The following is a 45,769-nucleotide window of genomic DNA, read 5'->3' as shown; positions in this document are numbered from 1 at the left end:
CCCGTTCCCATTCCGAACACGATGGTTAAGCTTCACAGTGCCGATGGTACTGCAGGGGAGGCTCTGTGGAAGAGTAGGTCGTTGCCAGGTAGTTATTGAAACACTAAGCTTAAAGTTTAGTGTTTATATTTTTAGTTTTAAATGAAAATGCAAAATAAATGAGCCGTAAAGATTATATTCTTAATCTTTACGGCTTATTTATTAATTATTTCATAAGTCTACTATAAAAAATTTAATATGGTTTAATAAAAAAATAGCTATATCTAAATAGATAACTTTTCTTCTTGTTTTAATATATCTCGAATAGTTGAAATGTTATCTATAATTCTTCGTGTAGTTTGAGGACGATTCATAGTATAAAGATGTATTCCATCCACACCCCAGGATAAAAGATCAATAATCTGTTCTGTAGCATAAGCTATCCCAGCTTCTTTTAAAGCTTCCGGATTGTGTTCATATTTCTCCATAATTCTAACAAATTTTTTAGGAAGTTTAGTACCGCATAATGAAATAATACGTTCTATCTGATTTTTATTGAGAACAGGCATTATCCCAGCAGATATTGGTATAGTTATATTTTTTGCCACAACTTTTTCTTTGAAATTATAGAAAAGTTCATTGTCAAAAAATAATTGTGTAATTAGAAAATCTGCACCTGCATTTACCTTATCTTTTAATCTTTGAATATCTAATTCTAAATTACTGCACTCAATATGACCTTCAGGATATGCAGCAGCAGCTACGCTGAAATCTTTGAATTCTCTAATATGGTTTATTAAATCTTTTGCATACTCATAATGAAGAGGATTAGGAAATTCAAAATTTGGATCATTTGGTATATCTCCGCGAAGAGCAAGTATGTTTGAGATATTGTGTTTTTTAAAATTCATTAAAATATTTTCTATTTCATTTTTTGTAGAAGCTATACAAGTAAGGTGAGCTAGAGCTTCAATACCATATTTATTTTTAATTATAGACGCTATTTCTAAAGTTCTATCCCTATTACTTCCACCAGCACCATAGGTTACACTTATGAAGTCCGGCCGCAAATCTTTTAATGCTTCAACTGTATCATATATAGTTTCTATAGGATAATCTTTTTTAGGTGGAAAAATTTCAAAAGAAATTACAGGTTTTCTTTTTAAAAACATATCTTTTATGAACATTTTAAGCCCCCTTAATCATAAAAATTATATTTTAAAATGAATAATATTAAAATATCTATATTCACTAATTTAAATTAATAAAGAAAAATATGTATTAAAAAATATTGTAGCAACAGATAAATGATTTGTCAATGAAATATAATTGGTGTCAAGATAATAAAAAGAGTAAAAATAGCTCGAGTATTTTTTTAAAATTAATATTGACATGGAAAAAAAATCATGATAATATCATATCAACTTAATAAAGAGCTTATCAAGAAAGGTGGAGGGACTGGCCCGAAGAAGCCTTGGCAACCGGAACATATAGTTTAGCGGTGCCAATTCCAGCAGGTATAAACCTGGCAGATAAGAATACTATGAAGATTAATCTTCTTGTAGTTTTATCTGCAAGAAGATTTTTTATTTTATTGAGAATATATACAATAACAAAAATAAATAAACAGGGGGCAAATATCATGAGTAAAAATTTTAAATTTGAGACATTACAAATTCATGCAGGACAGGAAATAGACCCAACCACAAAATCAAGAGCAGTTCCAATTTATCAAACTACATCTTATGTATTTGATTCACCTGAACATGCTGCGGCGTTATTTGGCCTTCAGCAGTCTGGTAACATTTACACAAGAATGATGAACCCAACAACAGATGTACTAGAAAAAAGAATTGCAGCACTTGAAGGCGGTATTGGTGCATTAGCAGTTTCTTCAGGAATGGCAGCAATAACTTATTCAATACTAAATATTGCATCTGCAGGTGATGAAATAGTTGCAGCCAGCACGCTTTATGGCGGAACACATACTCTGTTTTCTCATACACTTAAAAACTATGGAATAAATGTAAGACTTGTTAATCCGGATAATGCGGAAAACTTTAGAAGTGCTATAAACGAAAAGACAAAGGCTGTTTTTATAGAAACTATAGGAAACCCAGGAATAAACATAATTGACATTGAAAAGGTAGTAGAAATTGCTCATGAAAACGGTGTTCCAGTAATTGTAGACAATACTTTTGCAACACCATACCTTTGCAGACCTTTTGATTTTGGAGTAGACATTGTAATTCACTCTGCAACAAAGTTTATAGGAGGACATGGTACTGCAATTGGAGGAGTAATTGTAGATTCAGGAAAGTTTAATTGGAATAATGGAAGATTTCCAAAGCTTGTTGAGCCAGATCCAAGTTATCATGGACTTTCTTATTATAACGTATTAGGTCCTGCAGCTTATATCTCAAAGCTTAGACTTACATTGCTTAGAGATACAGGAGCATGTATATCTCCATTTAATGCTTTCTTAATTTTGCTCGGTCTTGAAACACTTTCTTTAAGAATAGAAAGACATGTAGAAAATACACGAAAGATTATAGAATTTTTAAAAAATCATCCTAAAGTAGAATGGGTAAGCTATCCAGAGCTTGAAAACAGCAAATATAGAGAATTAGCTAAAAAGTATCTTCCAAAGGGAGCCGGAGCAATATTCACTTTTGGAGTTAAAGGCGGTTATGAAGCAGGTAAAAAGCTTATTGCAGGTTTAGAGTTATTCTCACATCTTGCAAATGTTGGAGATGCTAAGTCTTTAGTTATACATCCTGCATCAACTACACATCAGCAGCTTACAGAAAAGGAGCAGCTTGAAGCAGGAGTAACTCCAGAGCTTATAAGAGTTTCTATTGGAATAGAAAATGCTGATGATTTAATTGCAGATTTAGAAAATGCATTAAGCAATATATAAATTTAAGGGTGGAAATTAAATTTTCACCCTTAAAATAGTAAAAGTATATAATATTTAGTATTCTTAAGTTATCAACTAGTTGAACTAGTTTAAAATAAATCTTTTTTCTTTAGAATAACTATTACTATTAAACAAATAATAGTAGTTAATGCAAGAACATACCAGAAACCAAAAGGGGTAACACTTTCATTCCATGGTACATTAACGTTCATACCAAATAAACCACTCATTATAGTAGGTATGGACATAACTATTGTTATAGAAGCTAAAAATTTCATTACAATATTTAAATTGTTTGAAATAATTGAAGCAAAAGCATCCATTGTTCCACTTAAAATATTACTATAAATGTTTGCCATTTCGATGGCCTGTTTGTTTTCAATTATTACATCTTCAAGAACATCAGTATCTTCAGGATATTTTTGCATTATATCAAGCTTAAGCATCTTTTCTAGAGTTATTTCATTAGATTTTAATGAAGTTGAGAAATAAACAAGGGATTTTTCTAAGGATAAAAGCTGGATAAGCTCTTTGTTTCTCATTGACTTATGAAGTCTTCTTTCGATCATTAAGCTTTTTTTATCAATTTGTCTTAAATATATTAAATAATAAGTTGAAATTTTATAAAGAATTTGAAGTATAAATCTTGAGCGTTTGAAAGTAAAGAAAGATTTAACTTTTCCTTCAATAAAATCATTAAGTATTTTACTATTTTTTAAACATACAGTTATTATTTCTTTTTCAGTATGTATAATTGCAAGAGGATAAGTATCATAAGTTAAAGAATTAGCCTCCATTTCAGTAAAGGGGATATCTACAACAAAAAGCATATTATTATCTTCAAAGTCTATACGAGAAGTTTCTTCCTCATCCAGGGCTGCTCTTAAAAATTCTATAGGGACTCCTGTTTTTTTGGAAACTAATAAAAGTTCTTGATCGGAAGGTGCAACTATATTTATCCAGCAACCTGGTTCAACAGCATCCAGTTTTTGAAGAGGGCTGCCTGATTCATCTAAATGTTTGTATATTGTAATCATAATAAATCCTCCCTAATAATAAATTAAGAATGAAGAAACTCTTCATTCTTAATAATATTATACCTTATATAAGGGTATTGTCTATATTTTATAGTTCTTTACAAGGCTTATTCTTGTGTTTTTTAATATTTTCATAAAATTCAACCTTAACTTCTTGAAGAAGTTCTTCCTTTTCTAATAAATCAAGACCAGTTATAGCAAGAGCGGAAGCAGTTTTTAAAACTTTATCTAAAGCAAAGTTTGAAATTGTAGCTGAAGCAAATTCAGTAGTAGAATATTTTATAGATTTATCTTCAACTATAGAAATATAAGGATGTATACAAGGAACTACATGACTTACAGTTCCAAGACTCAAACCAGCAAAGGTATTTTTAGGCTGTACAGTATCTATTATGCCCACTTCTTTTAAGTTATGAGCAAATATTCTGGAAAGAGATTTATTTGGAATTAATTCATCATAAGGAAGTTCTGGTATAGATATTTCATATTCTAAATTCATCAAGCTGCTTACAGTCTTTGCAAGTTCTTTAACCTTTTTTTCAATATCACAGGCTTGAAACATTTTAGGTGTTCTAATATAAAACTTTAAAGTTGATTCCTTTGAAAGAAGACAAGGTGAATTACCATTTTCAATAATAATTCCATCTATAGTACAATCTTTTTCAAATCCATTTTTTAAAAAGCTTAGAGAATTAAATATAAAAGTACATGCATCTAAAGATGAGTATACACCTTCTTTTGAGTTAAAAATTGCTTCTTTACTTATATATTTAATTTTTACTGGAAGTACTGCCATAGAAGTTCCTGTTTCAGCATTTTCTACATCAGGATGAGCCATGAGCACTACATCTATATCTTCAAAAGTACCTTGCTTTGTCATTGTTACTTTTGCTCCGCTTATAAATTCACCAGGACATCCTAGTACAATTATTGTTCCGCTTTTGAAATTCTGCAACACTTTAGCTAATGAAAGTGAAGCACCTATAGACATGGCTGAAATAAGGTTATGACCTGTAATATGTCCTTCTTTTGTAGCAGCATCATATTCACAGATATAGCATATTTTTGGGTGACCGCTTCCGTACTCAGCGTAGAAGGCAGTAGGTATTTGAAGATAATTTTCTGTAACTTTAAAATTATTATTCTTCAACATATTTATTAAATAATTACAAGACTTATATTCGTAAAAACTTTCTTCTGGATTTTCATATAAATACTTGGAAAGATTAAATAAATCCTCTTTTATAGTGTGAAGATAGCTTATTATTTTCTGTTTCATATGTATATCCTCCATATTTCTTAAATCATATATAATATTGTTTCCTTAAAATACATAATATATTTGAGTAAAATATAAAAATTTAAGTGGACAAAATAAAACTGGACAAGAAATTGAATAAAATATAGTAAAAGAGGCAAAAATTAAAACATATAAATTTTCAAGGGGGAAAATATGAAAAAACAAGTTTGTATTGTATGCAGAAAGCCTCTAAATAGTGGTATAATAATTAATGGAAAGAGAATTTGCAAATGCTGTGAGGAAAGACTTGTAAATTCTGATATTAATACAGATTTTTATGAGTATTATAAAGATTGTATAAAGAAGAACATCGTTCAATTTATGTTACGAGGAGAGGAAGTTACTTGCCAAAATTACCACTTGTAGAAGGAATTATTAAATACATTAAAGAAAATAATGTGTCCTTTTCTATGCCTGGACATAAAGGTGGATCAGGATTTTTAAGCACAGAAATCGGTAAAGATTTATATAAAAATTTTCTAAAGGCTGATATAACAGAAGTAGATGGAGTGGATAATCTTCACAAGCCTGAAGGTATAATAAAGGAAAGTCTGCAACTTTTAAGTGAATTTTACGGCAGTAAAAAATCTTACTTTTTAGTTAATGGAAGTACCAGCGGCAATCTGGCTATGATATTTTCATGTTTTAAGGAAGGTGATAAGGTCATAGTTGAGAGAAATTGCCATAGATCCATTTTTAATGCAATAATAATGAGAAAGCTTGAGCCTGTATATATAAGAAATAAAATAAGCAGTAAATACAATGCTCCAATGTCTATAGATATGGAGCATTTTTTACGTATAATCTGTGAAAATAGAGATGCAAAAGGAATAATAATTACATATCCTAATTATTATGGAATATGCACTGATTTAGAGTTTATTATTTCTGAAGCTAAAAAATACAATATGCTGGTATTAGTAGATTCAGCTCATGGTGCTCATTTTGGAGTTCATAAAAGTCTGCCAGAAAGTGCATTAAAGCTTGGGGCTGATATGGTGGTTATGAGTTCTCACAAAACCTTGCCTAGCCTTACTCAGACTGCTTATCTCCATGTTGGAGCTAATATAGATATAGAAAAGGTTGATTTTTATGTGAGCAGTTTTTTAAGTACAAGTCCCTCTTATATGCTTATGTGCTCTATGGATTATGGCAGATATTATTTAGAAGAGTATGGTGCTTATGCTTATGAGGTTCTCCTTGAAAGAGCAAACAGGTATAGAAAGAAATTGAATAAATTTACATGGCTTCATGTATTAAATGAAGAGGATATAAAAAATGAAGTGAGTATATTACAGAAAAAATTTTATATGCTTGATTTAAGTCGTTTTGTAATAAATGTAAAAAAAGGATATAGTGGGATTAAGCTTTTAGATTATTTAAAGAGTAATAAAATACAGTGTGAGATGAGTGATTTATCAAACGTAGTACTTATATTTTCACCTTTTAACAGTGAAGAGGATTTTAAGTGTCTTTATGAAGCGTTAGAAAAGTGCAACCCAGAAAATATAAAAGATAAAACAGTTAATTTAAAAAATATTTATATACCAAAAACAAAGTTTTTGCCGTGGCAGGCTCTGGAGAAACATAAATATACTGTGAATTTAAATGAGGCAGAAGGGAAAGTGTGTGGAAAACAGGTAGTGCCTTATCCTCCAGGTGTACCGCTTTTAAATATAGGAGAAATTATAGATTCTGAAGTAATAGATATGATAAGATATTACTTGCAAAATGGTATAACAGTACTTGGAATAGAAGAGCACAAAATAACTGTGATGGAGGAATAAAATGAACAAAGGATTACTCATAACCTTCGAAGGTCCAGATGGCTCGGGTAAAACTACTCAAATATCTATGTTAAAGGAGTATTTAAATAATAAAGGGTTTGAAGTTATTTATACAAGAGAACCTGGAGGTACTAAGATAAGTGAAAAAATTAGAGATATAATATTAGACAATAAAAATAGCGAAATGTCACCAATGTGTGAAGCGCTTTTATATGCTTCAGCCAGAGCACAGCTTGTTCAAGAAGTTATTAAACCTGCTATAGAAAGTGGGAAAATAGTTATTTGCGATAGATTTGTTGAATCTTCCATAGTATATCAGGGTATAGGAAGAAATCTTGGAGAAGACAGAATAAGAAGCATTAATGAAGCTGCAACAGATGGTCTTAAGGCAGATATAACCTTTATGCTTACTATTCCCTTTGAAGAAGGACTTAGAAGAAAAGCAAAACAAAAATCTTTTGATAGACTAGAAAATAGCGGAAGCGAGTTTCATAGAAAGGTTTATGAAGGCTATATGAACTTAGCAAAGTCAGCAGATTATATAAAAGTTGTTGATGCAAATAAACCAATTGAGGAAGTACATAAAGACATTTTACAGTTGATAGAAAATTTATTATAAAAAATTAATGATAATACAGATTTTCTACTAAATTTATGTTGCATAAATTTAGAAAAAGATGTAAATTTATTATAATTATAATTTACTATAAACAATAAGGAGGGATACTATATGAAACTTATTATCGCTATAGTTCAAGATGATGATGCTGGTGAGCTTATAGAGGTTTTAACTGATGGAGGATACAGAGTTACAAAGCTTGCCACTACTGGTGGATTTTTAAAATCTGGAAATACTACATTGATGATAGGTGTGGAGAAAGAAAAGGTAGATACAGTATTAGGCATAATAGAAGAAGTTTGTAAAACTAGAAATCAAATAGTAACATCACCTTCACCGGTAGCTGGTTCTACAGGAGTATATGTACCATATCCAGTAGAGGTTGAAGTAGGTGGAGCTACAATCTTTGTTGTAGATGTAGATAAATTTATAAAAATATGATAAATTATATATATTCAATATAATATCTTGCTAAACTATAAGTTTAAGCTTTGAAATTAGATATTTTATGCTTATATTAAATTAAAGTAGGCGGTAAAGTTGAAGCTTGATGAAATAATTGGTCATGAAAATATAATAAAACAAGTTAATAAATCTATAGCTATGGGCATGTTTTCTCATGCCCATCTTATTGTAGGTGAAGATGGTATAGGAAAAAGTTTGATTGCTAAAGGTATTGCCTTAAAGCTGCTTGGTAAGGATATAGATAAAGAGTATGCAGATATTAAAGAATTTAGAGTTCCTCATAATAAGCAATCTATAGGTATTAAAGATGTGGTTGAAAGTATAATAGATGAAATTAATAAAAAGCCTTATGAGGGAGATAAAAAGGTTATAATAATATATGAGGCAAATAAGATGACTACAGAAGCTCAAAATGCTTTTCTAAAAACTATTGAAGAACCGCCTAAGGGAGTTTTTATTATTTTGCTTTCTGAAAAGCTTGAGGGAATATTAGAAACTATAAAATCAAGATGTCAGATTCATAAATTACAAAGACTTAATTTTAATGAAATGCATAGTTTTTTAAATAAAAGATATCCTAATCTTTCAAGTAAGGAAGTTAAATCTATTATTGCCTTTAGCGATTGCATACCAGGAAGAGCGGAAAAATTTATTGAAGATAAGGCTTTTAAAGAAATAAGAGATAAAACCCTAAGTATTCTTATGGACATAAATAATAAAAAGCCTAGAGAATTTTTAAAGTATGAAGAATTTTTTATAAAGTATAAAGGTGATTGGCAGGAAGTACTAACCTGGATTTTATCTTACATTAGAGATATAATGGTGTATAAAGAAACGGGAAGTGAAGTTTTGATAATGAATCTGGATAAAATTGATAATATAAAAGATGCAGCTTCTATGTTTTCTTTTAATAGATTAAATGATATTATAGAAGTGGTAAATGAAACTAGGCAGAGGCTTGAAAGGAACGTAAATACTTCGCTTACTTTTAGCAGCATGCTGTTTAAGTTTTTAGATACATAATTATTAGACGTGTTGTTATCCATATTTAGGAGGCATTTATGATAAAAGTTGTAGGTATCCGTTTTAAAAAAGCGGGTAAAATATATTATTTTGACCCTAGTACAGTAGAGGTTCAAAAAGGTGATAATGTTATAGTAGAGACAGCAAGAGGTATAGAATTTGGAGAATGTGTTACAGGGCCAAAGTTTATAAAGGAAGAAGAAGTAGTTTCACCTCTTAAATCTGTAATAAGAAAAGCAAGTGAAGAGGATGAAAAACAGCATAAGGAAAATAAGATTAAGGAGAAAGAAGCTTTTAACATATGTTTAGAAAAAATTCAAGAGCATAAGTTGGTAATGAAGCTTATAGATGTAGAATATACTTTTGATAATAATAAGGTTATATTTTATTTTACTGCTGATGGAAGAATAGATTTCAGAGAGCTTGTAAAGGATTTAGCCACTGTTTTTAGAACTAGAATAGAACTGCGTCAGATAGGGGTTCGGGATGAATCTAAAATGGTAGGAGGTCTTGGACCTTGTGGAAGACCTCTTTGCTGCTCAAGCTTTTTAGGAGATTTTGTGCCAGTATCTATAAAGATGGCAAAGGAGCAAAATCTATCATTAAATCCAACTAAGATTTCTGGCATATGCGGAAGACTTATGTGCTGCTTAAACTATGAACAGGAAACTTATGAGGATATAAGAAAAAAACTTCCAAGAATAGGTTCTATTGTTGATACAGAGGATGGTATAGGTGAAGTTATTTCAAATAGTGCTGTTAGAGAACTTGTTAAGGTTAAAATAAAAACAAAAGATGGAGAAGAATTAATAAGAGAATATAAAATTGATAAGATTGCTTTAGTCTCTGGAGGCTTTGAAGGAATAATAGATGAAGATGAAATCGAAATTGAAATTCAGGATTCAGATGCTGATGTAAAAGAGATTGATGAGCTGTTTAAAGAAAACTAAAGGAATACAAAGGTGAACGTTTATGAAGTCAGTAATAAAAGTTGCTAATATGCGTACCTTATCAGATGTTAATAAAATAAGGGAGGCTATATCTAATAATGAGGGGGTTATAGCCTGCCAAATTTCTAAAGAAAAGCAAGAAGTAAGTATAGTTTATGATACATACTTTTTAAAGGAAGATGATATAATACAATGCCTTGAAGACTTAGGATATACTATAATCTAATAAAAAATGTTTGAAAATACTAAAAAAAGTGGTAAAATGAAGAGGGACAATCTATTGTCAAAATTATAGTATTAATATACTATAAATAAAATAGTAGGAGGAGTGTATTATGGCATACAAAATTTCAGATGCTTGCATTAGCTGTGGAGCATGTGCTGCTGAATGTCCAGTAAGCTGTATAAGTGAAGGGGATATATTTGTAATTGATGCAGACAGCTGTATTGATTGCGGAAACTGCGCTAATGTTTGCCCAGTAGGTGCACCTGAACAAGCTTAATTTGCGTAAAAAGACTGCCATAGGGTAGTCTTTTTATATAAATATTTAAATTTATTCGTATATGCTAAGCAATATGGGCTGAGCGTTTCTACCAGGAGGCCGTAAACTGCCTGACTACGAATATATAATTTATATAGTGCTTTATATAATTTGTTTTTGTTATGAAAAATGCAAAAGCATTAGTTTAAATTATATGTTCCTGGACAGAGTTTATCTGGCTGGGAATTTTTTACGTTAAAGGAGAATTTCTTATGCAAATCTTAATAGATAAAATCTTAAAAGAAGGGCAAGTATTACAGTCAAATATTCTTAAAGTAGATTCGTTTATTAATCATCAAATGGATATAAAACTATTTAATGAGATAGGAAAAGAGTTTAAAAGGAGATTTGATAATAAGGAAGTTACGAAGATCCTTACTATAGAGGCTTCAGGTATTGGAATTGCAGTGATTACTTCACAATATTTTAATTTTGCACCAGTAGTATTTGCTAAAAAAACTTTAGGAGGCAATTTTTCAGGTGAAGCTTATGAAGCAGAGGTGCATTCATATACTAAAAAACAAACTTGCATAATAAAAGTAAATAAAAATTATATACAGCCTGGGGATAAAGTACTAATAATAGATGATTTTCTTGCAAACGGGCAAGCGGCTCTTGGACTTATTAATGTGGTAAGACAGGCTGCTGCTGAAGTAGTAGGAGTTGGAATTGTTATAGAGAAAGGTTTCCAAGATGGAAGAAATATTATTGAGAAACAGGGAGTTCAATTAGAATCCTTGGCTATAATAGATAGATTTGAAAATAAAAAAGTAGTTTTCAGATAAATATTTTTAAACTAAAGTATAGACATAAATCATATAATATTATATAATATTAAGGTAAATTTTACTATATGGTGGGCGTGAGTATACTACTCATGCCTTTTTATTTGATTTAAACAGATGGTTATTTGAATATATAAGGTATTAAAGGAAGGAGGTATTATATGCTAGAGTTTTTTAGAAAGAACTACAAGTTAGTTGCTCCGGTAGATGGAAAAGTTATAGATCTTACAGAAGTTCCAGATCCGGTTTTTGCAGGTAAGCTTGTAGGAGATGGTATTGCTATTGATTCTACTGGAGACATTATTGTTGCACCAGCAGATGGAAAACTTAGCGTGATTTTTGGAACAAACCATGGTTTTGGTATTGTTTTAAATAATGATGCAGAAGTATTAGTTCATATAGGGTTAGATACGGTAGCACTTGAAGGAAAAGGTTTTGAAAGATTAGTGAGAGAAGGAGCAAATGTTAAAGCTGGTGATGCTGTTATTAAAATAAACAGAGAATACATAATATCAGAGGGTTATTCTCTTATAACTTTAGTTTTATTTACAAACCTGGAAACACTAAAGGATATATATGGAAATATTGGTGCAAAGGTTAAAGCAGGAACGGATGTAATTTTAGAATATAAGCTTAAATAAAAATATCACTCCCTAGGTAATAGGGAGTGATATTTTTATTATTATGCTGATAATAACATTATATTATCGTTAACTATATTTTCTATATCCAGGTTTGTACTTCCTAGATTTATATTCCATTTTGTAAGATTAAGTTTTCTTAACTCTTTAATCATAAGAGAAAATATGTCATCATAGATTGAATTAAATATGTCATCTTTAAAGGCATTATAGTTATTCCAGTTTTTTAGTGGAATTTGAATATAGTGCTCTGGCAGCGTAAGAAGCATTGATTGACTTTCTTCTAGGATTGATTTTTTATTTAAAATAGAGTCTTTCTTTAAAATTGTCAGTTCATTATTAAAAGCTGCTATTATATTAAGTTCATCAATTACTATATAAGCTGTATTTTCATATGGATAAATCTTAAATTTTATAAAATATTCATTATAGTTATTGCTGTTTCGAGTTTGTTTTGTTGGTGAAAATTTAAGTGCACTTCTGTTAAACTGTAATTTTTTGCAAGCAAAGTTTTTGCTGTTTAAATCGTGTAACACTTTTTCGGCGATTCTACTTAGAAACTTTTGAGAATTATATTTATTTATGCCATGCTGTGTAAATATAATATCATTAGATTTTGTAATTAATCGGAGTTTTTTTGTATTGCTGTGTCTTAATTCATGATTCAGGATATCGATATAGCCTTGTGGTAAATAAAACATAAAATCTACCTCCTTTCAATTTTATATACTATGAAACTAATTAATTTATAATAAAAATTAAGATTTATGTCATCGTTTACAATAATAGATATATTACTTCTTTGTATATAATATTACCATACAATATTAAATTGTGCAACTATTCTAAAAACAATTTGGTAATTTACAAAGAATATTTTTGTAATATAACAAAAAAACCTGCATATAATGTACTGCAGGGGGGGTAATTATGTCGATTTATGGAAAATACGATAAAACATGTGCAACTTGTCTTTACTGGAAGGGAAAAAGGCAGATAGAGTTTAAGTTTATTGAGGCTATGGAGTGTGAGGGGAAATGCGGTTGTGAAGAGGGGTTTTATGATTTAAAAACTACGGATGCTTCATGCTGCAGTGATTGGAAGGGATTTTCTGGACAAGAAGAATAATATAAAGTATTTTCATTTGGAAAGGAACTAAAACAAGTAAAGTTAAAGTTCCTTTTTGTTTTTGTCAACAGATTTAAAGAATTGAACCATATTAACTTTTTTAAGTTTGAGTATATGTATTATATTGGATATAATAAAGGTAAAATGTAAAATATAAAAAACAATAGAAAAAGAGAGTGGTTTTATGGAATTTTTAAAAGAGGATGAAACTCTAGATGATCTTCAACTTGATGGTATTTTTGTAATACAGAAGAAGGAAGCCTTTAGATTCGGAGTAGATGCAGTGCTTCTTGCAAATTTTGCAAAGATAAAAAGAGGAATGAGGGTTATTGATCTTTGCAGCGGAACAGGAATTATTCCTTTTATATTAGCAGGAAAAACAGAAGCTTCATTTATCAGCGGTGTGGAAATTCAAGAAGAAATGGTTGAGATGGCAAATCGCTCGATTAAATATAATAAGCTGGAGAAAAGGATAGAATTTATAAATGGTGATTTAAGGAACTTAGAGCTTTTAAAGAGTTTTCCTAAGGCAGAGGTGGTTACAGTTAATCCTCCTTATAAGCTTCAAAATTCAGGAATTATAAACCCAAATGATAAAAATGCTATAGCAAGACATGAAATATGCTGCACTCTTGAAGATGTTATAATAGCCTGCAGAGTAATTCTTAAGGATAATGGAAGAATGTATATGGTTCACAGACCAGAGAGGCTGGCAGATATTTTGTGTCTTATGAGAAAGCATAGAATTGAACCAAAGGTAATAAGAATGGTGCACCCAAATACAAAAAAGGCTCCTAATATTGTACTTATTGAGGGACAAAGAGATGGAGGTGCCTTTTTAAAATGGGAGCCGCCGCTGTATGTTTATAATGATGAAGGTGGATATACAGAAGAAATTGAAAGAATTTATGGAAGAATAAAGGAGAGTTAGTATGTATGGAAAGTTGTATTTAGTTCCTACACCCATAGGAAACTTAAAAGATATAACACTAAGAGCTTTAGAAGTTTTAAATTCGGTAGATTTAATTGCTGCAGAGGATACAAGACAAAGTCTTAAGCTTTTAAAACACTATGAAATTAAAAAAGCTCTTATAAGCTACCATCAGCATAATGAACAAGGAAGAAGCGAAGATATTATAAAGAAATTAAAAGAAGGCATTAACATAGCTATTGTTACTGATGCGGGAACCCCTGGTATTTCAGATCCAGGAAGTATTATTGTTTCAAAATGTATAGAAGAGGGAATAAATTTTGAAGTACTTCCCGGTGCTACAGCTATTACTACTGCTCTAGTAAATTCAGGTTTAGATACTACTAAGTTTTTATTCAGAGGCTTTCTTCCTCGGGAAAATAAGGAAAGAAAAATTATAATTGATGAACTTAAAAACAGAACTGAAACTTTAATTTTTTATGAGGCTCCTCACAGACTTCTAAGCACGTTGGAATTTTTATTGGAGAACTTAGGGAATAGAAACATATCTATATGCAGAGAGCTTACTAAAATACATGAAGAAATACTTAGACTAACTTTAGAGGAGGCTGTAAAACACTATACTGAACTCTCACCTAGAGGAGAATATGTACTCGTAGTTGAAGGTAAAAAAGAAGAAGAAATTAAGCTTGAGGAAAAGGCTAAGTGGGAACAGCTTTCTATTGAGGAACATATTAAAAAATATATGAAAGAAGGATTTGATAAGAAGGAGGCTATTAAAAAGGTTGCTAAAGATAGAAATATATCTAAATCTGATGTATATAAACAATCTTTTAATTTATAGCTTATAGTAATAAATGGATTATAAAGAATTTTTACAATATTTAAGGTAAAAAATATATATTTCCATTGTTATACTTTACTTGTTAATGATATAATAGTTCTATAATAAAACCATACATAAGATTAAACCAAGGGGGAGGGGTGTGTTTTTGAAAAAGAGAATACTCTCAGCTTTAGTGGCTTTAGGAATGGTTATTTCTTTTGCTGTACCTGTTTTTGCTTCACCTACTGAAAGTCAGCTGAATAGTCAATTAAAGCAGCAACAAAGCGAACTTCAGAAGGATAAAAGTGCACTTAAAAGTCTTCAGGATAAAAGAGAAGATTTAGAGCAGGAAATTGAATTGATGGACTTTGATATAGAAGAACTTATGAGAGGCATAAGCGATACAAATAAGAAGATAGAGCAGATTCAGAAGGATATTAAAGCTGCAGAAACAGAAATAAAAAAAGCAGAAGAGGCTATGAAAGCTGAAAAAGATTTATTTAATAAACGTATGAGAGCTATGTATATAAACGGAGTAGACGGTTATTTAAGTATTCTTTTAGAGGCAAAAGGTTTCAGCGACTTCTTATCAAGAGTGGAAGATATTAAAAAAATAGCGGAAGCAGATAAAAAGATTATTGCAGAATTAGAAGCTAAAAAAGAAGATATAAATAAAAAGAAACAAGCTTTAGATAATCAAAATGCAAGTTTATTAGCTTTAAAGGCTGAAAACGAGCAAAAACTAGCCAAGCTTAATGAAAGTAAAAAAGAGCAGGCTAAACTTATTGCTGACTTGAAAAAACAAGAAGCACAGTATACTGCAGAGATATCAGAATCACAAAAGAGAATTAGTGAAATAAGCAGTCAGCTTCAGGCATTAAGAAGCAAGCCTGTTGCTACGGTAAATCCGTCAAGAGGTGCAACATCAAATGTTTCAGTGAATGCTTCAGGCAGCGATATTGTAGCATTTGCATATAAATTTGAAGGAACGCCTTATCGTTGGGGAGGAACAACACCAGCAGGTTTTGACTGTTCTGGATTTACACAATATGTATACAGGGCATTTGGAGTAAGTCTTCCAAGAACAGCGGCGGCTCAAGCTAGTGTAGGTACTCCAGTATCATTTGATCAACTTCAACCAGGGGATTTGGTATTTTTCAAAAGGAGTGGACGACCAATACATCATGTAGGTATATATGTTGGAAATGGTACATATATACATTCACCTCAAAGCGGTGATGTGGTAAAAATTTCCGACCTTAACAGAAGAGTAGGAAAAGATTACTATGGAGCAGTAAGAATAAAAAATTAAAATAAATTAAAAGCTGTAGATTAAAACTACAGCTTTTAATTTATGAAACTTTAATAATAATTAAAACCCACAGATTAACTGTGGGTGGGGATAGAGTGTATCTATATATGTAAGTTTATTGCAATTGATTATTTTTCTGCTTTTAATTCACCTAAGCAATTTTTGCATATATTTTTACCTTTATAGTTAACAACATCTCTTGCATCTCCGCAGAAAATACATGCAGGTTCATATTTTTTAAGAATGATTTGTTCACCATCTACATAAATTTCTAATGCATCTTTTTCTGCAATATCTAAAGTTCTTCTAAGTTCTATTGGAATAACTATTCTTCCTAGCTCATCTACTCTTCTTACTACACCTGTTGATTTCATTGTATAACCTCCTATATTTTGCAATATTCGACAATTTACTTAATAAATCATAACAAATATGACATAAAAAGTCAATATATCTTTTGGTAATTTTAATAAAATTGCAAATTTCTTACTAAATTACATCTAAACATAATATACTACCATATTATTCAAAAGTCAATATAATTTCTATAAAAATATACAAATTTTTACTGGAAATTGCAGAGAAGAAATATTACTTTTAAACAATAGGTTTAAAAGTAATTAATAAATACAGCTGTAATGCCTGCTAAATAAAAGGTCAAAGTAAAAAGTAATTATATGGTATTATAAAAAATATGTCGAAAGGCTTGTATACATTTTAATTTAAGTAAAAATAAACAATGTTCATAATAAATTAATTAAAAATGTTTTCAAAGTTATGATATAATATTTATAATTCAATTAACTAAAAATATCAGCTGGGGGTGAATTCTGCCTTTTCAGGCAGCTAAAACATGAGTAAGAAAAGAGAATTTGGAGAAGGACCGATTTATACTATTACAAATTATATTATGTGGTTTTTTTTAGGGAACTTTTATTTTATGGTCTGTAACATACCGTTTTTATTTATATTACTGGGGTTTAATGGAACATTTACAATGGAATATGCTGTTTTACTTATATTATCTTCTTTGCCTATAGGACCTGCCTATACTGCACTTTTAAGTGCCATGGGTAAGCTTGTGAGAGAAAAAGATGTAAATATTACAAGAGACTATTTTAAGGCTTATAAGATAAATTTTCTTCAGTCTTTATTTTTGTGGACATTGCAAATTGTGATTATAACTATACTGTTTGTAGACATAAGATTTTTTGCAGTTAATGCATTTGGAAAATTTATAATTCCGATTTTTTATGGTTTGATTTTAATTGTAATTTTCACAGGGATTTATGTTTTTCCGATAATATCAAGATTTTACTTAAAAACAAAAGATATATTAAAAGTATCCTTTTTTTATATGTTTTCAAAAATTAAAGTAACTTTAACTTGCGCATCAATTTTTGTGATAGCATATTTTATATTAATTAAGATTACTTCAACTGCAGTTTTATTTATAATGAGTGTGTTATGTTTCAGTATAATGTATATTCAAAAGGATTTACTTAGGGAGCTTCAAATTAAAGTGAGCCCTGAAAGTATTGAAAATGAAACTATAACAGAATAGAAGAATTAAAGCCTGCATTATATATAATTAAATGCAGGCTTTAAATTTTATGAAATAATTTACATTATATGGATGATAAAAGGGTGAAAAGTAGGAAAATTGAAGGCTTGAAAGGAAGTATTTAATGAGTATTCCACAAAAAAGTGTACAACTTATCAACAAGGTATCTGTGGATAATGTTGATAAAAAAATGTCTATTAATGCGAGGTTAATAAAATCAAGGATTTGAAGTTATCCACAAAATCTGTGTATAAAATTCACAAAACTGTGGACAAGTGTGGAATAGTGTGGGTAAAATATCTTTGTGCAATAAAAAGTGTGGATTAAATCATTTTTTTGAATTATATGTATGTCGAAATATATAGTAAAATATAGAATAAAAAATGTTGATGAGAACATATATTCGTATTAAAATAGAATTACGAACAAGGGAGGAGATAAGTTGAATCATGAATATGTTAGTAAACTTCAAAGAGGTTGCGCATTTATACCATGTTATTTAAAGGGAAAAGGAAAAGTTACAAAAGTATATTTCAAAGAAGGCGGCTATGAATATGTTAATCATTCTGTAAGTAAGATAATAAACGATTATTGTGCTATTAATTTAAGAAACATTGTAATAATAAAAAGATTATGCCAAACTATTACTGGTCGAAAGTGTATAACACCGCTTTACATAAAAGAAGGAGTACTTTTTTTACCTGTAAAAACTATAAAGCCCTGTACTAAGGGTGATAAATGCATCGGATATATAAATATAAATTTTATTGAAAAGATTGATTTTGAAAATAGTGTAGTTCAATTAAAAAATGGACAAACTCTTAAGTATTTAGATAGTAAAGAAACTATCAAAAAGAGGGTTGGTGACTGTACTATTTTACATAAAAGCATTGTTCAATAGTGTTTTCATTATAACAGTTTACTTTTAAAACGGAAAAGATTAAGATAAAAAAGTAAGGGCTGCTGAAGGTAAAAATTCAGCAGCTTAAATTAAGTATAGTATCAACATTTGCATTTAAATATAAGTATTCCTGCAATCATAAGTATTACACCTATAATTTTAGTAGTTCCAAATACAACTTTTGTAGAATCAAACAAGCCAAAGGCATCTATTAAAGCGGCAGCAGTCAATTGAGCTACAAGTATGATTGAAATAGAGCAGGTTGTTCCAAGAGATTTTATACCCAGCATAACTGTCACCGTAATGACAACTCCTAAAGCACCACCAAGAAGATAAAGCTTGTTTGCATCCTTTAAATTTCTAAAATCACCATTTCCTGCTACAAGCAATGCAATTATACTAAGTACTAGAGCAATACTTTGAACAAGTACATTGGTTTCATATGTTCCAATTTTATCGCCAAGCCTTGTATTAAAAACTCCCTGAAGGCTCATGGCTATACCTGCAATTATAGAGAAAATTACTCCCATCATAAAAAATAATCACCTTCCAAATATAAATTTATACAGCTTAAAATTGTGAACTGTTTCTTTAGTTTATACAAGAAAGCCACAATTTATTTAAAGCTTAAATTAGTATATTGAAGGTGATTTGTTATGTTTATTAAATTATGCAGTATATACTTTACTGTAAGTTCCCAATATGTCGTCTTCGCTAAAATCAAAATCTAAGCTTAAGCTTAAAAGATCCTCAATTAAAGTAATGTAATGGTCTTTTGAGGAACATACCATAAAGTCGTTAATGTCAATAAATAAATTTAAGAAGTGGTTTGTTAGTTCACAGTCTGATTTTTTAACTGGAAATTCTGTTTCTTGAAATCCTTTTTCAATACCAATACTGAAAACAATGTAAAGTGCTTCTATATATTTTTCCAGGATTCTTCTCCTTATTGGAGATTTTTTTGACAGCCAAAACTTAAAGCATTGAGTTTCACTTGCAAGTTCCCCTATTTTTACTTGAAGAGCTAAAAGTTTTTGTGATATAAGTGATTTACCTTGTAAGTCAGTTCTGTTTTGCAGTTGCTTTTCAATTTCATTCTGGAACTCGTATATTTTTTCAAAATTCATATACAAAGCCGCCTTTCTTTAGCAGAGATTGGTACAAAAATACTTTAAAACTTCTTAATTTATTTTACCTAAAATTAAAAGAAATTAAAAGTTGTGAAAACTATTACAAAAAAATTATTTTAACTTTTGAAATTTTTAATACATAGAAACATTTTAAAATAATATAGAGAACTCTATTATGAGTTCTCTAAATTTAAATTTTTTTGATGCATATATCTTTTAACTTGTTCTCTTTCTTCAATTAAATGTTCTAGCAGTGACTCAAATTCCCAATTAATTGAGTTTGGAGTTACTATTGCTAAAATTGGTTTAATATTTTTATATGCTCTTATAGCTTTAACAGTTTTGTCCAGTTCTTCATCTGAAAAATTGTTAAAGATAACTACTTTTTCATCTGGAAGCTCCTTATCATATGTATCTAATTTTAAACCATTTAGTATATCTCTTATTGTCATGTTAGCCATACTTTTTTCTATTATTTTGTAAGCAGGCAGCTTAAATTCCTCAATAGTTTTATCTAAAAAAAACCTCTCATCCTCATTAAAACCATAAACAAGCATTTGCTTATTATTGCTCAATACCATTTCACTCCCTTCCTTTGAGGGATTACAGAGCTACATTTTTTCTGGTTCACCATATTCTACGCCAAAAGTATCTACTGTAACTTCCTCCATTATTTGATCCTCATAAGGTTTATCATTATAATTTCTTTTTACGTTAACAATAGTCTGTGCTACTTGTATTCCTTCTGTAATTTTACCAAAAGCAGCATATTGTCCGTCTAAATGTGGAGCATCTGCTACCATTATAAAAAATTGACTTCCAGCTGAATTTGGATTCATAGCTCTAGCCATGGAAAGAACTCCAGTAGTATGCTTTAAGTCATTTTTAAATCCATTTGCCCTAAATTCACCTTTAATTGAATATCCAGGACCTCCTGTACCGTTTCCGCTTGGATCTCCTCCTTGAATCATGAAACCAGGAATTACTCTGTGAAATATAAGTCCATTATAGAACCCTTTATTTATAAGACTTATAAAATTTTTAACCGTATTTGGTGCTATATCTGGATAAAGTTCTGCCTTCATAACTCCTCCATCCTTCATCTTAATAGTAACTATAGGATTTGACATTGAATTACCCTCCATATTCTTTATTTTAACATTACATTTACTATTTATTGCCACAGTGAATATAATTATACAATATACTCTAAAAAAAATGAAGAACCCTGCAGCATTTGCAGGGTTAAAATTTCTCTACAGCAAGGTTTAATTCAAGTTCAGCTTCATTTATGCTGAGTTTTGTCTCTATAAGCAGGCTTCCACCAGGGGTAAGTAGTACATAGTTGTCAGACAGTAAGTTTATATTTGTATCTGAAACTGTTTCTACAGAAAGCAATTCGATTGGCTTTAATTTATATAAATTATTTTTATCATGTCCAATTTGTAACTGTTCAATTTGTTTAAAATTAATACCAGGGTCGAAGCTGTCAGCCATAAAAAGTTTTACAATATTATTATCCTTTGATTTAAAGTAAAGGTTATTCAGAGTACAAATACAACTGCTGTTATTGGGATTAGTAATACTTAGGTATCTAAAGGGATAATCTTCTGCAATGTTAATTTTGAATATGTTTTGTGGTTCTTTAGCACCTCTAAACATGGGCATATCTTCTTCTGCAGGCTTCTTTAACCAGAAAACTTTCAATTTAATCACCTTATTTCTATTGTGTATTTATACTTTTAATGTATTCTAGGAGATTAAAAAGTGTTCATAAGGAAAATCCATGGTTAAAAAGCCTCCTTAGGATATGTATTAGGAATTAAGCAGCTTAAAACTTAAATCGATAATATGTTTATAATTAAGTGAATTTATAATTTCAATTTTTCCTAAAGTAGCTTGGTTATTTAGTAGATTCATATTAGATAGCTGCCTTTTTAACTGTTTTGCAGTTCCTAAACTTCCATCAATTATTTCAGTATTTTTATCTAAAATTTTGGAAAGCTCTTTTTTAATAAAAGGATAATGAGTACATCCCAATACGATGGAGCTTATAGAGCTTTTTAAATAAGGTTTTAATTTATTTTTAAGATAAGAATTTACTTCCGCGCCTTCTATTAAACCATTTTCTATTAATTCTACTAATCCAGCACAAGGTAAAGGTTCTATATCAGCTTCATTCTTGTAGCTGTTCATTAGATTATTAAACTTAGCTTCAGAAAGTGTCATAGGAGTAGCCATTATAATAATTTTTCCGTTTTTTTTAAGCTCAACAGCAGGCTTTAATGCGGGCTCAATTCCTATTATAGGAATATTCTTATAAGTAGTTCTTAAATCTTCTATAGCTGCACTAGTTGCAGTATTGCAAGCTATTACGATAGCTTTAACTTCTTTAGATAATAGAAAGTCTACAGCATTAAAAGTTAATTTTTTTACTTCATCGACAGTTTTTGTGCCGTAAGGTGCATTTTTAGAATCGCCAAAATATATGAAATTTTCATTAGGTAAAAGCTTAACGGCTTCCTTTAATACGCTTAAACCTCCAACACCTGAATCGAAAAAACCAATAGGATTATTTATTAGGTTAGGCTCATTTTTCAAAATACTTTCACCCCGTTTTCACACCTTAGAAACTATATATTAGATTTTATTACTATATTAAACTACATATTATTATACTCCACAAAAATAAATTTGTGGAGTATAAAAGATAATTTAGATGTAAAAGCAAATTATGCATAAATTCTAAATGAGGTACTACTATTTCTATTTAACATATACTAGAAATATAAGTATATTTACAATAAGGAGGAAAAAAAGATGCCTATAATAGATAATTTGTCGAAGGTTGGAAAGTTTTTAGAGGAAGAAGCTTCAAATGTAGCTCAAAAAACCGGAACTTTATACGAAATATCAAAGCTTAATATTTCTATATCTCAAGAAGAAAAAAAGATAGAGGATATATGTATAAAAATAGGACATAAGATATATAAAGATTACAAGGAAAAAAAGATAAATGATAAAAATCTTATAGATAAATGTGAGGAAATAGAGAAGATAGAGAAGATAATAGAATCTTTAAAAAAGAAAATATTAAAATTAAAAGATAAAAAACAATGTAAAAAATGTGGTGCAGAAATGGAGAGAAGGGCAGCCTTTTGTCCTGAATGTGGGAAAGAACAATAAACTAAATAATAAGGCAACTATTTTTACATAAAATGGTTGCCTTATTTAAATTAAAAAGTTTAAAAATCTCTGAGCGGAAAGCTTTTTACAAGCAGCTCTTTTCTATTATTTACAGACTTCCAAAGCTCAATTTTTTCTATTTTGGCAAGTCTATAAAATCCATCTTTTTTTGCACAGCTGCAAGCAGCAGCATATTCTTTTGCAGACCAATCTTTAACAGCATAGTTAGTATTAGCAAGAGAAACATGCAAGTCCCAATTATTTATATTATCTTTAACATTGAAACCATGAAGTTTAAGAGTGTCATTTATAGTTCTAGCAAGTCTGGCTATATATCCTTTGGTTTCAATTTTCAAGTTAACTGATTTGTAAGGTGGGTCAAAACATATAATTCCATTTGTTTCTACCTTAAATTTTTTATAAGGCTTCAGCATATCAGTTAGGATTTTTGAAAGTTTATCTATATCTGGATCTTCTATAGTTTCAAGAGGTATATGCAGCATGGGAACGTTTTTATAAATTTTATACTTTCTACAAATATTTTTCTGAATAGTTTCTATGGCAGCATAAGATTCTGTGTCAAATAACGCAACTAAATAATATTTCATTATTAATCCCCCAAACACCCACGTAAATAACTATAATTATATATTTTTGAAAATATAACAATATTATATCACATTTATATTATGTATAATACAATTTATTTTTTCTCATACTAAATTTGAGGTTTTAAAATTTATATATAGGTAGTTTAGTAAAAAAGTTTAGAAAAGCTGATTATGAACCTACTTATAATTTAAAAGTTAATGGAGGGAAAAAGCATGAAACACAGATTACAATCAATGAGTCACAATACAAGTATAGGATGCACAGTATCAGAATGTAAATATCACGCAAAAGATACTAATTACTGTACACTTGAAAAAATAGAAGTTATTAAACATGAGCATGGTGCAAATACTGTCGAATGTACTGATTGCGGAAGTTTTGAACTTCAGTAAATAATAAAAAAGGCCGTAAGGCCTTTTTTCTATTGAAAAAATATAGGTTTTATTTTATAGGAAGCATTCTTCTATTAAGCTTATTTTTACCATAGAAAACACTATGCAATTAATATATAATTGTAAAGTAAAATACATCATGTATTTTTAACACTAAATAAGAAGAAAATTCCTTTAAATTGCTATATAAAAGTTTTTGTTAAAGTATTTATAATGTGTTATAATAAAATTTGTAATTTAATCTGAAAAGGCAGTATTTTACTAAATGTGTTAACATATAAATAAAAATTAGTAAGGATGGGTGCTGGCATGGAAAAGCTAGTTATTAATGGTGGAAGAAAGTTATTTGGAAAAATTGATATAAGTGGAGCAAAAAATGCTGCTGTAGCTATATTACCAGCGGCTATTATGGCGAGCCAAGGTGTAGCAGTTATAGATAATATTCCTGAGATTGAAGATGTGCAGTGTATTGAAAGAATTATAGAAAGTCTTAACTGCAAAATTATAAAAGGAAAAAATTCAGTTAGTATAGATAGCACAGCTATTAACAGTGTTTGTGCAAATACAGATGACGTAAGAAGAATGAGAGCTTCCTATTATCTTATAGGAGCTCTTCTTGGCAGATTTAAACAGGCTAATGTGGCTCTTCCTGGAGGCTGCTCTATAGGGGTAAGACCTATTGACCAGCATATAAAGGGTTTTGAAGCCTTAGGAGCTCATGTAACTATTGAACATGGGGTTGTTAGTGCAAAAGCTGAAAAATTAGTTGGGGCAAATATATTTTTTGATGTGGTTAGTGTTGGAGCTACAATTAATGTTATGCTGGCAGCAGCACTGGCAGAAGGTACAACAGTACTTGAAAATGTAGCAAAGGAGCCTCATGTGGTAGATGTAGCAAATTTTTTAAATACTATGGGAGCCAATATAAAAGGAGCAGGTACTGATGTTATAAGAATAGTGGGAGTAAAAGAACTTAAGGGCTGTAATTATAGTGTAATTCCAGATCAAATTGAGGCTGGTACATATATGATAGCCGCTGCAGCATGTGGAGGAGAAGTAGAGGTAGGAAATATTATACCCAAGCATATGGAATCAATATCAGCCAAGCTTATGGAAATGGGCGCTGAGGTAATAGAAAATGAGGATTCTATTATAGTTAGAGCTAATGGAAGATTAAAAGGAGTTAATGTTAAAACGCTCCCTTATCCAGGTTTTCCTACAGATGTACAGCAGCCTATGACTACTCTTCTTTCAGTATCTCATGGGAGAAGTATTGTAAATGAAAGTATTTGGGAAAGCAGATTTAAATTTGTAGATGAGCTTAAAAAAATGGGTGCTAATATAAAAGTTGAAGGGCGTACTGCTATTATAGATGGAGTTTCACAATTAACTGGTGCGGTTCTTAAAGCTACAGATTTAAGAGCTGGTGCGGCTATGGTTATAGCAGGTCTTATGGCAGAAGGTGTTACAGAAGTAACCTGTATTGATCATGTAGACAGAGGATATCCTCATATTGAAGAAAAATTTAAGATGTTAGGTGCAGATATAAGAAGAGTAAAGACAGAGGATTGTTAAGAAGCTTTAATACGCTTTTGCATATCCTGCAACAGGAGGATTTATTATGATTTTTTGTTCATTATATAGTGGCAGCAGTGGTAACAGCATATTTATATCCTCCAGCAATGCTAAAATATTAATTGATGCTGGATTACCAGGCAAAAATATAGAAAAAGCTTTAAATGACATAGGAGAGAATCCAGCTGAGATAGATGGTATTTTTGTTACCCACGAACATTCAGATCATGTTAAGGGTGTGGGGGTTTTATCGAGAAAATATGATGTTCCTATTTATGCTAATGAATTTACATGGAAGGCTATGGAAAGTTCTATAGGAAAGATAAAGGAACATAATATAAAGATTATGACTGGAGAACATGTGAATATTAAAGACTTAGATATTGTAAGCTTTCAGATACCTCATGATGCTGCTTTAGCTCAAGGTTATTCAGTTTATGAAGGCAGGAAAAAAGTATCTATTGCTACAGATTTGGGATATTTTTCAGAAAACATTAGAAAAAACATAGAAGATGCAGATGTACTGTTATTAGAAAGTAATCATGATATAGAGATGCTTAAATTTGGACCTTATCCATATAATCTAAAGAAAAGAATTTTAAGTAATGTTGGGCACTTATCTAATGAAGATTGTGCAAAAGCTATAGCGGATATAGCAGGGGGAAAAAGAAAAAGGGTTATTCTTGGACATTTAAGTCAAACTAATAATTATCCTGAACTTGCTTATCAAACAGTGGTTAGCCTTCTTAAAGAGAGAAACATACAGGTAAAAAAGGAAATAGGACTTACTGTAGCTAAAAGAGACATGCCAAGTAATTATGTGGAGTTTTAGCAGAGAGGTGAGAATAATGAAAAAAATATTATCAATATTTCTGTTATGTGTTATTATAATTTCTGCCTTAGGGTTTATTGGCTGTGAGAAAAAGGATAAGCTTAGCATAAATAACAAAGAAAAAGTTAAGAGTATAGTATTGCCAAATGAAAAAGATAATAGCATAGAACTAGACTTATATTTTGATTCTACCTCGGATAATAAAGCTGAAACAGCAAAGGAAGAAAGGATTATAAACAAAGAAGAGCTTTTAGGAGAAATAATAATTCAAGAGCTTTTAAAAGGTCCTTCCAATGTAAGCAAATTGAAGCCTATTCTTCCAAAGGAAACAAGGCTTTTAAGCTTTTCTGTTAAAGATAGTATAGCTTATATTAACTTAAGCAGTGAAGCTAAAGTAGCCATGAGTGAAGCTAAAGAAAAGGCATGTTTAACAAGTATTGTTACTTCTTTGGCACAGCTGCCTTCTATAACAAAAGTAAAGATTATGGTTGATAATAAGGATATAGATTCATTAGGCGGGAATTATGATATTTCAAAGCCTTTTACTAAAGAAGATATTCAATTTATGTTGAAAAAATAGTTTACAATTAGTATAATCTTATATAGTTTATAAATATAGTATCTTACAAAGGAGATAAGAGATATGAGCCTATACAAACAATGGACAGATATGGTTGTTGATTATGTAAAAACAAGAGGGGAAGTTGCTTTCTGGAAAGAATATGGAGCAATAGAAAAAAACATATATAGTAAAGTTTTAGCTAATCATAAAAATGCGTTAAAGGGCAAAATAAGTGATTTAGCAAAAGACTTTGGAACTACCAGTCTGTTTTTTATGGGATTTTTAGACGGAATAAATGAGAGTCTTGTAGAGAGTTTAGATTTAGAAAGTTTACAAGAGGATTCCGAAATAGAATTAAATATAGACTTTGAAAAACTATATTTTAATATGCTTGATGCTAAAGCTGACTATTTATATGAGCTTCCACAATGGGATGGTATTTTCTCTAAAGAAAAGAGAAAGGAAATCCAAGTGAAATGGAGAGAAACAAAGACTATAGTAAATGAAAATAAAGTTGGAAGAAATGATCCATGTCCATGCGGTAGCGGTAAAAAGTATAAGAAGTGCTGCGGAGTTAAATAATTAATATTTAAAGAAAAGCCCATTTATATATTTATATAGATGGGCTTTGTTATAGTCATCAAAAGGAGATATTATGAATTATAAATTTAAAATAAAACTTATAATTATAATGATGGTTCCATTTACTATTATATTAAATATGATTTTTAAGCGATATCCTGCTTTTGTTGAAAAATATTATTCAAATTCAATAAATAAGGTAACCAGGCAAATCTTAAGTTTGATTACAGGAGTTTTTCATTTTTCTATTGCAGAAATTCTAGTGTTTTTTCTTTTAATTATGCTTATATATCTTTTTATAATGTTGATAATTAGCATAAGAAGTAAAAATTTTTTTAATAAGCTTGCTAATTTTGTCTCTTATATCTCTATACTATATGTGTTATTTATGCTTTTGTGGGGATTTAATTATAATAGATTATCCTTTGATAAAATTTCAGGGCTCAAAATTGAAAAATCTTCAAAGCAGCAGCTTTATATGCTTTGTAAAGATCTTATAATTAGAGCGAATTTTTTAAGAGGTACAGTTAGTGAAGATTCTAAAGGGATAATGACTATCAAGGGCGGATACAAGGATGTATTTAAGCGTGCTGAAAAGGGGTATGAAATTGCAGAAAAAATACATCCCTATTTAGGAGGAAAGTATGGACCTCCCAAAAGAATATTATTATCAGAGAAGATGTCCTATACAGGAATAACAGGAATCTATATTCCTTACACAGCTGAAGCTAATGTAAATATAAATTCAACAGACTTTATGCTACCAAGCACAGCAGCTCATGAAATGGCACATCAAAGAGGCTTTGCAAGAGAGGATGAAGCAAATTTTATTGCTTATTTAACCTGTTCCATGCATCTAGACAGAGATTTCCAATATTCAGGTGTAATGCTTGCGCTTATATATTCTATGAATGCATTAGCAGAAAATGATATAGAAGCATATAAGGAGCTTAAAGCTTTATATTCAGAAGGAGTAAAAAAGGATCTTTGCTATGATGCAGAATTCTGGGCAAAGTATGAAGGTACCACTCAGGACATTTCAAATAATATAAATAATACTTATTTAAAGTCCAATGGACAAAAAGATGGGGTACAAAGCTACGGCAGAATGGTAGATTTGCTTATTGCAGAATATAATAAAGTATTTCCTAGGCAATAATAATTATTATATAGAATATAACTTAAGGAGAACCACATGAATATTACAATAATAACAATAGGAAAACTTAAAGAAAAATATCTAAAAGACGCCATATCAGAATATACAAAACGTCTATCTCGCTACTGCAGGCTTGAGATAATTGAACTGCCTGATGAAAAAACTCCAGACAATGCTTCTGAAAAAGAAGAAATGCAGATTAAGACAAAAGAGGGAGAAGCAATTTTAAAGCATATAAAAGACAACATGTATGTAATAGCACTGGCTATAGAAGGTAAAATGCTTTCCTCTGAGGAATTGGCTGGTTTTATTAAGGAATTAGGAGTAAAGGGAGAAAGTAACATTGCCTTTATTATTGGAGGTTCCTTAGGGTTATCAAAAGAAGTTTTAAATAGAGCTGATTATAAATTGTCCTTTTCAAAAATGACTTTTCCCCATCAGCTTATGAGGGTGATACTTCTGGAGCAGGTGTATAGAGGTTTTAGGATTATTAACGGTGAACCGTACCACAAATGACGTAGACTTTTTTGGGAGAGTAATTGTTTATGATTTGTGAGAATTTCAGGGGTGTGAAAACTTCAAGGAATTTTCCAAGGTTTTCCTTGAACATGGACTTTGGCTCAGTATTTTACACCAGGATTTACATTGTGATGTAGCTTATGAAAAGCAAGGAGCAGTTTGCCTAATACAGCTGCTCCTTGTTTATTAACGACTTAAGAGATATTATGATAGGTTACTCTCTAACAACATCCCCACTTGTTTTCCTATAACATCAGGTGGATAAGGCATTCCATTTGTAAACCACCATTCCACGATCCCTACGTAAGCTGGCGCGATAAACTGAATAATAACATCTTCACTTATTCCTCGTTTTTTGCCCTCCGCTATATCCCATCCATTCTTGATATCTTCGGTGATAAACTCAAGGAACCTGCTACGGAAGAAAGGGGCTCCTTTACTGGCTAACATCGCCGAAAAGAATGAATAATTTTGTTCAAGGTATTTGAACCAGATCACATTTCCATCTAAAATAGGCCATTAGGGACAGTTCTTAAAGGGCCATTAGGGACAGTTCTTAAATATTTCATATAGAATAACAATTGTTATTTATAGTAAAAATATCAACAAAACAAACTAAGGAGTTGATATTAATGCCTAGAACAAAGCGTATTAAAAGCTATGATTCAATCTATCATGTTATGGTTAAAAGTATAAGCGATACCCCCTTGTTTAAAGATGATAACGACAAGGACAAATATCTGTTTTTTGTTAAGAAATATAGAAAAAAGTTTGGTTTTAAAGTATACGCTTACTGCCTTATGACAACTCACGGTCACTTTATAATAGATGCAAACGGCTCTGATATTTCAAAATTCATGCATGGAATAAACCAGTGCTATGCACAATATTTCAATACAAGGCATAAACGCTGCGGACATGTGTTTCAGGACAGATTTAAAAGCAAGATTGTGGATAATGAGAGGTATCTTTTTACCCTTTCTGCATACATACACAATAATCCAGTTGATATTGAAGAATACAAAACATGCCCGGAAAACTTCAAATATTCAACATTAGGCATATATCTTGGAAAGAATAAGGACACAATTGGAATAGTAGATGAAGAATTCATAATGGGATTTTTCTCAAAGAAAGTTAAGAAAGCAAGAGAGAACTACTACAAGTTTGTTTTGATATGCAATAATGAAAATAAGAAGGCATATTTTGAATTTAAAGATGAAAAGAGCGAATACAGAAGCGAGAGAACAGTACTTATAAGAGGCTATAAGCCAGAGGATATAATGGATTTTATAGCAGAGTACACAAAAACAAATAAAAAGATGCTGCATTGGAAGTACAAGAGGGAAGCAAAAGAGAGCAGGGCATTATTCGTATTTTTAATAAGGTACTACTGTGACTTAACATATAAAGATATATGTAGAATAATAGGAAGGGTTACATTATCAAGGATATCTGAACTTGAAGATATAGGCGTTGAACTTATTGAAAAAGATGAGCGGTATAAAAATATAATGGAAGATTTTTTGAAGTATAAAGCTGTATAGCTATAGTAGAAGCAAAGATAATTAAATTTTAAAAAAAGTGTAAAAGAAAAATTTGTTTTTAATATACTAAAAGTGGACAAGCAGCTTAAAAATGCGAAAAAAACATACAAAATCTTTTGCGTTTAATTTATAAAAGAAAACATAAATTAAAACACTTAATTGATTAATATACAGCTGCCAGTTATTATAATAATATACTTTATATGAAATAATTAAGAACCGTCCCTGATTTACCTAATTTCCCATATGAAATAATTAAGAACCGTCCCTAATTTCCTTACCAAGTTTTTTATGTATAAAAAATTTTTAAATAAAGAATGATAACATTAGATTTTATTTATAGAGGGAGTGATTACATGAATACTTGGAAAGGTTTGTTTACAGAAAATGAAGCAAAGGAAATTATTTATTGTATTGATACACAAATTATAAAAAATGAAAAACACAGCAATAGAGACAATTTAAAAATAGCAATAAATGAACATTTGGGCAGCAGCCCTATGAGAGATTCTATTATAAATAAAATTGAAGATTTAACTCAAGAGCAGGTTAATGAAATTATAAATGCTGCATCAGGAATAGCAAGAGAGGTATCAGTTAATAAAACCTCAATGGAAGGTTTAATACAAAATGTTTTTAATCCACAGGAAGAATAAATAGCTGACAGCCGCTAGATATTTAAGTGTTTTCTAGCGGCTGCCAGCTTTATTAAGTTTATTTTCACAAAAAGCTGATTAAATCTTAGGATTTATGCTAAAATATAGATAATAAATAAAACTATTTATTTTACTATAATAAAGTGGTAAATTATACGTATGTAATTTTTATAAGAGATAGGAGCGAAGTAACAAATGGCTAATCAAATAGTTAAACCATCAACGCTGCCAGGCTTTATAGAGTGGCTTCCAGCTGATCAGATAGCTTTTAACAAAATGATGGACACAATAAGAAAGAATTATGAAAAGTATGGTTTTATTCCTGTAGATACTCCAGTTATTGAAAAGTCTGAAGTTCTTCTTGCTAAAGGCGGCGGGGAAACTGAAAAGCAGATTTACAGATTTACTAAGGGAGATAGTGATTTATCTTTGCGTTTTGACTTAACTGTTCCTTTAGCTAGGTTTGTAGCTCAGCATATGAATGAACTTAACTTTCCTTTCAGAAGATACCAGATAGGCAAGGTTTATAGAGGGGAAAGAAATCAAAAAGGAAGATTTAGAGAGTTTTATCAATGTGATATAGACATTATAGGAAATGGAAAACTGAGTATTATAAACGATGCAGAAATTCCGAGCATTATTTATTCAACTTTTACTGATTTAGGTTTTGATTCTTTCACAATTCATATTAATAACAGAAAGGTTTTAAATGGCTTTTTTGATGCAGCGGGCGTTGAAAACAAAATGGAAACTTTAAGAATTATTGACAAGCTAGATAAAATAGGAATAGAAGCTGTAAAGAATGAACTTAAGGAATTAGGTTTAAGTGATGGTGCTATAGAAAGAATTGAACAGTTTATAAATATTTCAGGAAGCAGTGACGAAGTTTTAGAAGGTTTAAAAAACTTAAATATCCAAAATGAAGAATTTGTTTTAGGCCTTCAAGAACTTTCAAAGGTTGTTTACTATATAAGACAATTTGGAGTTCCAGATAAAAACTTTATGATAGATTTAAAAATAGCAAGAGGACTTGATTATTACACAGGAACAGTTTATGAAACAATATTAAATGATTACCCAGGCATAGGCTCAGTTTGTTCAGGAGGAAGATACGATAACTTGGCTGAATACTATACTGCGCAAAAGCTTCCTGGCGTTGGTATATCAATAGGTTTAAGCAGACTGTTTTATCAGCTTAAAGAAGCAGGCTTTTTTAAAGAAAGTACTTCTTCAACTTTGACTAAGGTTTTAGTAGTACCTATGGATGAAAATGTTTCTTACTCCATTAAAGTTTCTAATGAACTTAAAAAGGCTGGTATAATTACAGAGGTTTATTTTGAGGAAGGAAAATTTGCAAAGAAACTTAATTATGCAAATAAGCTTGGAATTCCTTATGTAATAATAATAGGTGAAGATGAAATAGCAAGCAATGTATTAACTTTAAAAAATATGTCTACTGGAGAGCAGTTAAAGCTTACTGTAGAGGAGATAATAAATAAAATAGGATAACAGATAAGTAAAGGCAGCCCTGAAAGCTGCCTTGGTATTTTTTACAAAACAATATGTAGAATATGTTGTACACATTTTGCACAATATGTTGTGGATAATTTCAAATACATATAAAAAATAAAGAATTAAAAAAAGTTTAATAATTTTTTGAAATATAGGCATGTCTTATATGGTGTTATTTTAAAATATGAGTTATAATATGTATATATTACAATGTAGTTTTTAAAACTATAATGCATAAATATGTTCAAGGAGGTTTTTATGGAAGGTAAATTTTATACTAAAGGAGAAGAAATAGCAAATGCGGTAACTCATGGAGTGGGAACTTTGCTTGCTATAGCAGCTTTAGTTTTATTAATAGTTTTTGCTGCCATTGAGGGAACAGCATGGCATGTAGTTAGTTTCTCAATTTTTGGTTCAACCTTAGTTATACTATATTTAGAATCAACTCTTTATCACAGTCTTACAAATAAGAAGGCTAAAAGACTTTTTAGAAAATTTGATCATATGTCAATTTATCTGCTGATAGCAGGAACTTATACCCCTTTTTGCCTGACAGTTCTGCGTGGCACGTTAGGATGGACTATATTTGGAATTATTTGGGCAAGCACCGTTGTTGGTATTGTTTTAAAAGCTTTCTATACAGGAAAGAAGGATGTGCTTTCAACTGTTCTTTATATAGTTATGGGTTGGATGGTAATAATTGCTATAAGAACTTTATATATAAAGATGACTTTCAGCGGCTTTTTATTTTTAGTCATTGGAGGAGTTTTGTATACTGTTGGAACTTTATTTTATGTAAAGGATAAAATAGCTTTTAACCATGGAATATGGCATTTATTTGTAATAGGAGGAAGCGTATTTCACTTCTTCTCTGTTATGAGCCTTTTAAATATAAAATAAAAGCAGGGCAGTTATTAGACTGCCCTTAAATTTTAAATATATTCTGGTTTACGATTTTTATAATAAACAGCTTTAAGACCACAACTGTCTGCCATATCCTTTGCAATATCTAATTTATACCCAATCTGCCCTTTTTGATGAGAGTCTGAGCCTAAAGTAACTATTCTGCCGCCAAGCTCATAAAATCTTTTATATATTTTTTGAACATTTCTAATGCTTTTATTACTTTCGAACCTTCTAGTATTTATTTCAAGAGCTATATTTTTTTGAACTGCTGTTTTTAGTATTTCATCTATATATTCATAAAAGTCTTCGTAAATAAGCTCACTGTCATCATACCTTGCATATCGTGAAATATAATCTATATGAGCAAGAGAATCTATAAAGGTGTAGGCATTTAAGCAGTCCAGCATGAATTTAAAATACATTTCAAAGGTTTCTTTTTTACTTCTTCCTTTATAATAATTTTCTAAATAAATATCAATTCCGTCTACTAAATGAATGGAGCCAAGCACGTAGTCAAAAGGGTATTTTTCAATAATTTTTTTACCTTCAAGAACACAGTTTGGCTGCATTCCTAATTCGATTCCAAGAAGCAGCTTATTGCTTTTATATTTTTCATACTCTTTAAAATATTCCTCAGGACTAAAAATAAAACTGTCTTTTTCAGGATAATTAATATCCATATGTTCTGTAAGTATAAGTCCAATATTTAATTCTTCAGCTTTTTCTATGGCTTCACTTATCCACATTTTTGAATCAGTTGAAAATTCTGTATGAATATGACTATCAAATAACATCAAACCCCTCCTCCGTTTTATAATTTTATATACATATTATTATACACTATTTTAAATATATTTTTTAACTTACAAAAATTTTATAAGTTTCTTTAATAATGCACCAAATATCATAAGTGTGAATAATATATATCAAAAATATATAGGAGGCATAAAGATTGATAATTTTTATGTTCTCTTAAGAAACACAGGAGAGGAGGGAAATATAATGCCTAATTACTACAATGGAAGATACTATGATTATTCTTATGATACAGAAAATCAGTACTATGGAAGGTCAAACTATTACGGTAATAATTTAAACAATTATTTACTAGGAGTTGGATTAGCTCCTTTGCTGGGAATAAATCCTATTTTAGGACTTGGCTTAGGTTTTCTTTTAGGAAATAGACGTGACAATACTAATATTATAAACATTAATACTAGAAGAAATTGGGATGATATATGTTAAAAATGTACAAGCTTAAAAAATTTTAATTAAAGTTTAAACTCATCCAGAGTTCTGGGTGAGTTTTTTTACATAGTTATTTTATTTTTGGTCAGTATATAAAGTGAAAATATACTATAGCAGGTGAAATAATTATGCGAAAAATTATTATTATAACAATTATCGTTTTATCATTTATTACAAATCAATATAATGCTGAAGCTTTTTATAAAAATGCTCCTGTAGAGGAAGCAGCAGCACTTAATTATGTTAATACTATGAAAAGAGATTTGTTATGCCTTATGTTAGGTTATCCTGAATATGCAGTAGATGTAAAGCGTGAAGATAATGGCAATGTATATTTAATTATGAAATCAGGAAAAAAAATACTTTACGATGATAAAAAAAATAAAACTTTTGAGCAAAAGTTAAATAATCCAGATCTTCAGGATATGATGGAGCAGATTTATCCTCTTAAACCTGTTACGGATTTAATGGAGAAAGACTTTGATCCAGGCCGCATAAGAGTTTATGAACTTTTAAGAGAGGTTTACGGAGGTTCTAAGCAGGCAGTAGAAAAAAATCTTGTTAACGTATCTTATATAAACTGCAGATTTAATGGTAATAATAAAGCAGCGGAATCGCTTAAAAATGTTATGAAAGAGCTTGTACCTCTTGCTAAACAAAAAAGAGATATAGGTGTTTGTGTTTATCCTTTAAGTGGAACGTATAACTATAGAACTATTGCAGGAACAGGAAGGCTAAGTCCTCATGCATTTGGTAATACTATAGACCTTGCCAGAGATAAAAGGGATTATTGGAGATGGACATCACCAGAACAGGGAAGAAAAAGACTTTTATCTTATCCGAAAGATATAGTAGAAATTTTTGAGAAAAATAATTTTGTTTGGGGAGGAAAATGGAATCATTTTGATATTCTTCATTTTGAATATAGACCAGAAATTATTTTAAAAGCTAAGTTTTTTGGAGATAATAACAATAATAATAAATGGTACAGCGGTGCACCTATTGAAGAACTTTCTGTAAAGTCAATTATTGAAAAAATCGATAAAGCTTTTAATTAATTGGTTAAACAATATAATATTGGACGAAATTCACAGGTCAGTTTTATTTAAACTAGGGAATAATAAAAATATGTAAATCTATTTCTCAAAGTAGAGGAGTGCTGTATATGACCTTTTCCATCAAAAGAAAAGTTAAAGTAAGCTTTATAAAACTGACTGCGATAGTTATTGCATTATTATTAATAAATATGTATGAAATTAATGTTTTAGCTGAAGGTAATAATGAAAAGGAAGAGGTTACAAAAGCTATAGAACATATCTTTCAAGCTAGAAATAATGCAATTTTAAGTCAGGATTTAGAAATGATTGAATCTATTTATGATACGAATACTAAATATGGAACTTGGGCTTTTGAATATGAACAAAGAAAAGTAAAGTATCTTCATAACTGGGCAGAAAAGCAGGGAGTTAAGTTTAAAGAGATAAATCCTAAAGTAGTTGTTAGAAGAATTACAGGGGGGAATGGCAAATATTCAGTAAATTTATTGTGTTCTACGGAATATAAATATGTCTATGAAAACCAACAAGAGATAAATAGTTCCAGGATTGGAACCTATCATAATATGAATCTTGAGAATAAAGATGGATTATGGATAATTACAAAAGAGTGGTATACAGATCCTTTTGCGGATTCTTTAAACCTAGATAACATAAAGGCTGATGATATAAAGCAGTATATTTTATCTCAGCCAGCAAGAGATTTTCCAAACCTAAATGAAAGAAGAATAAAGGCTGTGGAGTATGCAGAAAAATACTGCGGAGCTGCTAGCGAGGAGCAATATGGCTTTAAATATAATAAAAAATACAGAGATTATAACCCTCAAGGTGGGGATTGTGCAAATTTTGCTTCGCAGATTCTTTTTGAGGGAGGAAAATTTAGAAAAACTGGAGCTTGGAACTATGATGGAAAAGGAGCTACAGGGCCTTGGGTAAATGCAGATAAATTTACACATTATATGGTAGGCAGCGGAAGAGCTTCAGTAATTGCATATGGAAGTTATGAAAAAGTATATAAAGCTTCCTACAAACTTCTGCCAGGAGATTTTGTAGCTTATGAAAAAAAAGGTGATATTACTCATATTTCAACAGTAACAGGAGCAGATTCAAGAGGATATTCTTTAGTAACTTGTCATAACACAGATAGAAACAAGGTTCCCTGGGACCTAGGTTGGAGCAATAAAAAGATAAAATTCTGGTTAGTAAGAGTTCACTACTAAAAAGCATGGGAAACCATGCTTTTTAGTATTAACTTTCTATTTTTAGTTTTTTAAATACTAAAACTCTGCTTCCTATATAATTTGAAGCAGTAGAGAAAACCGTAGCAAAAATCTGAGCAATAAAGCTGTCTATATACAACTTATCAATTAATATGTACATAGCAAACAAATTTATTAATAAGGATATTCCGTTTATAGCAGCAAACTTGATAAATTGAGACAATATATTATTATCGCTGTCTTCAAAGGTCCACTTTTTATTTAATATATAACTATTAAACATGCCGCAGATGTATCCACAAGCTGAACTTATAAAATAATTGACTGCCAGGATTTTATTTAGTATATAAAAAACTAATAGAGAAATTAAGGTATTAATACCGCCTACTATTAAAAACTTAAGTAGTTTAATCATTTTTATTTAACACCATATTCTTTATCTTTATTTAATTCTCTGCTTATTAAATATAGACGGCCGCTTATGGTTTTATCCAGATGTATTTTTCTATTAAAAGAATATAAAGGTTTTTCTAGTTCTTTATCCATATTTAATTCTTTATCGATTATGTAAAGAGGCCTTCCTTTGCTTTCGTCGTAAATTCTAGAAACATATTCTCCAATTATTCCGATAGAAAGCAGTTGAATTCCGCCAATAAAAGTAATAACAGTTAAAATTAATGACCAACGTAAAGAAACTGCATCTTCTATGCTTGAGGTAAAGCTTATAAAATAGTATACAAGCATAGCTAAAGCAAAAAAGATTATAGCAGAACCTAAATATTCAACAAATTTTAAAGGTTTTGAGGAGAAAGAAAAAATTCCATCTAAAGCAAACTTTAGCATCTTTTTAAAAGGGTATTTTGTTTCTCCTGCAAAACGCTCTTTTCGTTCATATTCAAGAGGAATCTGCTTAAAGCCTATCCAGCTGGACATACCTCTTAAAAACCTGTTGTGCTCAGGCATTTTCTTTAGAGCTTCTATTACTTTTCTATCTATAAGTCTGAAATCTCCAGTATCAAGAGGTATTTTTATATTACACAGCTTATCAAAGAGTCTGTAAAATAATTTGGCAGTAGCAAGCTTAAAAAATCTTTCTCCTTCACGCTTTTTTCTTTTTCCGTATACTACATCGTAACCTTGCTGCCAAAGCCTGATCATTTCAGGTATAAGTTCTGGAGGATCCTGAAGGTCAGCATCAATAATAACTGCTGCATCACCTTTAGCTTTGTCAATACCTGCGGTAACAGCAATTTGATGTCCAAAGTTTCTTGAAAAGCTGATAACTTTAACATGCATATCTTTTTTAGATATTTCTTCTAAAAGCTCAAGGGTTTTATCAGTACTGCCGTCATTTACAAATATAAGCTCGTAGTTAAGGCTGTTTTCTATAGCTACAGCTGTAAGTCTTCTGTAGCATTCTTCTACAACTTTTTCTTCAAAGTACATAGGCACTACTATTGATATTAATTTTGAGTTCATAGTCTCACTCCTATATTAAGTTATATGCCATATATTATTTTTACCCAAATTATGAGCTTTATTCCAAGAGTTAATTAAAGCTTTAGTGTAAAAATGAATATTCCATTGAGTATATGGGTTTAAATTTTTTTTGAGATATAAAAAGGAAGAAATGATTGCTTTTGGCGATGGACACAATGATATCTCAATGATTAAATATGCTGGTATCGGTGTAGCTATGGAAAATAAGTATTTAGATATAGCTATTTATATATAGTTAAACTTAATGAGTTAAAGCATATTGACAGTAAGACGGAAATTATTTAGAATTAAATATGATAGTTCACTTTAAGTTGGTCCTGTGAGGCCAGAAAGGGGAGTAATAAAATGAATATGTTTTTTTGTGCTGAAAATTATTCCAATGTAAAGATAAACAGCGTTTTTCACATATTTAAAGGATAGCAAAGATGAAGTAAATATTCTCTTTGTTATCCTTTTCGTTTTTATTTTTAGTAATTGTAATTTATTTTAATTAGATTGGAGTGGAAAATATGAAAGCAAAACTTATCTTGGAAAATGGAATGATTTTTAGCGGAAGAGCTTTTGGATATTTAGAAGAAACTGTAGGAGAAGTAGTTTTTAACACAGGAATGGCAGGATATCAGCAAGTATTAACAGACCCTTCCTATTATGGACAGATTGTAACTATGACTTATCCTCTTATAGGTAATTATGGTCTTAACCTGGAGGATGGAGAATCAGATGGCCCAAAGGTCAGGGGTTTTATAGTAAAAGAAGCTTGTGAGTATCCAAATAATTTTAGATGTGAGATTAAACTAAAAGATTATTTAAAGCATCATAAGATAATGGGTTTAGAAGGCATTGATACAAGAGCTCTTACAAAAGTACTTAGAAACAATGGTACTATGAAAGGCATAATAACTACTGAAGAATTAAGTGAAGGCTATATTAAGAAAAAACTTGAAGATTTCAGTAATAAAGAAGCAGTAATGAATGTAACAACTGATAAGGTATATGAAATACCTGGTAAAGGTAAGCATATTGCAGTAATGGATTTTGGAATAAAATCAAACATATTACGCTCTTTTGAAAGAAGGGGCTGCAAATTAACTATATTCCCGGCAGACACCTCTTATGAAGAAATATTAAAGGTTAATCCTGATATTATATTCTTGTCTAATGGTCCTGGAGACCCGGAAGATTTGCCTAAAGTTATAGAAAATATAAGAGAGTTTATAGGCAGAAAACCTATAGCAGGAATTTGTCTTGGACATCAGCTTTTAGCCTTGGCTCTTGGAGGAAAAACAGCAAAACTGAAATTTGGGCACAGAGGCTGTAATCATCCTGTTATGGATATTGAAAGAAATAGAGTTTATATAACTTCTCAAAACCATGGCTATTATGTAAAAGAGCTTCCTCAGGATGTTAAGGTAACTCATGTAAATATGAATGATAATACTGTGGAAGGTATGAGACATAAAACTTTACCAATATTTAGCGTTCAGTACCATCCAGAGGCCTGCCCTGGTCCAGAAGATGCAGATTACATTTTTGACGAGTTTTTAGCACTGTAAGAGAGAAGGGAGAATATAGTATGCCGAAAAATAATGATATAAAAAAAGTTCTAGTTATAGGATCGGGTCCTATAGTTATAGGTCAGGCAGCTGAGTTTGACTATTCAGGAACTCAAGCCTGCGAAGCACTAAAAGAAGAAGGAATAGAAGTTGTTCTTATAAACAGCAATCCGGCTACAATTATGACGGATAAGGAAACAGCTCATAAGATTTATATAGAGCCTCTTACTTTGGAATTTGTTGAAAAGGTAATTGCTAAGGAAAGGCCAGACAGCATTATTGCAGGAATGGGGGGGCAGACAGGATTAAATCTTGCAGTAGAGCTTTATGACAGCGGAATACTTGAAAAATATAATGTGAGAGTAATTGGAACTTCTATAGAGTCTATTAAAAAAGGTGAAGATAGAGAACTATTTAGAGCAGAAATGGAGAAAATAGGGCAGCCGTGCATTGAAAGCGAAATAATTACTGATATGGAAAGCGGTAAGGCCTTCAGCAGAAAGATAGGTTATCCTGTTATAGTAAGACCGGCTTATACCCTTGGAGGAACTGGTGGCGGTATAGCAGAAAACGAAGAAGAACTTGAGGAGATACTGGCACAAGGGCTTAGTTTAAGTGCTATAGGACAGGTACTCATAGAAAAGAGCGTTAAAGGCTGGAAGGAAATTGAGTATGAAGTTATGAGAGACAGCTTCGGCAACTGTATAACTGTGTGCAACATGGAAAATGTAGATCCTGTAGGAATTCATACGGGGGACAGTATAGTTGTGGCTCCAAGCCAGACTTTATCCGATAGAGAATACCAAATGCTCCGAACTGCAGCTATAGATATTATAAATCATATAGGTATTGAAGGAGGTTGTAATGTACAGTTTGCTCTAAATCCTGACAGCTTTGAATATGCTGTAATAGAGATAAACCCAAGAGTAAGCCGTTCTTCAGCTCTTGCTTCAAAGGCTACGGGATACCCAATAGCAAAGGTGGCAGCTAAAATAGCATTAGGATATGGTCTTCATGAGATAAAAAATGCGGTTACACAAAAAACCTTTGCCTGCTTTGAGCCTTCCCTTGATTATATAGTAGTTAAAATACCAAAGTGGCCTTTTGACAAGTTCTATGGAGCGGAAAGACAGTTAGGGACAAAGATGATGGCTACAGGAGAAGTAATGGCTATAGGCAGCAGTTTTGAAGCGGCCTTTTTAAAGGGAATTCGTTCACTAGAGCTTGGCTTATACACTTTAGAGCACAAAGCTATGAAAAAATTAAGCCTTGAGGAATTAAAGCAAAGGGTAATAGAACCAGATGATGAAAGAATATTTGCTCTTGCTGAAATGATAAGAAGAGATTACAGGCTTGAGATGATATCACAAATAACAGGAATAGATATCTTCTTTGTAAGAAAGATAAAAAATATAGTAGAGAAAGAAGAAGAACTTAAAAACTTAACTATAGATGAAATAGAAAGAGATTATCTTTATGACTTAAAGAGAATGGGCTTTTCAGATAAGGGAATAGGAAGTCTTCTTAGAGTCAGCCCTAATGAAGTTTACAGTCTCCGAATGAAGTGGAATATAAATCCTGTTTATAAAATGGTAGATACTTGTGCTGGAGAATTTGAAGCATTATCTCCATACTACTATTCAACCTACGATGTTTATGATGAGGTTGAGGTAAGCGATAGAAGAAAGGTTGTAGTTATTGGTTCAGGTCCAATAAGAATTGGTCAGGGAATAGAGTTTGACTATGCATCAGTTCATGCGGTTAAGGCTTTAAGAAAAATGGGCATTGAAACTATAATAATAAACAACAACCCTGAAACAGTAAGTACAGATTTTGATATATCCGACAAGCTTTATTTTGAGCCTCTTACAGAGGAAGATGTACTAAGCATAATTGATAAGGAAAAACCTTATGGTGTAATCCTTCAGTTTGGAGGTCAAACAGCCATAAAGCTTGCTAAGTTTTTAAAGGAAAAGGAAATTTATATCCTTGGAACAAGCTCTGAGCAGATAGATGCAGCAGAAGATAGGGAAAAATTTGATGCAATACTTGAAAAGCTTGATATAGCAAGGCCAAAGGGAAAGGCTGTGTGGAATGCTGAGGAAGGCTTAAAGCAAGCTGAAAGCTTGGGCTATCCTGTACTTGTAAGACCTTCCTATGTGCTTGGAGGACAGGGTATGGAAATAACCTATGGTGAAAAAGAGCTTAAGTATTATCTTGAAAATGCTTTTGCTAAGGATAAGAAAAACCCTGTGCTTATTGATAAATACCTTATGGGAAGAGAACTTGAAGTAGATGCTATTTGTGATGGAGAAAATGTGCTAATACCAGGAGTTATGGAACATTTAGAACGAGCTGGGGTTCACTCTGGAGACAGCATAACTATATATCCAACACAGAATGTTTCAAAGGCTATAAAGGATAAAGTGCTTGATTACACTAAGAAGCTGGCATTTAAAATAGGTATTAAAGGTATGATAAACATTCAGTTTATAGAATTTAATGGAGAGCTTTATGTAATAGAGGTAAACCCAAGAGCCAGTAGAACAGTACCATATATAAGCAAAGTAAGCGGCGTGCCGATTGTAGAACTTGCAACAAAGGTTATGCTTGGACAAAAGCTTGAAGACTTAGGCTACGGAATTGATATATACAAAGAGCCAAGTCTTGTAGCAGTGAAGGTTCCAGTATTTTCAACACAAAAACTCCCAAGAGTTGAAGTTTCCTTAGGACCTGAGATGAAGTCTACGGGAGAGGTGCTTGGACTTGGAAGGGATGTACATGAAGCACTTTATAAAGGTTTTGTGGCAGCAGGAATGATGCTTAAAAAGAAGACTGGAAATGTGCTTGTAACAGTAAACAATCATGATAAAAAAGAATTTATAGGTTTAGCAAAAGATTTCAAAGACTTAGGCTACAGTTTTATAGCTACAAGAGGAACTGCTAAATTATTAAAGGATGAAGGTTTTGAGGTTAGAGAGGTAAACAAGATAAAGGAAGAAGAGCCGAATATATTAGATGTAATTAAAAATAATGAAGTAGATTTAGTTGTAAACACTCCAACAAAGGGTAATGATTCTCATAGAGACGGTTTTGTAATAAGAAGAACAGCAATTGAAAAGAATATAGAAGTTATTACAGCCTTAGATACCTTAAAAGCTTTAGTGGAAGTATGCAGGAAGTATGATAATGTTAATTCAACTTACAGTATGAAGGTGTATAATATAAGATAAATATAAAAAAGCTATTACTATATGACTTTTCATGTAGTAATAGCTTTTTTAAAGGTGCAGCTTTAACTGCTGCACCTTAAATTTTAGTGAATATCAATTTTTCTCTTTTTATCGTTACCTTTGTTTAGTTTTGGAAGAGTAATTTTTAAAACACCATCATTAAAGGAAGCATCTATTTTATTTTCATCAACATTATTTATATAGAAACTTCTTTTAAATTCACCGTAGTGTCTTTCACGTCTTACATAATTTTCTTTTTTATCTTCTATAGTATCATCTCGTTTTGCAGTAATTGTTAAATAGTTATTATCAAAATCAATATCTATAGCTTCTTTTTTTACTCCAGGTAAATCAGCTTCAACTAGATAGTTTTCATCAGTTTCTTTTAAATCAACTTTAAAGTTTCCCTGAATTGTGTTTATAGCTGAAAAGAAATCATCATCAAAGAAGCTCTTTAAAAATGGTGAAAAGAAATCATCTCTTCTAGTTAAATTATTGTTTCTTCTAAAAGGTATCATTTCAAACATTCTCAATCCCTCCAATTTTTATATTTTATATTTAAATAATAAAATAAAAGTCAAAGAAAGTCAAAGTCTAAAAATTGAAGATTTTAAGAAACATTTAAAAGAAACTAATGTATTGTTTACATAAATTATTTTAACAAGAATTTTTCAAAATAAACTAGGATTTTTGAGTAAAAATTAGCGTTAAAAACCTGATAAACAAAAAATATTTAATTTAAAGATAACTATAAAGAAAATTCTTGAAAATTTAGTTTTAAATTGAATTGATTTTAAATTATTACATTTCATAATACAAGCATTAAAAAAGACAAGCGCCTTGCAATAGGCACTTGTCTTTTCAACTTACTGCTGCTGTGCAGCTTCTTTTTCTATCATGTCCTTAACTTTCATGAGTCTGGTTAAGGCTCCTCTCTCATTTTCCTCAAGCTTCATTCTTATATATTTGATAGTTTCCTTAAGCTGAGGAATTGTCATGTATTCTAAGGCGTTAACTCTTCTTCTTGTCTTTTCTATTTCGTCAGCCATAAGCTGAGCAGCTTTTTCTACTTCAGCAAGTTCAAGGAGCAGAGGAAGAGTTTTGTATAGTCTTCCAACTACATGGTCAAGCTCTGGAGAGGTATTAGCAAATCCATAAGGGTATATGCTGCCTTCATCATCTGAGAGCTTTCTCTTAAACTCCATTACAGGAACATTAACGCTCATTACATTTTTACTTCCAATTTCAACAGATATGCTTTCCTTTGGGAAGCTCAATGCTTCTTCAACAACCTCAGAGCCTAGAATAGCCCTTGTGAGCATGAATTCTTTTAATGTATCGCCAAGGTTTTCTTCTACTTTGTTTCGCAGCTCGTTGTTGTGCTTAACAATAGCTATAAATTGCCTTACAAGCTCATCCTGCTTATCTTTAAGAAGCTTATGACCTCTTACTGCTGTTGTAAGTCTTTTTTTAAGCTTTGTAAGCTCCATTCTAGTAGGATTTACATTAATTAGAGCCAAGGCTACTCACCTACTTTGTTTAAATACTTTTCTAGATATTCATCTCTAATTCTCTTAAGTTCTGTTCTTGGAAGTATTCTTAAAAGCTCCCAGCCAAGAGCTAGAGTTTCTTCTATGTTTCTATTTGTGTTAAAGCCTTGAGATACATACTCTTTTTCAAATCTTTCAGCAAACTCAGCAAATTTCTTATCTGTATCTGAAAGTGCGGATTCACCAAGGATGGCAGCAAGTTCTTTTGCCTGTTTTCCTTGTGCATAAGCTGAAAATAACTGGTTCATTGTATCAGCATGGTCTTCTCTTGTTTTTCCTTTTCCAATACCTTTATCTTTAAGTCTTGAAAGTGAAGGAAGAACATCTATTGGAGGGGTAATTCCCCTTTTAAAGAGTTCTCTAGATAAAATTATCTGTCCTTCAGTTATATATCCTGTTAGATCAGGAATTGGATGAGTTTTATCATCCTCTGGCATTGTAAGAATAGGGATTTGTGTTATAGAACCTTTCTTACCTTTAATTCTACCAGCTCTTTCATATAAAGTTGCAAGGTCTGTATATAAGTATCC

The 45,769-nt window shown here is 30.7% G+C and carries 53 protein-coding genes, 1 rRNA gene, 1 pseudogene and 2 riboswitches (1 of these 57 only partly in view); of the genes and pseudogenes, 36 read left to right on the top strand and 19 right to left on the bottom strand.

Annotated elements, in window-relative coordinates; genetic code table 11:
• A 5S ribosomal RNA gene (gene rrf, locus M2651_RS01335) occupies nucleotides 1–90 on the top strand; the annotation flags it as partial.
• Nucleotides 91–263: 173 nt separating this feature from the next.
• Here the strand turns inward: rrf and metF are convergent.
• A complete protein-coding gene (metF, locus tag M2651_RS01330; protein WP_252130522.1) occupies nucleotides 264–1,166 on the bottom strand; it encodes a methylenetetrahydrofolate reductase [NAD(P)H] in 903 nt (300 codons plus the stop codon).
• A gap of 247 nt (nucleotides 1,167–1,413) precedes the next feature.
• A riboswitch (SAM riboswitch) is annotated at nucleotides 1,414–1,518 on the top strand.
• Between the two features lie 103 nt (nucleotides 1,519–1,621).
• Between metF and M2651_RS01325 the strand changes: the two genes are divergently transcribed.
• Complete coding sequence (locus tag M2651_RS01325) at nucleotides 1,622–2,899, top strand: O-acetylhomoserine aminocarboxypropyltransferase/cysteine synthase family protein (protein WP_252130521.1); 1,278 nt, start codon at nucleotides 1,622–1,624, stop codon at nucleotides 2,897–2,899.
• A gap of 89 nt (nucleotides 2,900–2,988) precedes the next feature.
• Here the strand turns inward: M2651_RS01325 and M2651_RS01320 are convergent, their stop codons facing one another.
• Entirely contained in the window at nucleotides 2,989–3,936 is a 948-nt protein-coding gene (locus M2651_RS01320) for a magnesium transporter CorA family protein (RefSeq protein ID WP_252130520.1), read from the bottom strand.
• 88 nt (nucleotides 3,937–4,024) lie between these two features.
• The gene (locus M2651_RS01315) at nucleotides 4,025–5,215 is read right to left on the bottom strand and encodes a zinc-binding metallopeptidase family protein (protein WP_252130519.1); all 1,191 of its coding nucleotides are present in this window, start codon (nucleotides 5,213–5,215) and stop codon (nucleotides 4,025–4,027) included.
• Between the two features lie 174 nt (nucleotides 5,216–5,389).
• Here M2651_RS01315 and M2651_RS01310 point away from each other — a divergent pair, with 174 nt between their 5' ends.
• The 10 genes from M2651_RS01310 to M2651_RS01265 all read left to right on the top strand — a co-directional run bounded on the left by M2651_RS01310 (nucleotide 5,390) and on the right by M2651_RS01265 (nucleotide 12,048).
• Nucleotides 5,390–5,602: a sigma factor G inhibitor Gin gene (locus M2651_RS01310; RefSeq protein ID WP_252130518.1), complete on the top strand. Its 213-nt coding sequence runs from the start codon at nucleotides 5,390–5,392 to the stop codon at nucleotides 5,600–5,602.
• Nucleotides 5,581–7,023, top strand: a complete 1,443-nt coding sequence (locus M2651_RS01305; protein ID WP_252130517.1) for an aminotransferase class I/II-fold pyridoxal phosphate-dependent enzyme — start codon at nucleotides 5,581–5,583, stop codon at nucleotides 7,021–7,023. The genes M2651_RS01310 and M2651_RS01305 overlap by 22 nt, the downstream gene beginning before the upstream one ends.
• Nucleotide 7,024: 1 nt before the next feature.
• Nucleotides 7,025–7,642 (top strand): dTMP kinase, encoded by a 618-nt coding sequence (gene tmk, locus M2651_RS01300; RefSeq protein ID WP_252130516.1) that lies wholly within the window; start codon nucleotides 7,025–7,027, stop codon nucleotides 7,640–7,642.
• A gap of 111 nt (nucleotides 7,643–7,753) precedes the next feature.
• Nucleotides 7,754–8,083 (top strand): cyclic di-AMP receptor DarA, encoded by a 330-nt coding sequence (gene darA / locus M2651_RS01295; RefSeq protein ID WP_252130515.1) that lies wholly within the window; start codon nucleotides 7,754–7,756, stop codon nucleotides 8,081–8,083.
• Nucleotides 8,084–8,182: 99 nt separating this feature from the next.
• Nucleotides 8,183–9,130 carry a DNA polymerase III subunit delta' gene (locus M2651_RS01290; protein WP_252130514.1) on the top strand — a complete coding sequence of 316 codons (948 nt, stop codon included), beginning with the start codon at nucleotides 8,183–8,185 and terminating at the stop codon, nucleotides 9,128–9,130.
• A gap of 38 nt (nucleotides 9,131–9,168) precedes the next feature.
• The gene (locus M2651_RS01285; protein WP_252130513.1) at nucleotides 9,169–10,080 is read left to right on the top strand and encodes a PSP1 domain-containing protein; all 912 of its coding nucleotides are present in this window, start codon (nucleotides 9,169–9,171) and stop codon (nucleotides 10,078–10,080) included.
• A 22-nt stretch (nucleotides 10,081–10,102) separates the two neighbouring features.
• Nucleotides 10,103–10,306 carry a heavy-metal-associated domain-containing protein gene (locus M2651_RS01280; protein WP_252130512.1) on the top strand — a complete coding sequence of 68 codons (204 nt, stop codon included), beginning with the start codon at nucleotides 10,103–10,105 and terminating at the stop codon, nucleotides 10,304–10,306.
• 109 nt (nucleotides 10,307–10,415) lie between these two features.
• The gene (fdxA, locus tag M2651_RS01275) at nucleotides 10,416–10,583 is read left to right on the top strand and encodes a 4Fe-4S ferredoxin (RefSeq protein WP_252130511.1); all 168 of its coding nucleotides are present in this window, start codon (nucleotides 10,416–10,418) and stop codon (nucleotides 10,581–10,583) included.
• A 35-nt stretch (nucleotides 10,584–10,618) separates the two neighbouring features.
• A riboswitch (purine riboswitch) is annotated at nucleotides 10,619–10,720 on the top strand.
• Nucleotides 10,721–10,834: 114 nt separating this feature from the next.
• Nucleotides 10,835–11,407, top strand: coding sequence for a xanthine phosphoribosyltransferase (locus M2651_RS01270; RefSeq protein ID WP_252130510.1), 573 nt, complete (start codon nucleotides 10,835–10,837; stop codon nucleotides 11,405–11,407).
• Nucleotides 11,408–11,568: 161 nt separating this feature from the next.
• A complete protein-coding gene (locus tag M2651_RS01265) occupies nucleotides 11,569–12,048 on the top strand; it encodes a PTS sugar transporter subunit IIA (protein ID WP_252130509.1) in 480 nt (159 codons plus the stop codon).
• Between the two features lie 41 nt (nucleotides 12,049–12,089).
• Here M2651_RS01265 and M2651_RS01260 read toward each other — a convergent pair whose 3' ends face one another.
• Nucleotides 12,090–12,749 (bottom strand): hypothetical protein, encoded by a 660-nt coding sequence (locus M2651_RS01260; protein ID WP_252130508.1) that lies wholly within the window; start codon nucleotides 12,747–12,749, stop codon nucleotides 12,090–12,092.
• Nucleotides 12,750–12,978: 229 nt separating this feature from the next.
• Here M2651_RS01260 and M2651_RS01255 point away from each other — a divergent pair, with 229 nt between their 5' ends.
• The 4 genes from M2651_RS01255 to M2651_RS01240 all read left to right on the top strand — a co-directional run bounded on the left by M2651_RS01255 (nucleotide 12,979) and on the right by M2651_RS01240 (nucleotide 16,245).
• Nucleotides 12,979–13,176 (top strand): hypothetical protein, encoded by a 198-nt coding sequence (locus tag M2651_RS01255; protein ID WP_252130507.1) that lies wholly within the window; start codon nucleotides 12,979–12,981, stop codon nucleotides 13,174–13,176.
• A gap of 184 nt (nucleotides 13,177–13,360) precedes the next feature.
• A complete protein-coding gene (locus tag M2651_RS01250) occupies nucleotides 13,361–14,107 on the top strand; it encodes a tRNA1(Val) (adenine(37)-N6)-methyltransferase (RefSeq protein WP_252130506.1) in 747 nt (248 codons plus the stop codon).
• A 1-nt stretch (nucleotide 14,108) separates the two neighbouring features.
• On the top strand, nucleotides 14,109–14,951 hold the full coding sequence (gene rsmI / locus M2651_RS01245) for a 16S rRNA (cytidine(1402)-2'-O)-methyltransferase (protein WP_252130505.1): 843 nt from the start codon (nucleotides 14,109–14,111) through the stop codon (nucleotides 14,949–14,951).
• Between the two features lie 148 nt (nucleotides 14,952–15,099).
• Entirely contained in the window at nucleotides 15,100–16,245 is a 1,146-nt protein-coding gene (locus M2651_RS01240; RefSeq protein WP_252130504.1) for a C40 family peptidase, read from the top strand.
• A gap of 128 nt (nucleotides 16,246–16,373) precedes the next feature.
• Here M2651_RS01240 and M2651_RS01235 read toward each other — a convergent pair whose 3' ends face one another.
• Nucleotides 16,374–16,619 carry an AbrB/MazE/SpoVT family DNA-binding domain-containing protein gene (locus M2651_RS01235; protein WP_252130503.1) on the bottom strand — a complete coding sequence of 82 codons (246 nt, stop codon included), beginning with the start codon at nucleotides 16,617–16,619 and terminating at the stop codon, nucleotides 16,374–16,376.
• Between the two features lie 479 nt (nucleotides 16,620–17,098).
• Here M2651_RS01235 and M2651_RS01230 point away from each other — a divergent pair, with 479 nt between their 5' ends.
• Together M2651_RS01230 and M2651_RS01225 are read left to right on the top strand one after the other, a co-directional pair.
• Complete coding sequence (locus tag M2651_RS01230) at nucleotides 17,099–17,809, top strand: YesL family protein (RefSeq protein ID WP_252130502.1); 711 nt, start codon at nucleotides 17,099–17,101, stop codon at nucleotides 17,807–17,809.
• Nucleotides 17,810–18,251: 442 nt separating this feature from the next.
• Nucleotides 18,252–18,710: a competence protein ComK gene (locus M2651_RS01225; RefSeq protein ID WP_252130501.1), complete on the top strand. Its 459-nt coding sequence runs from the start codon at nucleotides 18,252–18,254 to the stop codon at nucleotides 18,708–18,710.
• A gap of 101 nt (nucleotides 18,711–18,811) precedes the next feature.
• On the opposite strand, the gene M2651_RS01220 is transcribed toward M2651_RS01225, so the two are convergent.
• The 6 genes from M2651_RS01220 to murI all read right to left on the bottom strand — a co-directional run bounded on the left by M2651_RS01220 (nucleotide 18,812) and on the right by murI (nucleotide 22,441).
• Complete coding sequence (locus tag M2651_RS01220; protein WP_252130500.1) at nucleotides 18,812–19,243, bottom strand: DMT family transporter; 432 nt, start codon at nucleotides 19,241–19,243, stop codon at nucleotides 18,812–18,814.
• Between the two features lie 135 nt (nucleotides 19,244–19,378).
• The gene (locus tag M2651_RS01215) at nucleotides 19,379–19,837 is read right to left on the bottom strand and encodes a dUTP diphosphatase (RefSeq protein ID WP_252130499.1); all 459 of its coding nucleotides are present in this window, start codon (nucleotides 19,835–19,837) and stop codon (nucleotides 19,379–19,381) included.
• A 176-nt stretch (nucleotides 19,838–20,013) separates the two neighbouring features.
• Nucleotides 20,014–20,415: a DUF3783 domain-containing protein gene (locus tag M2651_RS01210; protein WP_252130498.1), complete on the bottom strand. Its 402-nt coding sequence runs from the start codon at nucleotides 20,413–20,415 to the stop codon at nucleotides 20,014–20,016.
• Nucleotides 20,416–20,451: 36 nt separating this feature from the next.
• Nucleotides 20,452–20,970, bottom strand: a complete 519-nt coding sequence (locus M2651_RS01205) for a peptidylprolyl isomerase (RefSeq protein WP_252130497.1) — start codon at nucleotides 20,968–20,970, stop codon at nucleotides 20,452–20,454.
• A 115-nt stretch (nucleotides 20,971–21,085) separates the two neighbouring features.
• Complete coding sequence (locus tag M2651_RS01200; RefSeq protein WP_252130496.1) at nucleotides 21,086–21,547, bottom strand: hypothetical protein; 462 nt, start codon at nucleotides 21,545–21,547, stop codon at nucleotides 21,086–21,088.
• Nucleotides 21,548–21,655: 108 nt separating this feature from the next.
• Entirely contained in the window at nucleotides 21,656–22,441 is a 786-nt protein-coding gene (gene murI / locus M2651_RS01195) for a glutamate racemase (protein WP_252130495.1), read from the bottom strand.
• A gap of 219 nt (nucleotides 22,442–22,660) precedes the next feature.
• Here murI and M2651_RS01190 point away from each other — a divergent pair, with 219 nt between their 5' ends.
• The gene (locus M2651_RS01190; RefSeq protein ID WP_252130494.1) at nucleotides 22,661–23,026 is read left to right on the top strand and encodes a zinc-ribbon domain-containing protein; all 366 of its coding nucleotides are present in this window, start codon (nucleotides 22,661–22,663) and stop codon (nucleotides 23,024–23,026) included.
• Nucleotides 23,027–23,085: 59 nt separating this feature from the next.
• Here the strand turns inward: M2651_RS01190 and M2651_RS01185 are convergent, their stop codons facing one another.
• Nucleotides 23,086–23,634 carry a 2'-5' RNA ligase family protein gene (locus M2651_RS01185; protein ID WP_252130493.1) on the bottom strand — a complete coding sequence of 183 codons (549 nt, stop codon included), beginning with the start codon at nucleotides 23,632–23,634 and terminating at the stop codon, nucleotides 23,086–23,088.
• Between the two features lie 237 nt (nucleotides 23,635–23,871).
• Here M2651_RS01185 and M2651_RS01180 point away from each other — a divergent pair, with 237 nt between their 5' ends.
• The 7 genes from M2651_RS01180 (at nucleotide 23,872) to rlmH (ending at nucleotide 29,256) form a co-directional block, all read left to right on the top strand.
• Nucleotides 23,872–24,030, top strand: coding sequence for a DUF1540 domain-containing protein (locus tag M2651_RS01180; RefSeq protein ID WP_252130528.1), 159 nt, complete (start codon nucleotides 23,872–23,874; stop codon nucleotides 24,028–24,030).
• A gap of 309 nt (nucleotides 24,031–24,339) precedes the next feature.
• Nucleotides 24,340–25,605 (top strand): UDP-N-acetylglucosamine 1-carboxyvinyltransferase, encoded by a 1,266-nt coding sequence (gene murA / locus M2651_RS01175; RefSeq protein WP_252130492.1) that lies wholly within the window; start codon nucleotides 24,340–24,342, stop codon nucleotides 25,603–25,605.
• A gap of 46 nt (nucleotides 25,606–25,651) precedes the next feature.
• Entirely contained in the window at nucleotides 25,652–26,437 is a 786-nt protein-coding gene (locus M2651_RS01170; RefSeq protein ID WP_252130491.1) for an MBL fold metallo-hydrolase, read from the top strand.
• 16 nt (nucleotides 26,438–26,453) lie between these two features.
• Complete coding sequence (locus tag M2651_RS01165; RefSeq protein ID WP_252130490.1) at nucleotides 26,454–27,017, top strand: GerMN domain-containing protein; 564 nt, start codon at nucleotides 26,454–26,456, stop codon at nucleotides 27,015–27,017.
• A 63-nt stretch (nucleotides 27,018–27,080) separates the two neighbouring features.
• Entirely contained in the window at nucleotides 27,081–27,581 is a 501-nt protein-coding gene (locus tag M2651_RS01160) for an SEC-C metal-binding domain-containing protein (protein ID WP_252130489.1), read from the top strand.
• A gap of 73 nt (nucleotides 27,582–27,654) precedes the next feature.
• Nucleotides 27,655–28,740: a DUF3810 domain-containing protein gene (locus M2651_RS01155; RefSeq protein ID WP_252130488.1), complete on the top strand. Its 1,086-nt coding sequence runs from the start codon at nucleotides 27,655–27,657 to the stop codon at nucleotides 28,738–28,740.
• A 36-nt stretch (nucleotides 28,741–28,776) separates the two neighbouring features.
• A complete protein-coding gene (rlmH, locus tag M2651_RS01150) occupies nucleotides 28,777–29,256 on the top strand; it encodes a 23S rRNA (pseudouridine(1915)-N(3))-methyltransferase RlmH (protein WP_252130487.1) in 480 nt (159 codons plus the stop codon).
• Nucleotides 29,257–29,463: 207 nt separating this feature from the next.
• Here the strand turns inward: rlmH and M2651_RS14390 are convergent, their stop codons facing one another.
• A complete protein-coding gene (locus tag M2651_RS14390; RefSeq protein WP_350338264.1) occupies nucleotides 29,464–29,757 on the bottom strand; it encodes a TetR-like C-terminal domain-containing protein in 294 nt (97 codons plus the stop codon).
• Between the two features lie 134 nt (nucleotides 29,758–29,891).
• On the opposite strand from M2651_RS14390, the gene M2651_RS01145 reads away from it, so the two are divergent.
• The 4 genes from M2651_RS01145 (at nucleotide 29,892) to trhA (ending at nucleotide 33,874) form a co-directional block, all read left to right on the top strand.
• Nucleotides 29,892–30,806, top strand: a complete 915-nt coding sequence (locus M2651_RS01145; RefSeq protein WP_252130486.1) for a transposase — start codon at nucleotides 29,892–29,894, stop codon at nucleotides 30,804–30,806.
• Between the two features lie 356 nt (nucleotides 30,807–31,162).
• A complete protein-coding gene (locus M2651_RS01140; protein ID WP_252130485.1) occupies nucleotides 31,163–31,462 on the top strand; it encodes a hypothetical protein in 300 nt (99 codons plus the stop codon).
• Between the two features lie 195 nt (nucleotides 31,463–31,657).
• Nucleotides 31,658–32,971 carry a histidine--tRNA ligase gene (gene hisS, locus M2651_RS01135; protein WP_252130484.1) on the top strand — a complete coding sequence of 438 codons (1,314 nt, stop codon included), beginning with the start codon at nucleotides 31,658–31,660 and terminating at the stop codon, nucleotides 32,969–32,971.
• Nucleotides 32,972–33,232: 261 nt separating this feature from the next.
• Complete coding sequence (gene trhA / locus M2651_RS01130; RefSeq protein WP_252130483.1) at nucleotides 33,233–33,874, top strand: PAQR family membrane homeostasis protein TrhA; 642 nt, start codon at nucleotides 33,233–33,235, stop codon at nucleotides 33,872–33,874.
• A 32-nt stretch (nucleotides 33,875–33,906) separates the two neighbouring features.
• Here the strand turns inward: trhA and M2651_RS01125 are convergent, their stop codons facing one another.
• Nucleotides 33,907–34,674 carry a histidinol phosphate phosphatase gene (locus M2651_RS01125; RefSeq protein ID WP_252130482.1) on the bottom strand — a complete coding sequence of 256 codons (768 nt, stop codon included), beginning with the start codon at nucleotides 34,672–34,674 and terminating at the stop codon, nucleotides 33,907–33,909.
• 208 nt (nucleotides 34,675–34,882) lie between these two features.
• Here M2651_RS01125 and M2651_RS01120 point away from each other — a divergent pair, with 208 nt between their 5' ends.
• From M2651_RS01120 to M2651_RS01110, 3 genes are all read left to right on the top strand, one after another.
• On the top strand, nucleotides 34,883–35,125 hold the full coding sequence (locus M2651_RS01120; protein ID WP_252130481.1) for a hypothetical protein: 243 nt from the start codon (nucleotides 34,883–34,885) through the stop codon (nucleotides 35,123–35,125).
• Nucleotides 35,126–35,256: 131 nt separating this feature from the next.
• Nucleotides 35,257–36,186: a M15 family metallopeptidase gene (locus M2651_RS01115; protein ID WP_434062129.1), complete on the top strand. Its 930-nt coding sequence runs from the start codon at nucleotides 35,257–35,259 to the stop codon at nucleotides 36,184–36,186.
• Between the two features lie 107 nt (nucleotides 36,187–36,293).
• Nucleotides 36,294–37,403 carry an amidase domain-containing protein gene (locus tag M2651_RS01110; RefSeq protein WP_252130480.1) on the top strand — a complete coding sequence of 370 codons (1,110 nt, stop codon included), beginning with the start codon at nucleotides 36,294–36,296 and terminating at the stop codon, nucleotides 37,401–37,403.
• A 28-nt stretch (nucleotides 37,404–37,431) separates the two neighbouring features.
• Here M2651_RS01110 and M2651_RS01105 read toward each other — a convergent pair whose 3' ends face one another.
• Both M2651_RS01105 and M2651_RS01100 read right to left on the bottom strand, forming a co-directional pair.
• Nucleotides 37,432–37,818, bottom strand: coding sequence for a GtrA family protein (locus M2651_RS01105; protein WP_252130479.1), 387 nt, complete (start codon nucleotides 37,816–37,818; stop codon nucleotides 37,432–37,434).
• Between the two features lie 2 nt (nucleotides 37,819–37,820).
• On the bottom strand, nucleotides 37,821–38,882 hold the full coding sequence (locus tag M2651_RS01100) for a glycosyltransferase family 2 protein (protein ID WP_252130478.1): 1,062 nt from the start codon (nucleotides 38,880–38,882) through the stop codon (nucleotides 37,821–37,823).
• A gap of 136 nt (nucleotides 38,883–39,018) precedes the next feature.
• On the opposite strand from M2651_RS01100, the pseudogene M2651_RS01095 reads away from it, so the two are divergent.
• The 3 genes and pseudogenes from M2651_RS01095 to carB form a co-directional block, all read left to right on the top strand.
• A pseudogene (locus tag M2651_RS01095) lies at nucleotides 39,019–39,123 on the top strand (HAD hydrolase family protein); the annotation flags it as partial.
• Nucleotides 39,124–39,412: 289 nt separating this feature from the next.
• Nucleotides 39,413–40,456 (top strand): glutamine-hydrolyzing carbamoyl-phosphate synthase small subunit, encoded by a 1,044-nt coding sequence (gene carA, locus M2651_RS01090; protein WP_252130477.1) that lies wholly within the window; start codon nucleotides 39,413–39,415, stop codon nucleotides 40,454–40,456.
• A 20-nt stretch (nucleotides 40,457–40,476) separates the two neighbouring features.
• Entirely contained in the window at nucleotides 40,477–43,689 is a 3,213-nt protein-coding gene (carB, locus tag M2651_RS01085; RefSeq protein WP_252130476.1) for a carbamoyl-phosphate synthase large subunit, read from the top strand.
• Between the two features lie 83 nt (nucleotides 43,690–43,772).
• Here the strand turns inward: carB and hsp18 are convergent, their stop codons facing one another.
• The 3 genes from hsp18 to M2651_RS01070 form a co-directional block, all read right to left on the bottom strand.
• A complete protein-coding gene (hsp18, locus tag M2651_RS01080) occupies nucleotides 43,773–44,216 on the bottom strand; it encodes a heat shock protein Hsp18 (RefSeq protein WP_252130475.1) in 444 nt (147 codons plus the stop codon).
• Nucleotides 44,217–44,555: 339 nt separating this feature from the next.
• The gene (locus M2651_RS01075) at nucleotides 44,556–45,209 is read right to left on the bottom strand and encodes a V-type ATP synthase subunit D (RefSeq protein ID WP_252130474.1); all 654 of its coding nucleotides are present in this window, start codon (nucleotides 45,207–45,209) and stop codon (nucleotides 44,556–44,558) included.
• 2 nt (nucleotides 45,210–45,211) lie between these two features.
• Nucleotides 45,212–45,769, bottom strand: the 3' portion of a protein-coding gene (locus tag M2651_RS01070; RefSeq protein WP_252130473.1) for a V-type ATP synthase subunit B. The gene runs 822 nt beyond the window's last position; only the last 558 of its 1,380 coding nucleotides appear in the window; the start codon falls outside the window, past its right edge — the gene reads right to left on this strand; the stop codon is at nucleotides 45,212–45,214.

The sequence above is a fragment of the Clostridium caldaquaticum genome (genome assembly GCF_023806125.1).
GTDB classification, from domain to species: domain Bacteria; phylum Bacillota; class Clostridia; order Clostridiales; family Clostridiaceae; genus Clostridium_AT; species Clostridium_AT caldaquaticum.
Note: the sequence above shows the minus strand (reverse complement) of the source record. Positions and strands in the feature narration are given on the sequence as shown.

Bases quoted from the DNA above. Each gene is read 5' to 3' on its own strand.
- M2651_RS01255 (WP_252130507.1), top strand. From the start codon at position 12,979: ATGTCGATTTATGGAAAATACGATAAAACATGTGCAACTTGTCTTTAC.
- rlmH (WP_252130487.1), top strand. From the start codon at position 28,777: ATGAATATTACAATAATAACAATAGGAAAACTTAAAGAAAAATATCTA.
- fdxA (WP_252130511.1), top strand. From the start codon at position 10,416: ATGGCATACAAAATTTCAGATGCTTGCATTAGCTGTGGAGCATGTGCT.
- darA (WP_252130515.1), top strand. From the start codon at position 7,754: ATGAAACTTATTATCGCTATAGTTCAAGATGATGATGCTGGTGAGCTT.
- tmk (WP_252130516.1), top strand. From the start codon at position 7,025: ATGAACAAAGGATTACTCATAACCTTCGAAGGTCCAGATGGCTCGGGT.
- M2651_RS01190 (WP_252130494.1), top strand. From the start codon at position 22,661: ATGCCTATAATAGATAATTTGTCGAAGGTTGGAAAGTTTTTAGAGGAA.
- M2651_RS01320 (WP_252130520.1), bottom strand. From the start codon at position 3,936: ATGATTACAATATACAAACATTTAGATGAATCAGGCAGCCCTCTTCAA.
- rsmI (WP_252130505.1), top strand. From the start codon at position 14,109: ATGTATGGAAAGTTGTATTTAGTTCCTACACCCATAGGAAACTTAAAA.
- M2651_RS01120 (WP_252130481.1), top strand. From the start codon at position 34,883: ATGCCTAATTACTACAATGGAAGATACTATGATTATTCTTATGATACA.
- M2651_RS01265 (WP_252130509.1), top strand. From the start codon at position 11,569: ATGCTAGAGTTTTTTAGAAAGAACTACAAGTTAGTTGCTCCGGTAGAT.
- M2651_RS01280 (WP_252130512.1), top strand. From the start codon at position 10,103: ATGAAGTCAGTAATAAAAGTTGCTAATATGCGTACCTTATCAGATGTT.
- M2651_RS01110 (WP_252130480.1), top strand. From the start codon at position 36,294: ATGACCTTTTCCATCAAAAGAAAAGTTAAAGTAAGCTTTATAAAACTG.
- M2651_RS01180 (WP_252130528.1), top strand. From the start codon at position 23,872: ATGAGTCACAATACAAGTATAGGATGCACAGTATCAGAATGTAAATAT.
- M2651_RS01260 (WP_252130508.1), bottom strand. From the start codon at position 12,749: ATGTTTTATTTACCACAAGGCTATATCGATATCCTGAATCATGAATTA.
- hisS (WP_252130484.1), top strand. From the start codon at position 31,658: ATGGCTAATCAAATAGTTAAACCATCAACGCTGCCAGGCTTTATAGAG.
- metF (WP_252130522.1), bottom strand. From the start codon at position 1,166: ATGTTCATAAAAGATATGTTTTTAAAAAGAAAACCTGTAATTTCTTTT.
- M2651_RS01230 (WP_252130502.1), top strand. From the start codon at position 17,099: ATGAGTAAGAAAAGAGAATTTGGAGAAGGACCGATTTATACTATTACA.
- M2651_RS01115 (WP_434062129.1), top strand. From the start codon at position 35,257: ATGCGAAAAATTATTATTATAACAATTATCGTTTTATCATTTATTACA.
- M2651_RS01170 (WP_252130491.1), top strand. From the start codon at position 25,652: ATGATTTTTTGTTCATTATATAGTGGCAGCAGTGGTAACAGCATATTT.
- M2651_RS01315 (WP_252130519.1), bottom strand. From the start codon at position 5,215: ATGAAACAGAAAATAATAAGCTATCTTCACACTATAAAAGAGGATTTA.
- carB (WP_252130476.1), top strand. From the start codon at position 40,477: ATGCCGAAAAATAATGATATAAAAAAAGTTCTAGTTATAGGATCGGGT.
- M2651_RS01160 (WP_252130489.1), top strand. From the start codon at position 27,081: ATGAGCCTATACAAACAATGGACAGATATGGTTGTTGATTATGTAAAA.
- M2651_RS01270 (WP_252130510.1), top strand. From the start codon at position 10,835: ATGCAAATCTTAATAGATAAAATCTTAAAAGAAGGGCAAGTATTACAG.
- murA (WP_252130492.1), top strand. From the start codon at position 24,340: ATGGAAAAGCTAGTTATTAATGGTGGAAGAAAGTTATTTGGAAAAATT.
- M2651_RS01325 (WP_252130521.1), top strand. From the start codon at position 1,622: ATGAGTAAAAATTTTAAATTTGAGACATTACAAATTCATGCAGGACAG.
- M2651_RS01105 (WP_252130479.1), bottom strand. From the start codon at position 37,818: ATGATTAAACTACTTAAGTTTTTAATAGTAGGCGGTATTAATACCTTA.
- M2651_RS01220 (WP_252130500.1), bottom strand. From the start codon at position 19,243: ATGATGGGAGTAATTTTCTCTATAATTGCAGGTATAGCCATGAGCCTT.
- M2651_RS01155 (WP_252130488.1), top strand. From the start codon at position 27,655: ATGAATTATAAATTTAAAATAAAACTTATAATTATAATGATGGTTCCA.
- M2651_RS01165 (WP_252130490.1), top strand. From the start codon at position 26,454: ATGAAAAAAATATTATCAATATTTCTGTTATGTGTTATTATAATTTCT.
- M2651_RS01100 (WP_252130478.1), bottom strand. From the start codon at position 38,882: ATGAACTCAAAATTAATATCAATAGTAGTGCCTATGTACTTTGAAGAA.
- M2651_RS01250 (WP_252130506.1), top strand. From the start codon at position 13,361: ATGGAATTTTTAAAAGAGGATGAAACTCTAGATGATCTTCAACTTGAT.
- M2651_RS01140 (WP_252130485.1), top strand. From the start codon at position 31,163: ATGAATACTTGGAAAGGTTTGTTTACAGAAAATGAAGCAAAGGAAATT.
- M2651_RS01145 (WP_252130486.1), top strand. From the start codon at position 29,892: ATGCCTAGAACAAAGCGTATTAAAAGCTATGATTCAATCTATCATGTT.
- M2651_RS01215 (WP_252130499.1), bottom strand. From the start codon at position 19,837: ATGAATTTTGAAAAAATATACGAGTTCCAGAATGAAATTGAAAAGCAA.
- trhA (WP_252130483.1), top strand. From the start codon at position 33,233: ATGGAAGGTAAATTTTATACTAAAGGAGAAGAAATAGCAAATGCGGTA.
- hsp18 (WP_252130475.1), bottom strand. From the start codon at position 44,216: ATGTTTGAAATGATACCTTTTAGAAGAAACAATAATTTAACTAGAAGA.
- M2651_RS01185 (WP_252130493.1), bottom strand. From the start codon at position 23,634: ATGAAATATTATTTAGTTGCGTTATTTGACACAGAATCTTATGCTGCC.
- M2651_RS01310 (WP_252130518.1), top strand. From the start codon at position 5,390: ATGAAAAAACAAGTTTGTATTGTATGCAGAAAGCCTCTAAATAGTGGT.
- M2651_RS01235 (WP_252130503.1), bottom strand. From the start codon at position 16,619: ATGAAATCAACAGGTGTAGTAAGAAGAGTAGATGAGCTAGGAAGAATA.
- M2651_RS01125 (WP_252130482.1), bottom strand. From the start codon at position 34,674: ATGTTATTTGATAGTCATATTCATACAGAATTTTCAACTGATTCAAAA.
- carA (WP_252130477.1), top strand. From the start codon at position 39,413: ATGAAAGCAAAACTTATCTTGGAAAATGGAATGATTTTTAGCGGAAGA.
- M2651_RS01205 (WP_252130497.1), bottom strand. From the start codon at position 20,970: ATGTCAAATCCTATAGTTACTATTAAGATGAAGGATGGAGGAGTTATG.
- M2651_RS01285 (WP_252130513.1), top strand. From the start codon at position 9,169: ATGATAAAAGTTGTAGGTATCCGTTTTAAAAAAGCGGGTAAAATATAT.